Annotated in this window: 70 protein-coding genes and 2 other annotated features; of the genes, 1 reads left to right on the top strand and 69 read right to left on the bottom strand. The window is 48.0% G+C overall.

Annotated features, from left to right (window positions below):
• Positions 1–320: 320 nt before the first annotated feature.
• From KNQ03_RS16325 to KNQ03_RS16315, 3 genes are all read right to left on the bottom strand, one after another.
• Complete coding sequence (locus KNQ03_RS16325) at positions 321–923, bottom strand: KinB-signaling pathway activation protein (protein ID WP_058266102.1); 603 nt, start codon at positions 921–923, stop codon at positions 321–323.
• A gap of 2 nt (positions 924–925) precedes the next feature.
• Positions 926–1,957 carry an Mrp/NBP35 family ATP-binding protein gene (locus KNQ03_RS16320; RefSeq protein ID WP_023466657.1) on the bottom strand — a complete coding sequence of 344 codons (1,032 nt, stop codon included), beginning with the start codon at positions 1,955–1,957 and terminating at the stop codon, positions 926–928.
• A gap of 144 nt (positions 1,958–2,101) precedes the next feature.
• On the bottom strand, positions 2,102–2,752 hold the full coding sequence (locus tag KNQ03_RS16315) for a M15 family metallopeptidase (RefSeq protein ID WP_214725593.1): 651 nt from the start codon (positions 2,750–2,752) through the stop codon (positions 2,102–2,104).
• A gap of 96 nt (positions 2,753–2,848) precedes the next feature.
• On the opposite strand from KNQ03_RS16315, the gene KNQ03_RS16310 reads away from it, so the two are divergent.
• Positions 2,849–3,136, top strand: a complete 288-nt coding sequence (locus KNQ03_RS16310) for a hypothetical protein (protein ID WP_214725591.1) — start codon at positions 2,849–2,851, stop codon at positions 3,134–3,136.
• Between the two features lie 93 nt (positions 3,137–3,229).
• Here KNQ03_RS16310 and rpsI read toward each other — a convergent pair whose 3' ends face one another.
• The 66 genes from rpsI to KNQ03_RS15980 all read right to left on the bottom strand — a co-directional run bounded on the left by rpsI (position 3,230) and on the right by KNQ03_RS15980 (position 54,209).
• On the bottom strand, positions 3,230–3,622 hold the full coding sequence (gene rpsI, locus KNQ03_RS16305; protein ID WP_023466655.1) for a 30S ribosomal protein S9: 393 nt from the start codon (positions 3,620–3,622) through the stop codon (positions 3,230–3,232).
• Between the two features lie 24 nt (positions 3,623–3,646).
• Positions 3,647–4,084 (bottom strand): 50S ribosomal protein L13, encoded by a 438-nt coding sequence (gene rplM / locus KNQ03_RS16300; protein WP_023466654.1) that lies wholly within the window; start codon positions 4,082–4,084, stop codon positions 3,647–3,649.
• 168 nt (positions 4,085–4,252) lie between these two features.
• A complete protein-coding gene (truA, locus tag KNQ03_RS16295) occupies positions 4,253–4,987 on the bottom strand; it encodes a tRNA pseudouridine(38-40) synthase TruA (protein ID WP_149426608.1) in 735 nt (244 codons plus the stop codon).
• Positions 4,987–5,778 carry an energy-coupling factor transporter transmembrane component T family protein gene (locus tag KNQ03_RS16290; RefSeq protein WP_149426607.1) on the bottom strand — a complete coding sequence of 264 codons (792 nt, stop codon included), beginning with the start codon at positions 5,776–5,778 and terminating at the stop codon, positions 4,987–4,989. The genes truA and KNQ03_RS16290 overlap by 1 nt, the downstream gene beginning before the upstream one ends.
• The gene (locus KNQ03_RS16285) at positions 5,775–6,629 is read right to left on the bottom strand and encodes an energy-coupling factor transporter ATPase (protein ID WP_149426606.1); all 855 of its coding nucleotides are present in this window, start codon (positions 6,627–6,629) and stop codon (positions 5,775–5,777) included. Before KNQ03_RS16285 ends, KNQ03_RS16290 begins: the two co-directional genes overlap by 4 nt.
• A complete protein-coding gene (locus KNQ03_RS16280) occupies positions 6,617–7,447 on the bottom strand; it encodes an energy-coupling factor ABC transporter ATP-binding protein (RefSeq protein ID WP_029343095.1) in 831 nt (276 codons plus the stop codon). Before KNQ03_RS16280 ends, KNQ03_RS16285 begins: the two co-directional genes overlap by 13 nt.
• A gap of 98 nt (positions 7,448–7,545) precedes the next feature.
• Positions 7,546–7,917 (bottom strand): 50S ribosomal protein L17, encoded by a 372-nt coding sequence (gene rplQ / locus KNQ03_RS16275; RefSeq protein ID WP_023466649.1) that lies wholly within the window; start codon positions 7,915–7,917, stop codon positions 7,546–7,548.
• 33 nt (positions 7,918–7,950) lie between these two features.
• Positions 7,951–8,895, bottom strand: coding sequence for a DNA-directed RNA polymerase subunit alpha (locus KNQ03_RS16270; protein WP_023466648.1), 945 nt, complete (start codon positions 8,893–8,895; stop codon positions 7,951–7,953).
• 137 nt (positions 8,896–9,032) lie between these two features.
• Positions 9,033–9,428: a 30S ribosomal protein S11 gene (gene rpsK / locus KNQ03_RS16265; RefSeq protein ID WP_023466647.1), complete on the bottom strand. Its 396-nt coding sequence runs from the start codon at positions 9,426–9,428 to the stop codon at positions 9,033–9,035.
• 16 nt (positions 9,429–9,444) lie between these two features.
• Entirely contained in the window at positions 9,445–9,810 is a 366-nt protein-coding gene (rpsM, locus tag KNQ03_RS16260) for a 30S ribosomal protein S13 (RefSeq protein ID WP_023466646.1), read from the bottom strand.
• A gap of 20 nt (positions 9,811–9,830) precedes the next feature.
• The gene (gene rpmJ, locus KNQ03_RS16255) at positions 9,831–9,944 is read right to left on the bottom strand and encodes a 50S ribosomal protein L36 (RefSeq protein ID WP_003156543.1); all 114 of its coding nucleotides are present in this window, start codon (positions 9,942–9,944) and stop codon (positions 9,831–9,833) included.
• Between the two features lie 33 nt (positions 9,945–9,977).
• A complete protein-coding gene (gene infA / locus KNQ03_RS16250) occupies positions 9,978–10,196 on the bottom strand; it encodes a translation initiation factor IF-1 (protein ID WP_012369032.1) in 219 nt (72 codons plus the stop codon).
• A gap of 149 nt (positions 10,197–10,345) precedes the next feature.
• Entirely contained in the window at positions 10,346–11,098 is a 753-nt protein-coding gene (map, locus tag KNQ03_RS16245) for a type I methionyl aminopeptidase (protein WP_023466644.1), read from the bottom strand.
• Positions 11,098–11,745 (bottom strand): adenylate kinase, encoded by a 648-nt coding sequence (locus KNQ03_RS16240; RefSeq protein WP_023466643.1) that lies wholly within the window; start codon positions 11,743–11,745, stop codon positions 11,098–11,100. Before KNQ03_RS16240 ends, map begins: the two co-directional genes overlap by 1 nt.
• A 71-nt stretch (positions 11,746–11,816) precedes the next feature.
• On the bottom strand, positions 11,817–13,106 hold the full coding sequence (gene secY, locus KNQ03_RS16235; RefSeq protein ID WP_023466642.1) for a preprotein translocase subunit SecY: 1,290 nt from the start codon (positions 13,104–13,106) through the stop codon (positions 11,817–11,819).
• Entirely contained in the window at positions 13,106–13,546 is a 441-nt protein-coding gene (gene rplO, locus KNQ03_RS16230) for a 50S ribosomal protein L15 (protein WP_035399353.1), read from the bottom strand. Before rplO ends, secY begins: the two co-directional genes overlap by 1 nt.
• 35 nt (positions 13,547–13,581) lie before the next feature.
• The gene (gene rpmD, locus KNQ03_RS16225) at positions 13,582–13,767 is read right to left on the bottom strand and encodes a 50S ribosomal protein L30 (protein WP_023466640.1); all 186 of its coding nucleotides are present in this window, start codon (positions 13,765–13,767) and stop codon (positions 13,582–13,584) included.
• Between the two features lie 18 nt (positions 13,768–13,785).
• On the bottom strand, positions 13,786–14,286 hold the full coding sequence (gene rpsE / locus KNQ03_RS16220; protein ID WP_023466639.1) for a 30S ribosomal protein S5: 501 nt from the start codon (positions 14,284–14,286) through the stop codon (positions 13,786–13,788).
• Between the two features lie 22 nt (positions 14,287–14,308).
• Complete coding sequence (gene rplR / locus KNQ03_RS16215) at positions 14,309–14,659, bottom strand: 50S ribosomal protein L18 (RefSeq protein WP_023466638.1); 351 nt, start codon at positions 14,657–14,659, stop codon at positions 14,309–14,311.
• 37 nt (positions 14,660–14,696) lie between these two features.
• Complete coding sequence (gene rplF / locus KNQ03_RS16210; RefSeq protein ID WP_023466637.1) at positions 14,697–15,233, bottom strand: 50S ribosomal protein L6; 537 nt, start codon at positions 15,231–15,233, stop codon at positions 14,697–14,699.
• Positions 15,234–15,264: 31 nt separating this feature from the next.
• Entirely contained in the window at positions 15,265–15,663 is a 399-nt protein-coding gene (gene rpsH, locus KNQ03_RS16205) for a 30S ribosomal protein S8 (protein ID WP_012369023.1), read from the bottom strand.
• A 31-nt stretch (positions 15,664–15,694) separates the two neighbouring features.
• A complete protein-coding gene (gene rpsN, locus KNQ03_RS16200; RefSeq protein WP_023466636.1) occupies positions 15,695–15,964 on the bottom strand; it encodes a 30S ribosomal protein S14 in 270 nt (89 codons plus the stop codon).
• Between the two features lie 14 nt (positions 15,965–15,978).
• Positions 15,979–16,518, bottom strand: a complete 540-nt coding sequence (gene rplE / locus KNQ03_RS16195) for a 50S ribosomal protein L5 (RefSeq protein ID WP_023466635.1) — start codon at positions 16,516–16,518, stop codon at positions 15,979–15,981.
• 31 nt (positions 16,519–16,549) lie between these two features.
• Positions 16,550–16,861: a 50S ribosomal protein L24 gene (gene rplX / locus KNQ03_RS16190; RefSeq protein ID WP_012369020.1), complete on the bottom strand. Its 312-nt coding sequence runs from the start codon at positions 16,859–16,861 to the stop codon at positions 16,550–16,552.
• A gap of 34 nt (positions 16,862–16,895) precedes the next feature.
• Positions 16,896–17,264 (bottom strand): 50S ribosomal protein L14, encoded by a 369-nt coding sequence (gene rplN, locus KNQ03_RS16185; protein WP_012369019.1) that lies wholly within the window; start codon positions 17,262–17,264, stop codon positions 16,896–16,898.
• 48 nt (positions 17,265–17,312) lie between these two features.
• A complete protein-coding gene (gene rpsQ, locus KNQ03_RS16180; RefSeq protein WP_023466634.1) occupies positions 17,313–17,576 on the bottom strand; it encodes a 30S ribosomal protein S17 in 264 nt (87 codons plus the stop codon).
• Between the two features lie 31 nt (positions 17,577–17,607).
• Positions 17,608–17,811 carry a 50S ribosomal protein L29 gene (rpmC, locus tag KNQ03_RS16175; RefSeq protein ID WP_012369017.1) on the bottom strand — a complete coding sequence of 68 codons (204 nt, stop codon included), beginning with the start codon at positions 17,809–17,811 and terminating at the stop codon, positions 17,608–17,610.
• Positions 17,798–18,235 (bottom strand): 50S ribosomal protein L16, encoded by a 438-nt coding sequence (rplP, locus tag KNQ03_RS16170; protein WP_012369016.1) that lies wholly within the window; start codon positions 18,233–18,235, stop codon positions 17,798–17,800. The genes rpmC and rplP overlap by 14 nt, the downstream gene beginning before the upstream one ends.
• Positions 18,236–18,268: 33 nt before the next feature.
• The gene (gene rpsC, locus KNQ03_RS16165) at positions 18,269–18,925 is read right to left on the bottom strand and encodes a 30S ribosomal protein S3 (protein WP_023466633.1); all 657 of its coding nucleotides are present in this window, start codon (positions 18,923–18,925) and stop codon (positions 18,269–18,271) included.
• A gap of 12 nt (positions 18,926–18,937) precedes the next feature.
• Positions 18,938–19,270 (bottom strand): 50S ribosomal protein L22, encoded by a 333-nt coding sequence (rplV, locus tag KNQ03_RS16160; RefSeq protein ID WP_012369014.1) that lies wholly within the window; start codon positions 19,268–19,270, stop codon positions 18,938–18,940.
• 20 nt (positions 19,271–19,290) lie between these two features.
• The gene (rpsS, locus tag KNQ03_RS16155) at positions 19,291–19,569 is read right to left on the bottom strand and encodes a 30S ribosomal protein S19 (RefSeq protein ID WP_012369013.1); all 279 of its coding nucleotides are present in this window, start codon (positions 19,567–19,569) and stop codon (positions 19,291–19,293) included.
• Between the two features lie 63 nt (positions 19,570–19,632).
• Positions 19,633–20,463, bottom strand: a complete 831-nt coding sequence (gene rplB / locus KNQ03_RS16150; protein WP_023466632.1) for a 50S ribosomal protein L2 — start codon at positions 20,461–20,463, stop codon at positions 19,633–19,635.
• Positions 20,464–20,495: 32 nt separating this feature from the next.
• A complete protein-coding gene (gene rplW / locus KNQ03_RS16145) occupies positions 20,496–20,780 on the bottom strand; it encodes a 50S ribosomal protein L23 (RefSeq protein ID WP_023466631.1) in 285 nt (94 codons plus the stop codon).
• Positions 20,780–21,403, bottom strand: coding sequence for a 50S ribosomal protein L4 (gene rplD, locus KNQ03_RS16140; RefSeq protein ID WP_023466630.1), 624 nt, complete (start codon positions 21,401–21,403; stop codon positions 20,780–20,782). Before rplD ends, rplW begins: the two co-directional genes overlap by 1 nt.
• Positions 21,404–21,432: 29 nt before the next feature.
• Complete coding sequence (gene rplC / locus KNQ03_RS16135; RefSeq protein WP_023466629.1) at positions 21,433–22,059, bottom strand: 50S ribosomal protein L3; 627 nt, start codon at positions 22,057–22,059, stop codon at positions 21,433–21,435.
• A gap of 68 nt (positions 22,060–22,127) precedes the next feature.
• Complete coding sequence (rpsJ, locus tag KNQ03_RS16130) at positions 22,128–22,436, bottom strand: 30S ribosomal protein S10 (RefSeq protein WP_029343090.1); 309 nt, start codon at positions 22,434–22,436, stop codon at positions 22,128–22,130.
• A gap of 316 nt (positions 22,437–22,752) precedes the next feature.
• Complete coding sequence (gene tuf, locus KNQ03_RS16125) at positions 22,753–23,940, bottom strand: elongation factor Tu (protein ID WP_058266098.1); 1,188 nt, start codon at positions 23,938–23,940, stop codon at positions 22,753–22,755.
• A 117-nt stretch (positions 23,941–24,057) separates the two neighbouring features.
• A complete protein-coding gene (gene fusA, locus KNQ03_RS16120) occupies positions 24,058–26,136 on the bottom strand; it encodes an elongation factor G (RefSeq protein WP_050677142.1) in 2,079 nt (692 codons plus the stop codon).
• Positions 26,137–26,260: 124 nt separating this feature from the next.
• On the bottom strand, positions 26,261–26,731 hold the full coding sequence (gene rpsG, locus KNQ03_RS16115) for a 30S ribosomal protein S7 (RefSeq protein WP_023466623.1): 471 nt from the start codon (positions 26,729–26,731) through the stop codon (positions 26,261–26,263).
• A 49-nt stretch (positions 26,732–26,780) separates the two neighbouring features.
• Positions 26,781–27,200 carry a 30S ribosomal protein S12 gene (gene rpsL, locus KNQ03_RS16110; RefSeq protein WP_023466621.1) on the bottom strand — a complete coding sequence of 140 codons (420 nt, stop codon included), beginning with the start codon at positions 27,198–27,200 and terminating at the stop codon, positions 26,781–26,783.
• Between the two features lie 125 nt (positions 27,201–27,325).
• Positions 27,326–27,577 (bottom strand): ribosomal L7Ae/L30e/S12e/Gadd45 family protein, encoded by a 252-nt coding sequence (locus KNQ03_RS16105; RefSeq protein ID WP_023466620.1) that lies wholly within the window; start codon positions 27,575–27,577, stop codon positions 27,326–27,328.
• 80 nt (positions 27,578–27,657) lie between these two features.
• Positions 27,658–31,257: a DNA-directed RNA polymerase subunit beta' gene (gene rpoC / locus KNQ03_RS16100; protein WP_050677143.1), complete on the bottom strand. Its 3,600-nt coding sequence runs from the start codon at positions 31,255–31,257 to the stop codon at positions 27,658–27,660.
• A gap of 20 nt (positions 31,258–31,277) precedes the next feature.
• Complete coding sequence (rpoB, locus tag KNQ03_RS16095; RefSeq protein WP_047390625.1) at positions 31,278–34,835, bottom strand: DNA-directed RNA polymerase subunit beta; 3,558 nt, start codon at positions 34,833–34,835, stop codon at positions 31,278–31,280.
• A 231-nt stretch (positions 34,836–35,066) separates the two neighbouring features.
• Positions 35,067–35,663 carry a class I SAM-dependent methyltransferase gene (locus KNQ03_RS16090; protein WP_023466614.1) on the bottom strand — a complete coding sequence of 199 codons (597 nt, stop codon included), beginning with the start codon at positions 35,661–35,663 and terminating at the stop codon, positions 35,067–35,069.
• Between the two features lie 82 nt (positions 35,664–35,745).
• Entirely contained in the window at positions 35,746–36,114 is a 369-nt protein-coding gene (gene rplL, locus KNQ03_RS16085) for a 50S ribosomal protein L7/L12 (protein ID WP_023466613.1), read from the bottom strand.
• A 76-nt stretch (positions 36,115–36,190) separates the two neighbouring features.
• Entirely contained in the window at positions 36,191–36,697 is a 507-nt protein-coding gene (rplJ, locus tag KNQ03_RS16080; protein WP_023466611.1) for a 50S ribosomal protein L10, read from the bottom strand.
• 50 nt (positions 36,698–36,747) lie between these two features.
• Positions 36,748–36,899, bottom strand: a sequence feature (ribosomal protein L10 leader region).
• 55 nt (positions 36,900–36,954) lie between these two features.
• Positions 36,955–37,641, bottom strand: coding sequence for a 50S ribosomal protein L1 (rplA, locus tag KNQ03_RS16075; protein WP_064300983.1), 687 nt, complete (start codon positions 37,639–37,641; stop codon positions 36,955–36,957).
• Positions 37,642–37,758: 117 nt separating this feature from the next.
• Positions 37,759–38,184, bottom strand: a complete 426-nt coding sequence (gene rplK / locus KNQ03_RS16070) for a 50S ribosomal protein L11 (protein WP_023466609.1) — start codon at positions 38,182–38,184, stop codon at positions 37,759–37,761.
• A 149-nt stretch (positions 38,185–38,333) separates the two neighbouring features.
• Positions 38,334–38,885: a transcription termination/antitermination protein NusG gene (gene nusG, locus KNQ03_RS16065; RefSeq protein WP_023466607.1), complete on the bottom strand. Its 552-nt coding sequence runs from the start codon at positions 38,883–38,885 to the stop codon at positions 38,334–38,336.
• A gap of 19 nt (positions 38,886–38,904) precedes the next feature.
• Entirely contained in the window at positions 38,905–39,075 is a 171-nt protein-coding gene (gene secE / locus KNQ03_RS16060) for a preprotein translocase subunit SecE (RefSeq protein WP_023466605.1), read from the bottom strand.
• 44 nt (positions 39,076–39,119) lie between these two features.
• A complete protein-coding gene (gene rpmG / locus KNQ03_RS16055; RefSeq protein WP_023466603.1) occupies positions 39,120–39,266 on the bottom strand; it encodes a 50S ribosomal protein L33 in 147 nt (48 codons plus the stop codon).
• A 156-nt stretch (positions 39,267–39,422) separates the two neighbouring features.
• A complete protein-coding gene (gene sigH, locus KNQ03_RS16050) occupies positions 39,423–40,064 on the bottom strand; it encodes an RNA polymerase sporulation sigma factor SigH (RefSeq protein ID WP_029343084.1) in 642 nt (213 codons plus the stop codon).
• Between the two features lie 187 nt (positions 40,065–40,251).
• Positions 40,252–40,782 (bottom strand): NYN domain-containing protein, encoded by a 531-nt coding sequence (locus tag KNQ03_RS16045; RefSeq protein ID WP_050677145.1) that lies wholly within the window; start codon positions 40,780–40,782, stop codon positions 40,252–40,254.
• A complete protein-coding gene (gene rlmB, locus KNQ03_RS16040) occupies positions 40,779–41,543 on the bottom strand; it encodes a 23S rRNA (guanosine(2251)-2'-O)-methyltransferase RlmB (RefSeq protein ID WP_035399377.1) in 765 nt (254 codons plus the stop codon). Before rlmB ends, KNQ03_RS16045 begins: the two co-directional genes overlap by 4 nt.
• A gap of 85 nt (positions 41,544–41,628) precedes the next feature.
• Positions 41,629–42,033, bottom strand: coding sequence for a Mini-ribonuclease 3 (locus KNQ03_RS16035; protein WP_023466600.1), 405 nt, complete (start codon positions 42,031–42,033; stop codon positions 41,629–41,631).
• Entirely contained in the window at positions 42,030–43,427 is a 1,398-nt protein-coding gene (cysS, locus tag KNQ03_RS16030; protein WP_058705176.1) for a cysteine--tRNA ligase, read from the bottom strand. The genes KNQ03_RS16035 and cysS overlap by 4 nt, the downstream gene beginning before the upstream one ends.
• Positions 43,381–44,100 carry a serine O-acetyltransferase EpsC gene (epsC, locus tag KNQ03_RS16025; RefSeq protein WP_255343794.1) on the bottom strand — a complete coding sequence of 240 codons (720 nt, stop codon included), beginning with the start codon at positions 44,098–44,100 and terminating at the stop codon, positions 43,381–43,383. The genes cysS and epsC overlap by 47 nt, the downstream gene beginning before the upstream one ends.
• A 9-nt stretch (positions 44,101–44,109) precedes the next feature.
• Positions 44,110–44,328, bottom strand: a binding site (T-box leader).
• On the bottom strand, positions 44,328–45,776 hold the full coding sequence (gene gltX, locus KNQ03_RS16020) for a glutamate--tRNA ligase (protein ID WP_023466595.1): 1,449 nt from the start codon (positions 45,774–45,776) through the stop codon (positions 44,328–44,330). Its footprint overlaps the feature before it by 1 nt.
• 43 nt (positions 45,777–45,819) lie before the next feature.
• Complete coding sequence (gene ispF, locus KNQ03_RS16015) at positions 45,820–46,302, bottom strand: 2-C-methyl-D-erythritol 2,4-cyclodiphosphate synthase (RefSeq protein WP_029343079.1); 483 nt, start codon at positions 46,300–46,302, stop codon at positions 45,820–45,822.
• A 2-nt stretch (positions 46,303–46,304) separates the two neighbouring features.
• Entirely contained in the window at positions 46,305–46,988 is a 684-nt protein-coding gene (ispD, locus tag KNQ03_RS16010; RefSeq protein WP_214725589.1) for a 2-C-methyl-D-erythritol 4-phosphate cytidylyltransferase, read from the bottom strand.
• 132 nt (positions 46,989–47,120) lie between these two features.
• Positions 47,121–48,206, bottom strand: a complete 1,086-nt coding sequence (locus KNQ03_RS16005; protein ID WP_023466590.1) for a PIN/TRAM domain-containing protein — start codon at positions 48,204–48,206, stop codon at positions 47,121–47,123.
• 127 nt (positions 48,207–48,333) lie between these two features.
• Entirely contained in the window at positions 48,334–49,710 is a 1,377-nt protein-coding gene (radA, locus tag KNQ03_RS16000; protein WP_029343076.1) for a DNA repair protein RadA, read from the bottom strand.
• Between the two features lie 76 nt (positions 49,711–49,786).
• Positions 49,787–52,234, bottom strand: coding sequence for an ATP-dependent protease ATP-binding subunit ClpC (gene clpC / locus KNQ03_RS15995; RefSeq protein WP_035413120.1), 2,448 nt, complete (start codon positions 52,232–52,234; stop codon positions 49,787–49,789).
• Entirely contained in the window at positions 52,234–53,307 is a 1,074-nt protein-coding gene (locus KNQ03_RS15990) for an ATP--guanido phosphotransferase (RefSeq protein WP_023466586.1), read from the bottom strand. Before KNQ03_RS15990 ends, clpC begins: the two co-directional genes overlap by 1 nt.
• Positions 53,300–53,728: a hypothetical protein gene (locus KNQ03_RS15985; RefSeq protein WP_029343073.1), complete on the bottom strand. Its 429-nt coding sequence runs from the start codon at positions 53,726–53,728 to the stop codon at positions 53,300–53,302. Before KNQ03_RS15985 ends, KNQ03_RS15990 begins: the two co-directional genes overlap by 8 nt.
• Before the next feature lie 25 nt (positions 53,729–53,753).
• The gene (locus KNQ03_RS15980) at positions 53,754–54,209 is read right to left on the bottom strand and encodes a CtsR family transcriptional regulator (RefSeq protein WP_023466578.1); all 456 of its coding nucleotides are present in this window, start codon (positions 54,207–54,209) and stop codon (positions 53,754–53,756) included.
• Between the last annotated feature and the right edge of the window lie 180 nt (positions 54,210–54,389).

The following is a 54,389-nucleotide window of genomic DNA, read 5'->3' as shown; positions in this document are numbered from 1 at the left end:
ACCGAAGTCACGATTGACGAAGCTTGCGCTTCATTCGTTTTTGTATTCCGTAGAATACGATTTTTGCCTCATCGTTCAGTTTTCAAAGTCCAATATGTCATTTGACGACTTTTAAATCTTACAGTAAAGTAATATGTGATGTCAATTACTTTTTTGAAGTTTTTTTCGTCTGTGACGCTCGCGTTTGGCGTGTGCCTCAGCGACATGTATTAATATATCAACTCTTGTTTTTTTCGTCAACTGTTTTTCTAAAAAAACTTTAGAAAAAAGATAGACCCGCTTGAACCGGTAAAACACTACCCGTTCGCGGGTCTTTTTCGTTACGCCTGTTTTTGAGATTGTCCTTGAGAAGCGGGCTTTTCTTGCAAGCGATGCAGCATTAGAATCTGATACGCATTACAGATTAAAAGTGTCGCAAGTGCCGCCCATAACATCCGCTTATCTTGTGTTGCCTGCAAAGCAGGTACCCATTCGATCAACGTGATGACTGTCATGAGGAACAATGTCGGAATGAACGCTGTGAAGTTCGTTTCCCGTGCTTTCGTCCGCGCTACTAAGAACGCTATTAACAGCAAGACGACCATCTCACCAATATAAAGGCTCGTCTTATCAAAGCCGTATGCTAATCCGCGTAGATAAACACCATCAAATAGTGCAAATGCGATCAAGACGACCTGGACACGATTCCAAAGCTTTGCGCCGCGGAATAAATCGAGTCCGACGCGATGTAAGATCAAGTACGAGAAGAATCCCATCAAACTGATGGCTGTCCACGTACTACTGTAGGAGAGAGCCGTCACATATCCGCTAATCGATTGATTTCGGATATATCCAGGTTCTGCTACCAAGTTAAACACGAAGCCGGCGAGCGTTCCGATTAGGAGCGTCATCCAAAACAGCTTCAAAAATCCTTTAATCTTCATTCTTATCCCTCTACTTTTTCGATGACACGCGTGGCGAGTTCATTATAGTACGTCTCAAATGGATGTTCATCGCGATAGATCGATGGGGCGAAGTCCGCATCATTCGCATATGGTTGTCCAAGTGGAATCTTAGCTAGAATATCGGTTTTTAACGCTTCTGACAACCTCTCTCCGCCACCACTACCGAAGACATATTCTTTTTCGCCTGTCACTTTACTTTCAAAGTACGCCATGTTCTCGACGATTCCGAGGAGACGATGGTTCGTTTTAATTGCCATTGCTCCTGCTCGTGCTGCAACGAAAGCGGCTGTTGCGTGAGGTGTCGTGACGATGACTTCCTGACAGCTCGGGAGCATCGAATGAATATCGAGTGCGACATCCCCTGTTCCCGGTGGAAGATCAAGCAACAAGTAATCGAGATCGCCCCATTCGACGTCTGCGAAGAAGTTGTTGAGCATCTTCCCGAGCATTGGTCCCCGCCAGATGACTGGTGCATTATCTTCGACGAAGAAGCCCATTGAGATGACCTTGACGCCAAAGCGTTCTGGTGGAACGATTCGGTCGTTCACGACAGTCGGACGTGTTTCGATTCCCATCATGTCTGGAACACTAAAGCCGTAGATATCGGCATCAATCAAACCGACCTTCTTCCCTGCTCGTGCGAGGGCGACTGCTAAGTTAACGGAAACCGTCGATTTCCCGACGCCCCCTTTACCAGAAGCGATCGCGATGAACGTCGTACCAGATTCTGGTTTGAGAATTGATGGTGTCGTAGCTGCTTGAATCCCGTGATCACCGAGTGCCTCAAAACGGAGTCCCACCGTCTTGAATCCTTTTTCTTTCAGTTCCTTGACGATTTGCTGTTGGAGCACGAGTTGCTCCCCAGAACCGGATTGTGCTAAAGCGATTTTCAGACTGACATAATCACCTTTAATCCGGACGTCACGAATGCCGTTCGTATCTGCAAGCGGGCGGTCAATCGTCGGATCGACGAGCGTTCCGACTACCTCGCGAATTTCTTGTTCATTCAACATAGTGCCTTCCCCCTGAAAACGTTCGATTTAATCCCTATTAGTATAACAAAAATAAGAGAGCGCTTGCACATTTCGACACCGGAAAGGATGACTTTTCCATGTCCAGTGTCGGTTTTCATCATTTTACTCGATCATTCGCTCGTTTTAGAACATTCGGTTCCATGTACCAGGACCCACGACACCATCGACATCAAGTCCTTGACGTGTTTGATAGGCACGCACCTTCTGAGCCGTCTCTGCATCAAAGCGCTGAGTCACGGTTGCTTTGACTGCACGTTGGATCCGTTCGATATCCCGCGGATTCATATTGGCTGCACCTTGATATAACGGACGACCTGGATACGGAACGATCGCACGAGAGCGATTAGTCGTTTCTTCAGACACTCCTAGTAATTCAAAGTGTGGATAATCCTTAAAGCTCGTCCAGTCCCCACCCCAAGAAAAGCCACGTCGTTTCATCGCAGCAACAATCTTTTGAAAGCTTTGGTCGTTTCGAAACAGCGCTTGTGTACCGTCTTTGGAATATTGAAAGAGGTCGACGGCAATGCCGCGGTTATGATTGGATTGTCCCCCACGTGCATTCGTTACGATTGGTCCCGGTAGTGTCCGTCCCTGTGCGTACAACCGATTCTGTTCTGCAATGGATCGGTACCCTTGTGCGACGCCTACATAAATCCCTTGCGCATGCATCTCCCGAATGACCTCTTGCGTCCGTTTGGCGACTTCTCGCGAAAGTCCCGAAGCATTCAACTTCCGATTCGCTCGCTCGAGTAACCAGCTGATCGATAATGCCATCTATGCTCACTCCCTTTGTCTCCTGTTCCCGAAAACAAAATCCGCTATACTTATGGAATGCAGAATGATTTTAACTCATATCAAAAGGAGCATCCTATGAAAAAACGCATCATTTGGACACTTGGCGTCACCTGTCTCTTACATCTTAGCTTCGTCCTGTATCTGACGCTGCAACCGACTGTCGCTACCGAGACGAAGTTACCGGACAATGCAACCGTCTTAAGTGAAGAAACCTCTTTTACAGGACATGTCGGTCAAGCGACGGCACATACACCTACCCAATTCATACAATCTCTCTTTGTTTGGAGCATCCCGCTGACGATCGTCATCCTCTACGTTCTTCTGACGATATTGCACCGATTACGCTCCACTCCGTCGACTTGACTTGAATCGCTGTTCTGACACTTCGTCAGGAGAGCGGTTTTTTAGTGCATAAAAAAACCTCCCACCACAAGGGTGAGAGGGATTCGAAAAGAATTAACGTTTCGAGAATTGTGGTGCACGACGAGCTGCTTTAAGACCGTATTTTTTACGCTCTTTCATACGAGCATCACGAGTCAAGAAGCCTTTCGCTTTGAGTGCGCCGCGGAATTCTGGATCCGCTTGAAGAAGAGCACGTGAGATACCGTGACGGATAGCGCCTGCTTGACCAGTGAAGCCGCCGCCTTTGACCGTTACGATTACATCGTACTTGCCTTCTGTTTCTGTGATTACGAGTGGTTCTTTTGCAGTCATGATCAATGTCTCATAACCGAAGTATTCGCTGATATCGCGACCGTTAACTGTGACTTTACCGTCTCCAGCAACGAGGAAAACGCGCGCTGCCGCGTGTTTCCGGCGACCAGTGCCGTAGTAACGTACATCTGCCATCGTGTAGTTCCTCCTAAATTCGTATTAACCGCGAAGTTCGTAAACTTCTGGTTGTTGTGCTTCGTGCTTGTGTGCAGCTCCAGCGTAGACGTGGAGTTTGTTGAACATTTGACGACCGAGGCTACCTTTTGGAAGCATCCCTTTGATCGCGAGTTCAAGCATGCGCTCAGGTTTGTTAGCAAGCATATCGCGTGCAACAGTCTGCTTTAAGCCGCCTGGATGACCAGAGTGACGGTAGTAGACTTTTTTATCGAGTTTGTTACCAGTTAAAACGATTTTCTCAACGTTGATGAGGATAACGTTATCCCCACAGTCAACGTGTGGTGTGAACGTAGGCTTGTGCTTACCACGGAGAAGTGATGAAACTTCGCTCGCAAGGCGACCGAGTGTTTTACCTTCAGCGTCGATAAGGAGCCATTTGCGTTCTACATCAGTAGCTTTCGCCATGAAAGTTGTGCGCATGTAAAATACCTCCTAAGGAATTAAAAGTTCTGTTTTTGATTTTTCATTTATTCACTAGGTGAATCTATCATAATCTTAGGTGTACGGGGCTAAGATTGTGGTTTCATAATAAATGAAATGCCAATAAACATTGTATGTTTTTTAATAGCCAATGTCAATTGCCTTTTTTCACTCCGGATAGAAAACTTCCCATAGATAGAGTCCATGGGGAGGCGCTGTCACGCCTGCGACGTTCCGGTCCTTTGCCAGCAACATTTTTTTTATGTCCTCTGGTGCAAAACGACCGCGTCCGACGTCAAGTAACGTCCCGACCATAATCCGGATTTGATTATAGAGAAACCCACTGCCCTGGAACCGAAAGACGAGTTCGTCACCGACTGTCATCAACTCTGCCTCGTAAATCGTCCGGACTCGGTTATCCGTTTCCGTCTTCGCGACACAGAACGAACTGAAATCGTGCGTGCCGACGAGATGTGCCATCCCTTGACGGATGAGCTCGAGATCGAGCGGATACGGAATATGAACCGATAGATTCCGACGAAACGCATTTTCTTCGCGGCGGACGAAATAGCGGTATTCCTTCCCTACGACATCGTAACGCGCTTCAAAGGTCGGTTCGACCTCCTCGCAGCTCCGGACACGAATATCCGCTGGTAAGAGCGTATTCAGTGCCTTGACGACGTTCTCCGGTGGAATCGCTAGTTCCGTATCAAAATGAATGACTTGCCCGTAGGCATGCACCCTCGCATCCGTCCGTCCCGACCCGATGATCTTGACGGGATGTTTGTGCATCCGCGCAAGTGTCGTTTCAATTACTTCTTGAATCGTCAATCCGTTTGGTTGCACCTGATACCCGGCGTAGCCGGTTCCGTCATACTGAATCGTACATTTTAAACGACGCATTAACCGATCCCTCGCAATCCTACTAAACTGATCGTTAGGAGGACGAGTAGGATGATCAGACCTGTATCCCGCATCGTCCACTTGGACTCCCGTAAGCGTGTCCGTCCCTCTCCTCCACGGTATCCCCGCGCTTCCATTGCTGTCGCAAGATCCTCTGCCCGCTTAAAGGCGGAGATGAACAACGGAATCAATAACGGAATGATCGCCCGTAAACGTTCCTTGATCGGTCCTGCCGATAAATCAACACCACGTGCTTGCTGTGCCTTCATGATTTTCTCCGTCTCCTCCGCTAAGGTTGGTAAGAACCGTAGCGAGATCGATAACATGAGCGCGATCTCATGCGTTGGAACACGGACGACCTTGAACGGCTTTAACAACAACTCAATCGCATCTGTCAATTCGATCGGTGAGGTCGTCAGCGTGACGAGTGTCGTGATCGAGACAAGATAGAAGAAACGTAATGAGACGATGATCGCGAGTCGCAGTCCTTCTTCATAGATCCGAAGCCAGCCGAACTCAAAGAGGACAGCCCCTTCGCGTGTGAAGAACAGCTGGATGACGAACGTAAAGACGATCAGGAAAAGAATCGGTCGCAGTCCCTTTAGAACATAACGAAGTGGTAACCGACTACTCATGAGTGCTAAGAACGTAAAGATGAGTAAAAAGATGTTCGTTGCTGCATTGTTCGCGAGAAAGACGAGCGGAATGAAGCAGAAAGCAAAGATGATCTTCGCAAGTGCCGACGACCGGTGCAAGTACGACTGACCGGGAATATGTTGTCCGACGATCATTCGCTCACCCCTTTCGTCATCAACCACTCGATCAATTCGGTCTCCGTCCGGATCTCCGGTCGTTGCAATCCACGCCGATCAGCGACTTGCCAAGCAAGCGATAGGACGTGCGGGAGATCGAGGTGGAATTGCTCGAGCAATGTCTCTTCTTTAAACAGATCAAGCGGTAGCCCGTCAAACGCCACCTGGGCGTCTTCCATGACGATGACACGCTCGGCATACTCAAGCACCTGATCCATGTCGTGCGTGATCAGGAGCAACGTCATACCGGTCTCTGCATGGAGCCGGGCAAATAGACTCAGCATATGCTTGCGCCCTTGCGGATCGAGTCCTGCCGTCGGCTCATCGACGATCAACACGTCTGGTTGACTAGCGAGTACGCCGGCAATTGCAACACGCCTCATTTGCCCACCAGACAGGTCAAACGGCGAACGACTCCAAAAGACTTCATCGAGTCCGACAGTCCGTAATGCCTCTTTCGCTAATTGCTCAGCCTTCGCGGCGTCATGACCGAAGTTCATCGGACCGAACATGACATCCTTTAAGACCGTCTCTTCGAACAATTGATATTCCGGATATTGAAAAACAAGCCCGACGCGACGTCTTAATGGCTTGAGGTCTTGTTTTTTCTTCGGTTCGACGATGATGTCATCGACTTGTACCTTCCCCGCTGTCGGCTTGAGCAACCCATTGATGTGCTGCACGAGCGTCGATTTCCCGGATCCGGTATGCCCTACAAACGCAACAAGCGCCCCTGACGGAATCTCAAGATTCACATCACGTAGCGCGACTCGTTCGAACGGACTATTGAGTTGATACGTATAATTTAATTCCTGGATTAAGATTGGCATAAACGGTTCACCAATTCTCTTTCATCTAGTATCGTCTCCTCGAGTGAGAGACCTTGCGCCCGTAAACGTTCTTGTACCCGAACAACGAATGGAACATCGAGTCCGATGTCTTCTAAGAACGATGCATGACGAAAGACTTCCTGAGGGGATCCTTCTAATACGATTTTCCCGGCATCCATGACGATGACACGACTAGCCCGTAATACTTCGTCTAATTCGTGTGTAATCGCGATGACCGCCATTGGGTGAGTCGCATGGAGTTCCTGAACGGTCGACATGACCTCTTGTCGTGCTAATGGATCAAGCATCGATGTAGCTTCATCGAGCACGAGAACATCAGGGCGCATCGCAAGCGCCGAAGCGATTGCGACACGCTGCTTCTGTCCGCCGGATAGTTGATGGGGTTCCCGATCAACAAAATCCGTAAGGCCAACGCGCGCTAGACTGTCGTCGATACGACGAACCATTTCCTCGCGTGGCACACCCCAGTTTTCTAGAGCAAATGCCACGTCGTCGCGCACGGTCGTGCCAACGAATTGATTATCTGGATTTTGGAAGACGATGCCGATTGCTCGGCGCATCTCCCACAGTTGCTCCGGATTCGCACTTGAAAAGCGCTCAGCAACCGTAACGGTCCCTGTCTCCGGTAACAACAATCCATTAAACAATTTCGTCAGCGTTGATTTTCCAGAGCCGTTGTGACCAACGATGGCGACCCATTCACCTGAACGAATCGTCAGAGAGACCTCGTGTAGGGCTGCTTGCTCCTGTTCCGGATACCGATAGGTGACCTGTTCCAGTTCAATCAGCTTGTCCATGATCTCTCCTCCTTCATCAAATCAATACTTTCATTTTGTAGCAAAAGGGCAGAAGCGGGATACGCACTGCCCTTTTATGGCGAATCATTTAATGAGGATTAAACGAGTTCGATGATGACCATTTCTGCGCCGTCACCACGACGTGGTCCCATTTTCATGATGCGTGTGTAACCACCTTGACGCTCAGCAAAACGTGGAGCCACATCAGCGAATAATTTTTGGATCGCGTCTTGTGCTTTGCCCTCTGCGTTTTGACCAGCAGCTTCACGGCGAACGAACGATGCAACTTGACGACGAGCGTGGAGATCACCGCGTTTACCTAAAGTGATAAGTTTCTCTACGACTGGACGAAGTTCCTTCGCTTTTTGTTCTGTAGTTTGGATACGCTCATTGATGATGAGATCAGTCGCAAGGTCACGCAAAAGTGCCTTACGTTGTGAGCTTGTACGGCCTAATTTCGAGTATGCCATGGATGGATTCCCTCCTTCGTGCAATTAATAGTATTAGTCTTCTTTGCGCAAGCCTAGTCCGAGTTCGTCGAGTTTCGCTTGAACTTCCTCGAGTGATTTACGTCCGAGGTTACGGACTTTCATCATCTCGTCTTCGCTCTTGTTCGCGAGTTCTTGAACCGTGTTGATACCAGCGCGTTTCAAACAGTTGTACGAACGAACTGAGAGATCGAGTTCTTCGATCGTCATTTCGAGTACTTTTTCTTTTTGATCTTCTTCCTTTTCGACCATGATTTCAGCATGGAGCGCTTCGTCCGTAAGACCAACAAAGATGTTTAAGTGTTCTGTCATGATTTTCGCACCGAGTGACACTGCTTCTTCAGGGCGGATTGAACCGTCCGTCCAAACATCTAGCGTCAACTTATCGAAGCTCGCATCTTGACCGACACGTGTTTTTTCAACTTGATAATTTACACGTTGAATTGGCGTGTAAATCGAGTCGATTGGGATTACACCGATTGGCATATCGTCCCGTTTGTTATCTTCAGCCTGAACATACCCACGACCACGGCGTGCTGTAAGACGCATATGAAGTGATGCACCTTCTGCAAGCGTTGCGATGTGAAGTTCTGGGTTGAGGATTTCGACGTCGCTGTCATGCGTAATGTTCGCAGCAGTGACAACACCAGCGCCTTGAATATCGATCTCAAGCGTTTTCTCTTCTTCCGAGTACACTTTGAGGGCGAGTTTCTTAAGGTTCAAGATGATTTGGGTAACGTCTTCTACAACGCCATCAATCGTCGAGAACTCATGAAGAACGCCATCGATTTGGACTGCAGTGACTGCAGCACCCGGAAGTGAAGACAATAGGATACGACGCAATGAGTTACCAAGCGTTGTACCGAATCCACGCTCAAGCGGCTCAACTACGAATTTACCAAACGTAGCGTTCTCGCTTAACTCGATCGTTTCAATCTTCGGTTTTTCGATTTCGATCATCTGAACCCCTCCTTGAATATCGTCATGTTGGCCATCGCGTTCAATCGCCAACCGCCTTGTGTACGTTTCTACTGCCTTGCTTGGTCAAACGATCAACAAAAGTCTACTCGAATCCCCGCTCTGCAGTACAAGACGGGTTACACGCGACGACGTTTTGGAGGGCGGCAACCGTTGTGTGGTACTGGAGTAACGTCACGGATTGCAGTGACTTCGAGACCGATTGCTTGAAGAGCACGGATAGCTGCTTCACGACCTGCACCAGGACCTTTAACGTTAACTTCTACAGTACGCATACCGTTATCCATTGCTGTTTTAGCAGCTGTTTCAGATGCCATTTGTGCAGCGAAAGGAGTCGATTTACGTGAGCCTTTGAAGCCCATGTTACCTGCAGTTGCCCAAGAGATTGCATTCCCTTGCATATCAGTGATCGTAACGATCGTGTTGTTGAATGTTGAACGGATATGCACGATACCAGATTCAATATTCTTTTTGACTTTACGTTTACTACGAACGTTCTGTTTGCGTTTTGCCATCTTAGTTTACCCTCCCTTACTTCTTCTTGTTCGCTACTGTACGGCGTGGGCCTTTACGAGTACGCGAGTTGTTTTTAGTGTTTTGACCACGAACTGGAAGACCACGACGGTGACGAACACCACGGTAGCAACCGATTTCGATCAAACGTTTGATGTTGAGTGAGATTTCACGACGAAGGTCACCCTCAACTTTGATTTTGTCTAAACCATCACGAAGTTGGTTCAATTGTTCCTCAGTCAAGTCGCGAGTACGAGTATCTTCAGAGATACCAGTTTCTTTCAAGACTTTTTGAGCAGTCGTTTTACCAACACCATAGATGTAAGTGAGTGAGATGACGATGCGTTTCTCACGTGGAATATCTACACCAGCAATACGTGCCATGTGTGCACCTCCTTGTTTAATTACCCTTGTTTTTGTTTATGCTTAGGGTTTTCGCAAATAACCATTACTTTGCCTTTACGGCGGATAACTTTACATTTTTCACAGATCGGTTTAACCGAAGGTCTTACTTTCATTGTGAATACCTCCTCCTGAAAAAATCGGAGTTTTTATTTGAAACGGTATGTGATCCGTCCGCGAGTCAAGTCGTATGGTGACAACTCAACCGTTACTTTATCTCCTGGCAAGATCCGAATGAAGTGCATCCGAATTTTTCCTGAGACGTGCGCGAGGACCGTGTGGCCGTTTTCTAACTCCACCTTAAACATCGCGTTTGGAAGCGGCTCGATAACCGTACCTTCCACTTCGATTACATCTTGTTTCGCCATCAATTATACCCCTTTCTCTATAAAGTTGATTGGGAGCCCAGACGATTTGTAGCGCTAGGGGCTTTCTACAAGAGCCATTGAGAGATCATCGGTCACAAACACGAGTGGATACTGGCTTATAGAAAGGTGACACCAATAACGCGCACAGCTCACTCTGCATCGACCGTTAAGATCTCGTAGCCGTCGTCTGTGATGGCGATGGTGTGCTCAAAGTGGGCGCACATGCTACCGTCCACCGTCACTACCGTCCAATTGTCGGATAGTGTGCGAACATAGCGTTTCCCGACGTTGACCATTGGCTCAATTGCCAGTGTCATGCCGGTTTTCAGGCGCGGCCCTTTCCCCGGTGGTCCATAATGTGGAATTTGCGGATCTTCATGCAAATTTTGTCCCACGCCGTGGCCCACATATTCGCGGACTACAGAAAAATTCGCAGCTTCAACATGTGACTGAATCGCATGCGAAATATCTGTCAGGTGCACGCCAGCTTTGGCGCGCTCCAATCCTTTATACAGAGATTCTTCAGTTACGTCAAGTAACCGCTTCGTCTCTTCAGAGATTGTACCTACCGGATATGTCCAGGCTGAATCTCCGTGATACCCATTGTACTCTGCTCCGATGTCAATCGAGATGATGTCACCGTCCTGAAGTACACGATCTCCCGGAATACCATGGACAAGCTCTTCGTTCACGGAAGCACAGATGCTACCCGTGAAACCATTATACCCTTTAAACGATGGTGTTGCCCCTTGACTTCGAATATAGCGTTCAGCGATCGCGTCGAGTTGCCCCGTCGTGATACCTGGGCGAATGTGAGCTTGAAGCTCCTTATGCGTCCGGGCGACGATTTGTCCTGCTTTACGCATGATGTCGATTTCACGCGGCGCTTTCGTGATGATCATTACTGATCACCAAGGAGTGCCTGAACATCGGAATATACATCGTTGATTGGACGATCACCGTCCAAATTACGAAGATACCCTTTTTCTGCGTAAAAGTCAATCAAAGGTTGCGCTTGAGCGACGTTGACTTCCAAGCGACGACGTACTGTCTCCTCTTGGTCATCTTCACGTTGTACAAGTGCTGATCCGTCGATATCACAGATCCCCTCCACTTTTGGTGGGTTGTAGAGAACATGATACGTTGCTCCGCAAGTTGGGCAAATCCGGCGACCTGTCAAACGAGGGACAAGTTTCTCCGGGTCTACACCGATGTGGATGACGTGATCAATTTGTTTGCCCAGATCTTCAAGTAATGCTTCAAGAGCATCTGCTTGTTTCACTGTGCGTGGGAAACCGTCAAGGAGAAAACCATTTGCACAGTCTTCTTTGGCGAGACGCTCACGTACGATGCCGATTGTGACTTCGTCCGGAACGAGTTCCCCTTTATCCATGTATGATTTCGCTTCTTGTCCGAGTGGCGTTGAATCTTTGATCGCCGCGCGGAACATGTCTCCTGTCGAGATGTGGGGGATCGCATAGTCTTCGATGATTTTCGCAGCCTGCGTTCCTTTACCAGCACCCGGCAAACCCATCAATACTAGATTCATGTCGGTAGCCTCCACTTCTATAGCTCTATAGACACAACAGAAAGGAAAGGGATGGTCCCCTTCCTCCCGCCTTATCGGATAAAGCCTTTGTAGTGTCGTTTAACCAATTGACTTTCAATCTGTTTCATCGTCTCTAGTCCTACACCGATGACGATCAACAAGCTCGTTCCACCAATCTGCACCGAGTTCGGTAAGCCAGCAAACTTAATAAAGAATGTCGGCGTCACCGCGATGACAGCGAGGAAGAGTGAACCGAAGAATGTCAGACGGTATAGAATCTTCGTGATGTACTGCTCCGTTTGCTTACCAGGACGAATACCAGGAATGTATCCGCCTTGTTTTTGAAGGTTCTCTGCCATTTGTTCCGGGTTAACCTGAACGAATGTGTAGAAGTACGAGAACGCGATGATCAGTGCCACATAGATCGACATACCGATTGGACTCGTATAGTCGAAAATGTCACGGATCTTCGTTGCCGTCTCCGGACTTGCAAAGAAACTCGCAATCGTTGGTGGCGTCACCATGAACGACACCGCGAAGATGACTGGAATAACACCGGCAGCGTTCAATTTAATCGGCAAGTGTGCCGATTGACCGCCAACTGGTGTCCGGTTCACCGTACGCTTAGCGTACTGAATCGGAATCTTACGTGCAGCTTGCTGAACATAGATGACTCCGACGATGACCGCAATGATGATTAAAAGCAAGAGTACGATATAAAGCACGTTTACAAACAAAGCATCCCCTGCATTTTGGAGCTTCGTTTCGTAAATCTGGCGGAATGCATTCGGGAAGCCCGCGACGATCCCAGCGAAGATGATCATTGATATCCCGTTACCAATGCCCTTCTCCGTGATGAGTTCACCGATGAACATCAAGAATGCTGTTCCCGCTGTCAATACGAGTGCAATCATAACGTATGTCCAGGTGCCGAACTGTTCGTCGACAAGACCTGGGTAGATACGGTTAAATCCAAGCGCGATTCCAAACGCTTGGACTAAGCCGAGTACGATCGTTCCATAGCGCGTTACCGTTGCTAACTTCTTACGGCCCGCCTCTCCTTGTTTTGCCCATTCGGCAAACTTTGGAACAACGTCCATCTGTAAGAGTTGGACAACGATCGAGGCCGTGATATACGGCATGATTCCCATCGCAAAGAGTGAGAAATTCTGCAAAGCATTCCCGCCGAACGAGTTCAAGAAACCAAGAATACCATTCTGGTCAATCTTGAACACTTCCGTGTTTACCATCGGCACCGGGATATGTGCTCCAATCCGGAACACGATAACCAATGCCAAGGTAAAGAGAATGCGCCGACGAATGTCAGCTACGCGCCACATATTGGAGATCGCTTGAAACATTAGATCACCTCAACCGTACCGCCGGCAGCTTCGATTGCTTGCTTCGCAGCGTCGGAGAACTTATGAGCTTTGACTGTTAGTTTCTTTTCGATCTTACCGTTAGAAAGAATTTTCACGCCGTCTTTCATGCCTTTGACTGCACGAGTCTCGACAAGAAGTTCTGGAGTGACTTCAGTTCCTTCTTCAAAACGGTTGAGTGTGTCAAGGTTAATGACCGCGAACTCTTTACGAGTTGGGTTGTTGAAGCCGCGTTTTGGTAAACGACGGTAAAGTGGGTTTTGTCCACCTTCGAAACCTGGACGAACACCACCGCCTGAACGAGCTTTTTGACCTTTGTGACCACGGCCAGAAGTCTTACCGTTACCAGAAGACATACCGCGACCTACACGGTTGCGTTCTGAACGTGAACCAGCAGCTGGTTTCAATTCATGGAGTTTCATAGTGGGGCACCTCCTCATAAAATTATATCGAACTATTACTCTTGAATTTCTTTTACTGTCACTAAGTGTGACACGTGGTTAATCATCCCACGCATAGCAGCGTTGTCAGGTACGACAACAGTCTGGTGCATCTTACGGAGACCAAGCGTACGAGTAGTAACGCGTTGGTTCTCCGGACGACCGATCATGCTGCGTGTGAGGGTAACTGCGAGTTTCGCCATCTGTTTTCCCTCCCTTTCTTAACCGCGAAGTTCTTCGACGGTTTTACCGCGGAGTTTCGCAACTTCTTCAGCACGTTTGAGTGATGTGAGACCTTCGACAGTCGCACGAACCATGTTGATTGGAGTGCTTGATCCAAGTGATTTTGAAAGAATGTCGTTGATTCCCGCTAATTCGAGAACCGCACGAACTGGACCACCAGCGATGACTCCAGTACCTTCAGAAGCAGGCTTCAAGAAGACGTGACCTGCACCGAATACACCGTTGACTTCGTGTGGAATTGTTGTGTTAACGATTGGAACGTTAACCATGTTTTTCTTAGCATCTTCGATTGCTTTACGGATCGCTTCAGGCACTTCCTGAGCTTTACCCGTACCGAAACCTACGTGACCATTCTTGTCACCAACGACGACGAGGGCAGCAAAACGGAAGCGACGGCCACCTTTTACTACTTTCGCGACGCGGTTTACGGTAACAACGCGTTCTTCGAGTTGATCCATGTTAATTTCTAACTGGCGCATGTAGAGGTTCCCTCCTTTTCTATTAGAATTTGAGACCAGCTTCACGAGCTGCTTCAGCTACAGCTTTGATACGTCCATGATAGAGATATCCTCCACGGTCGAAAACGACTGTTTCGATACCTTTTTCAAGAGCGCGCTCAGCTGCGAGCTTACCAACTGCTGCCGCAGCGTCAGTCGTGTTGCCTTTTTCAAGGTCGAGTGATGATGCAGATGCGAGTGTTGCATGTGTTGCATCGTCAATGACTTGTACGTAAATGTTCTTGTTCGAACGGAATACGTTCATACGTGGACGTGTTGCAGTCCCGATGATTGTACGACGGACACGACCATGACGTTTTTTACGCGTAGCGTTTTTATCTGCCTTTGAGATCATTTATGCCACTCCTTTCCGGTCAATTCGCATTCGCGAATTACTTACCTGTTTTACCTTCTTTACGACGAACGACTTCATCACTGTAACGAATACCTTTACCTTTGTACGGCTCAGGTTGACGGTACGAACGGATCAATGCAGCGACGTGACCAACACGTTCTTTGCTGATTCCGCGAACGATGAGTTGCGTATTCGTAGGAACTTCGACTTCGATGCCTTGTTCCGGAGTGTACTCGATTGGGTGTGAGTAACCGAGGTTGAGTACGATTTTGTTACCTTGCTTTTGTGCACGGTAACCAACACCTTGGATATCGAGTGTCTTAGCGAAACCGTTGCTTACACCTTCGACCATGTTCGCGATAAGCGCACGAGTCGTTCCGTGGATCGTACGGCTTGCTTTCTCGTCGTTCGGACGAGTGACAGTCAATTCATTACCTTCTACGTTGATCGCCATAGCTGGGCTGAACTCGCGTGAGAGTTCCCCTTTAGGACCTTTTACCGTAACCGTGTTGTTTTCAACTGTTACTGTAACGCCTGCTGGGATGACGACTGGCTTTTTACCAATACGTGACATTTAAGACACCTCCGTTCTTTTTATGCGTGTATTACCAGATGTATGCGATCACTTCGCCGCCGACTTTTTGTTGGCGAGCTTCTTTATCAGTCATTACACCTTTAGATGTTGAAACGATAGCGATTCCGAGACCACCGAGTACTTTCGGGATTTCATCAGCTTTCGCGTAAACGCGAAGACCTGGTTTCGAGATACGTTTGAGTCCAGTGATGACGCGCTCGTTGCTTGCGCCGTATTTAAGGAATACGCGGAGCGTACCTTGTTTGCTGTCCTCGAGATATTCAACATCGCGGATGAAACCTTCACGTTTGAGGATTTCAGCGACTTCACGTTTGATTGTAGAAGCTGGCATTTCCAACTTCTCATGGCGAACCATGTTTGCATTACGAATGCGTGTAAGCATATCTGCAATCGGATCTGTCATAACCATGCGATGTACCTCCTTTCACAACTTTAATGAATTACCAGCTTGCTTTTTTAACACCAGGGATTTGACCTTTATGAGCAAGATCACGGAACTTAATACGGCTGATACCGAATTTACCAATGTAACCGTGTGGACGGCCAGTGATACTACAACGGTTGTGTAAACGAACCGCTGAAGAGTTACGTGGGAGTTTGCTCAAGCCGATGTAGTCGCCTTGTGCTTTCAATTCTGCGCGTTTTTCAGCGTAGCGCTCAACGAGTGCTTGACGTTTTACTTCACGTGCGATCATTGATTTCTTAGCCATGTTGTCGACCTCCCTTATTTTTGGAATGGCATGCCGAGTGCAGTGAGAAGCTCACGTGACTCTTCATCCGTGTTAGCAGTAGTTACGATAACGATGTCCATACCACGGACTTTCGATACGCGATCGTAGTCGATCTCTGGGAAGATCAATTGTTCCTTCACGCCTAGCGTGTAGTTACCACGGCCATCGAAAGATTTTTTCGATACGCCACGGAAGTCACGTACACGTGGAAGTGACACGTTGATCAACTTGTCGAGGAATTCGTACATGCGCTCGCCACGAAGTGTAACCTTCGCACCGATTGGCATACCTTCACGAAGTTTGAAACCAGCGATTGATTTCTTAGCTTTCGTGATGAGTGGTTTCTGACCAGTGAGGAGCTGAAGCTCTTCAACTGCCATGTCAAGTGCCTTAGAGTTCGTAACAGCGTCACCAACACCCATGTTGATTACGATTTTATCGACTTTCGGCGCTTGCATTACAGAACTGTAATTGAATTTCTCCATCATTACTTTGACGATTTCGTCTTGGTATTTAGCTTTTAAACGGTTCATCAGAAAGTGGACCTCCTTTCTTTAAATCTTCTTATTTATCTAAAGCTTCGCCCGATTTTTTAGCGATACGTACTTTCTTGCCGTCAACCACAGTGAAACCAACACGTGTTGGGTTACCTGTCTTAGGGTCGATGAGCATAACGTTCGATACGTGAATCGGTGCTTCTTTCTCGACAATTCCGCCTTGCGGGTTGAGTTGAGAAGGTTTTGAGTGTTTTTTGATCATGTTAACGCCTTCGACGATTACGCGATCTTTTTTAGGCATAGCTGTAAGGACAACGCCTTGTTTGCCTTTGTCTTTACCAGTCATAACCTGAACTTTATCACCTTTTTTGACATGCATCGTTAGAGCACCTCCTTGTAGGAATTCTTTGGAATTAAAGTACTTCCGGTGCCAACGAGACGATCTTCATGAAGTCTTTTTCACGAAGTTCGCGTGCGACTGGTCCGAAGATACGTGTGCCACGTGGGCTTTTGTCATCTTTGATGATGACTGCTGCGTTTTCGTCAAAACGGATGTACGAACCGTCTTTACGACGAACGCCACGTTTAGTACGAACGACTACTGCGCGTACAACTTCACCTTTTTTGACAACGCCACCTGGTGTTGCTTGTTTTACTGTACAAACAATAACGTCACCGATGTTAGCAGTTTTACGACCAGAACCACCGAGGACTTTGATCGTCAAGACTTCACGAGCTCCTGAGTTGTCTGCTACTTTTAAGCGAGATTCTTGTTGAATCATACGATTGTACCTCCCTCCGGATGTTTATTCACCCGAACTAATTAGAGTTTAGATGATTACTGCTTCTTCAATGACTTCTACGAGACGGAAACGTTTGTCCTTAGATAATGGACGTGTTTCTTGAATGCGTACAACATCACCGATTTTAGCTGTGTTGTTTTCATCATGCGCTTTGTACTTTTTAGAGTAGTTTACGCGTTTGCCGTAAAGCTTGTGCTTTACTTTTGTTTCAACTGTAACTACGATCGTTTTGTCCATTTTGTCAGAAACGACGCGTCCAGTTAACACTTTGCGGTTGTTAGTGCGTTCCATTGAGTGTTCCTCCTCTCAGAATCCGAGTGAATTATGCGTTGTTGATGCCGAGTTCGCGTTCACGAAGAACGGTTTTCGCGCGTGCAATCGACTTGCGCACTTCACGGATACGAGCAGGGTTCTCAAGCTGACCAGTCGCGAGTTGGAAACGAAGGTTGAACAACTCTTCTTTCCACGAACCGACTTTACCGTTAAGCTCTTCAGTTGTTTGCTGACGGAGATCAGTTGCTTTCATTCGTATCACCACCATTTTCTTCACGTTTTACGAACTTACATTTTACTGGAAGTTTGTGTGATGCAAGACGGAGAGCTTCGCGTGCGATCTCTTCCGATACTCCTGCGATTTCGAACATTACTTTACCCGGTTTGACGACTGCTACCCAGCCCTCCGGAGCACCTTTACCTGAACCCATTCGGACTTCAAGAGGTTTTTTAGTGTATGGCTTGTGTGGGAAGATCTTGATCCACACTTTACCACCACGTTTCATATAACGAGTCATCGCGATACGCGCTGATTCGATTTGACGGCTAGTGATCCAGCTAGCTTCTTGAGCTTGGATACCGAACTCGCCGAAGTGTACTGTAGTACCACGTTTCGCTTTACCACGCATGTTGCCGCGGTGAACACGACGATATTTTACACGTTTTGGTAACAACATGTTGTGTTGCCTCCTTCCCTAGACGGATGTGGATTATTCTTCGTTTGCTGCTGCTTTTTTCGTAGGAAGCACTTCACCGTGGTGGAGCCATACTTTTACGCCAATTTTGCCGTAAGTTGTATCAGCTTCTGCAGTACCGTAATCGATGTCTGCACGGAGTGTATGAAGTGGAACTGTTCCTTCCGAATACTTCTCAGAACGAGCGATATCAGCGCCACCAAGACGACCAGAAACTTCAGTCTTGATTCCTTTGATACCAGAACGCATTGAGCGTTGGATTGATTGCTTCATAGCACGACGGAACGATACGCGACCTTCAAGTTGGCGAGCGATGTTCTCAGCGACGAGCTTAGCAACTGCATCCGGGTTTTTCACTTCAACGACGTTAACGTGAACGCGTTTGCCTTTTGCAAGGTTAGTGATGTCTTTACGAAGTGTTTCGATTTCAGAACCGCCTTTACCGATAACCATACCAGGCTTAGCAGTGTGAAGTGAGATGTTCAAGCGGTTAGCTGCGCGCTCGATTTCTACTTTAGAGACACTAGCGTCTTTAAGACGTTTTTCGATATATTCACGAACTACGTAGTCTTCATGAAGGAGATCAGCATAGTCTTTATCTGCGAACCAACGTGATTCCCAGTCTTTGATGATACCTACGCGAAGACCAGTTGGGTTAATCTTCTGACCCACGGTAATCCCTCCTTATTTTTCAGATACCACGATGTGAACGTGGCTCGTACGTTTGTTGATGCGGCTTGCGCGACCCATTGCACGTGGGCGGAAACGTTTGAGCGTTGGACCTTCGTTTACGTAAGCCTCAGTGACTACGAGGTTTTCGATGTTCATGTCGAAGTTGTGCTCAGCGTTCGCGATTGCCGATTTCAATACTTTCTCAACGATTGGCGTTGCTGCCTTGTTCGTGTAAGCAAGAATCGAAAGTGCTTCGCCGATTTGCTTCCCGCGGATTAAGTCTACTACGAGACGTGCCTTACGAGGAGCAATGCGAACCATATTAGCCGATGCTTTTGATTGCATAATGAGTACCTCCCCTCAGATTAACGTTTCGTTTTCTTATCGTTTCCAGCATGTCCTTTGTAAGAACGTGTTGGAGCGAATTCACCAAGTTTGTGACCGACCATATCTTCTGTCACGTAAACCGGTACGTGTTTACGACCATCGTAGACAGCGATCGTGTGACCGATGAACTCTGGGAAGATTGTCGAGCGGCGTGACCAAGTTTTGATGACATGTTTGTCACCAGCTTCGTTGGCTTTATCAACCTTAGCGAGCAGATGGTGATCTGCGAATGGACCTTTTTTCAAGCTGCGACCCATAGTTGTACCTCCCTTTGGCATGATTCAGGAACGGTTCCTACGAACCGTCCAGAAATCATGTAATTATTTTTTAGAACGACGGACGATATATTTATCGCTCGCTTTGTTTTTCTTACGAGTTTTGTATCCGAGTGCCGGTTTACCCCAAGGAGTAAGTGGGCCCGAACGACCGATTGGAGCACGTCCTTCACCACCACCGTGTGGGTGATCGACTGGGTTCATGACAGAACCACGAACTGTAGGACGTTTTCCGAGCCAGCGTGAACGACCAGCTTTACCGATATTGACGAGCTCGTGCTCTTCATTACCGACAGCGCCGACTGTTGCACGGCAAGTAGCAAGGATCATACGAGTTTCGCCTGATTGAAGACGAACGATCGCGTATTTACCATCTTTACCGAGAAGCTGAGCAGAAGTACCAGCTGCGCGAACGAGCTGACCACCTTTACCTGGCTTAAGTTCGATGTTGTGGATCAACGTACCGACTGGGATGTTTGAAAGTGGAAGAGCGTTACCGACTTTAATGTCAGCTTCTGGTCCAGCCATGACTTGCATGTCTACTTTCAAGCCTTTCGGTGCGAGGATGTAGCGTTTTTCACCATCGATGTAGTGGATCAATGCGATGTTAGCAGAGCGGTTTGGATCGTACTCAATTGTAGCGACACGACCAGCGATGCCATCCTTGTTCCGTTTGAAGTCGATGATACGATATTTACGTTTGTGTCCGCCACCTTGGTGACGTACTGTCAAGCGACCTTGGTTGTTACGTCCGCCCTTTTTCGAAAGCTTTTCAGTTAACGATTTTTCAGGACGTGAAGCCGTAATCTCAGCAAAGTCAAGTGCAGTCATATTACGACGACCGTTAGTGGTCGGTTTAAACTTTTTAATTCCCATCGAGAGTTCCCTCCTTTTCTACAGAGTTCCGATTAACCGAGGTAATCGAGTTCTTTGCTATCTGCAGTAAGCGTAACGACCGCTTTTTTGCGGCGTGCTGTGTAACCAGCGTGACGACCTACGCGTTTTGCTTTTGGTTTTGAGATCAATGTGTTGACTTTGTCAACTTTCACTCCGAAGATCGCTTCAACTGCATCTTTGATTTGAGTCTTAGATGCCTTCACGTCTACTTCGAATGTGTACTTTTTCTCAGCCATTTGGTTTACTGAACGTTCAGTAATGACAGGACGTTTGATAATGTCGTGTGTGTGTGCCATTATGCAAGCACCTCCTCTACTCTCGCAACAGCGTCCTTCGTAATGATGACTTTGTCATGAGCGACAAGATCAAGGACGTTTACACCTGCAGCGTCAACGACTGTGACACCTGGGATGTTGCGTGTTGAAAGAACGACTGACTCGTTGTAATCAGCAGTAACGACGAGAACTTTACGTTCGATTGAAAGAGCAGCGAATACTGCGATCATGTCCTTAGTTTTAGGAGCATCGATTGTCAATCCTTCAAGAACGATGAACTCGTTGTTAGCGACTTTCGAAGAAAGTGCTGAACGAAGTGCGAGACGACGAACCTTTTTAGGAAGTTTGTAAGCGTACGAACGTGGTGTTGGACCGAAGACTGTTCCACCGCCAACCCATTGTGGCGAACGGATCGAACCTTGGCGTGCACGACCAGTACCTTTTTGTTTCCATGGTTTACGGCCGCCACCGCGAACTTCCGAGCGACCTTTTGTATCATGTGTACCTTGGCGACGTGAAGCTTGTTGCATGACGATTGCATCGTATACGACTGCTTCATTTGGCTCGATTCCGAAAACGGCATCTGCGAGCTCGATGTCTCCAACTTGTGTACCTGTTTGGTTAAGCAAAGCTACTTTAGGCATTCGTTATTCCTCCTTTCCTTGCAAACGGATTAGTTGCCTTTAACCGCAGTTTTGATGACAACTTGGCTCTTACGTGCGCCTGGGATAGCACCCTTGACGAGGAGTAAGCCGCGTTCTGCATCAACTTTTACGATTTCAAGGTTTTGAACAGTGATTTGCTCTCCACCCATGCGTCCAGGGAGCAATTTCCCTTTGAATACACGGTTAGGAGCAACAGGACCCATTGAACCTGGGCGACGGTGGTAACGCGAACCGTGAGCCATTGGACCACGTGATTGGTTGTGACGCTTGATTGCACCAGCGAAACCTTTACCTTTCGACGTACCTGTTACATCAACCATTTCGCCTGCAGCGAAAGTATCTGCTTTAATCTCTTGACCGATTTCGAAATCTGCTACTGATGTACGGATTTCTTTAATGAAGCGCTTAGGTGTCGCGTTTGCTTTCGCAGCGTGACCTTTTTGCGGTTTGTTTTGACGACCTTCTTTGATATCACCAAAGCCGAGTTGAACTGCTTCGTAACCGTCAACTTCCGTTGTTTTCAATTGAAGAACAACGTTACCTTCGACTGAAACGACAGTAACAGGGACGACTTCGCCTGACTCGTTGAAGATTTGTGTCATACCGAGTTTAGTTCCTAAGATTCCTTTAGCCATGAGATACACCTCCTAATATTGAATGATTTTGATCTTCTGGCTAGTATCAACTATCTATAGAAGAAAAATTAAAGTTTGATTTCGATGTCAACGCCCGATGGAAGTTCGAGACGCATAAGCGCATCAACAGTTTTCGGTGTTGGGTTAACGATGTCGATCAAACGTTTGTGTGTACGCATTTCGAACTGCTCACGAGCATCTTTGTACTTGTGAACGGCACGAAGTACTGTGTAGACCGCTTTCTCCGTTGGGAGTGGGATCGGACCAGATACAGTAGCACCTGAACGTTTTGCTGTGTCGACAATCTTCTCAGCCGATTGATCAAGCACGCGGTGATCGTATGCTTTCAAACGGATCCGAATTTTTTCATTTGCCATGTTATTTCCCTCCTTTTCGCCTATTTCGTAAATAGACATTCTCCGCGGAAATTTCCACACTAGCCATGGCAATGCCGCCTGGTGTGTCATAACCTCCCGCTTCATCGCGTTGTGTTTGTGACCAACATATTCTATCATACTGAATCACCAGCAAGAATGCAAGCACTAATAAAATAGAATATGTATTCAAGTCTCTCACCACTCGCACAAACACTTTCCTCAGTATATAAGATGTCAGACCATGTTGCAAGACTGTTTTCAAAGAAATGAAAAAAGGTCTTCCGCCACGGGAGACGGAAGACCTTTGTCTTAAAAATTACTCAACGATTTCTGTAACTGATCCAGCGCCTACTGTACGGCCACCTTCACGGATTGAGAAACGAGTTTCTTTTTCAAGAGCGATTGGTGCGATGAGTTCAACAGTCATTTCGATGTTGTCCCCAGGCATAACCATTTCAGTACCTTCTGGAAGTTGAACCATACCAGTTACGTCAGTTGTACGGAAGTAGAACTGCGGGCGGTAGTTCGCGAAGAATGGCGTGTGACGGCCACCCTCTTCTTTAGAAAGAACGTAAACTTGCGCTTTGAACTTTTTGTGTGGTGTGATTGTGTTTGGTTTCGCGAGAACTTGTCCACGCTCGATGTCGTCACGTGATACACCACGGAGAAGAGCACCGATGTTGTCGCCAGCTTCAGCATAGTCAAGAAGCTTACGGAACATCTCTACACCAGTACATACTGATTTTTTAGTTTCTTCGTGAAGACCAACGATTTCGATCTCGTCGTTGACTTTAAGAACTCCACGCTCAACGCGGCCAGTAGCAACTGTACCACGACCAGTGATTGAGAAGACATCCTCAACTGGCATCATGAAGTCTTTTTCAGTGTCACGAGTTGGTTCTGGGATGTACTCATCGACAGCTGACATGAGTTCAAGAATTTTTTCTTCCCATTTAGCTTCGCCGTTAAGCGCGCCAAGAGCAGAACCTTGGATAACTGGGAGGTCATCACCTGGGAAGTCGTACTCAGAAAGAAGCTCACGGATTTCCATTTCGACGAGCTCAAGAAGCTCTTCGTCGTCAACCATGTCAACTTTGTTCATGAATACTACGATGAAAGGAACACCTACTTGACGTGAAAGCAAGATGTGCTCACGTGTTTGTGGCATTGGACCATCTGTTGCAGAAACAACGAGGATCGCGCCGTCCATTTGTGCAGCACCAGTGATCATGTTTTTAACATAGTCAGCGTGACCTGGGCAGTCAACGTGTGCATAGTGGCGTTTTTCTGTTTCGTACTCGATGTGAGCTGTTGCGATTGTGATACCGCGCTCGCGCTCTTCTGGAGCACCATCGATTTGGTCAAACTTAGTTGCAGCTTTACCTTGTGCTTTTGCAAGTACAGCTGAGATAGCTGCTGTTAAAGTTGTTTTACCGTGGTCGACGTGGCCGATTGTACCAACGTTAACGTGCGGTTTAGAACGGTCGAATTTTTCCTTACCCATTCTGAATTCCTCCTCTATGTGTCTAATAATTTTTTATAACTAGGAAGGTGAGTCGTAAGATAACGTACACCTTCCTTAGCTTACACTAATCATAAAAGCGTGACAACCTGTGAAGGATTAGCCGTTTGCTTTTTTGATGATTTCTTCCGCAACTGATTTCGGTACTTCTTCGTAGTGATCGAAGTGCATCGAGTACGTTCCGCGACCTTGTGTGCGTGAACGAAGACCAGTAGCGTATCCGAACATTTCAGAAAGTGGAATCATTGAACGGACAACTTGAGCGTTACCGCGTGCTTCCATACCTTCTACGCGACCACGGCGTGATGTAACATCACCCATGATGTCTCCCATGTATTCGTCTGGGATGACGATTTCAACTTTCATCATTGGCTCAAGGATAACAGCGCCGCTCTTATCTTTAAGTTGTTTGACTGCCATTGAAGCCGCAACTTTAAATGCCATCTCGTTTGAGTCGACATCGTGGTACGATCCGAAGACGAGTGAAGCTTTTACGTCAACGACCGGGTAACCAGCAAGGATACCGTTTTGAAGTGCTTCTTCGATTCCGTGCTCAACCGCTGGGATGTATTCACGTGGAACAACACCACCGACGATTTTGTTGTTGAACTCGAAGCCAGCGCCTTCTTCGTTCGGCTCGAATTCTACGACGACGTGACCATACTGACCACGACCACCAGATTGACGAGCGAACTTCGAATCGATCTTCGCCGCTTGGCGGATCGTTTCACGGTAAGCTACTTGTGGAGCACCAACGTTTGCTTCGACTTTGAACTCGCGACGCATACGGTCAACGATGATGTCGAGGTGAAGCTCACCCATACCTGAGATGATCGTTTGACCAGTCTCTGGGTTTGTTTCAGTGCGGAACGTTGGATCCTCTTCAGCAAGCTTAGCGAGGGCTTGACCCATTTTATCTTGGTCAGCTTTCGTTTTTGGTTCGATAGCGACCGAGATAACTGGTTCTGGGAATGTCATTGATTCGAGAACGACGTTGTCTTTCTCTGCACAAAGCGTATCTCCAGTAGTTGTATCTTTCAAACCTACAGCTGCAGCGATGTCACCCGCGTATACCATCGGGATCTCTTCACGGCTGTTTGCGTGCATTTGAAGGATACGTCCAAGACGCTCACGTTTGCCTTTTGTTGAGTTTTTAACGTACGATCCTGCCGAAGCTGTACCAGAGTACACACGGAAGAATGTAAGTTTACCGACGTAAGGGTCAGTCATGACTTTGAACGCGAGTGCAGAGAATGGTGCTTCGTCCGAAGACTCACGCACGATTTCTTCATCCGTATCCATGTCGATACCTGAGATCGCTTTTACGTCGATTGGTGATGGGAGGTAATCGAGAACTGCGTCAAGCATAAGCTGAACACCTTTGTTCTTGAATGCCGAACCTACGAGTACAGGATAGAAGTCAACTGTCAGAGTTGCTTTACGGATAGCCGCTTTCAACTCGTCGATTGTGATTTCTTCACCCTCGAGGTATTTCATCATCAATTCTTCTTCGTAATCCGCAACTGCTTCGATCAATGATCCACGGAGTTCTTCAGCTTGATCAGCGAGATCAGCTGGGAAACCGTCAGTCACTTCGATGTCAGTTCCGAGATCGTTGCCGTACATGTATGTTTTCTGTTCGACGAGGTCGATGATTCCTTTGAATTCATCTTCCGCACCGATTGGAATTTGGATCGCGTGTGCGTTCGCTTGGAGGCGTTCGCGAAGCGTTCCAACCGAGTACAAGAAGTCTGCACCGATTTTATCCATTTTGTTAACGAAAACGATACGTGGTACGCCGTAAGTTGTAGCTTGGCGCCATACTGTCTCAGTTTGTGGCTCAACACCAGACTGAGCGTCAAGTACTGCTACCGCACCATCAAGTACGCGAAGTGAACGTTCAACCTCAACTGTGAAGTCTACGTGTCCAGGTGTATCGATGATGTTTACGCGGTTACCTTTCCATTGAGCAGTTGTTGCTGCCGATGTAATCGTGATCCCACGCTCTTGCTCTTGCTCCATCCAGTCCATTTGTGAAGCACCTTCGTGCGTTTCACCAATCTTGTGGATACGACCCGTGTAATACAGGATACGCTCAGTCGTTGTTGTTTTACCAGCATCGATGTGAGCCATGATCCCGATGTTACGAGTGTTCTTAAGGGAGAATTCTCTTGCCATCTTTAAACATTCTCCTTTCGCATTTTAGTTTAGTGGTCGTGTGTTGCCACACGTCATGACTATACCCGAAAGCCACCTCATAATTCCATTAAAAATGGCATGCATGAGGTGGTGATTTTCGGAATTACCAGCGGTAGTGAGCAAACGCTTTGTTCGCTTCCGCCATTTTGTGCATATCTTCGCGCTTCTTAACAGAAGCACCAGTGTTGTTTGCAGCGTCCATGATTTCGTTAGCAAGGCGCGCATCCATAGTTTTTTCGTTACGGAGACGTGAGTAGTTCACGAGGTAACGAAGTGCGAGTGTCGTACGACGCTCTGGGCGAACTTCGACAGGAACTTGATAGTTAGCTCCACCTACACGGCGTGCTTTAACTTCAAGAACTGGCATGATGTTGTTCATCGCTTCTTCAAAGACTTCCATTGCATCGCGACCTGAACGTTCAGCGATAGTTTCGAAAGCTTTGTATAAGATTTGTTGAGCAGTACCTTTTTTACCATCTAACATAAGACGGTTGATAAGGCGGGTAACGAGTTTAGAGTTGTAGATCGGATCAGCCATTACATCACGACGTTCTGCTTGACCTTTACGTGGCATTCCGAGTCCCTCCTTTCATATAGTGAGGTGATATCTTAAGATATCTAGATTATTTTTTAACTTTAGGACGTTTAGTACCGTATTTCGAACGACCTTGCATACGGCCGTCAACACCAGCTGTATCAAGCGCACCACGAACGATGTGGTAACGTACCCCTGGTAAGTCTTTTACGCGGCCGCCGCGGATAAGAACAACACTGTGCTCTTGAAGGTTGTGGCCGATACCTGGGATGTAAGCTGTTACTTCCATTGTGTTCGTCAAACGTACACGTGCGTATTTACGAAGAGCCGAGTTCGGTTTCTTCGGAGTCATTGTACCTACACGAGTACAAACACCACGTTTTTGTGGTGAGCTGATGTCAGTACGAGCTTTAATGAAGCTGTTGTACCCTTTGTTCAGCGCTGGCGAATCTGATTTCACAACTTTTGATTGACGTCCTTTACGGACTAATTGGTTGATAGTAGGCATCTTTGAGATCCTCCCTTCCTGAATTCATGACAAATTTCAAAACCACCGAGCCGGGTGGTTCATCGAAAGTCATAATGAAACGTTTTGCGTGGCTCAGGCATTCCATCGCCACACAAAACGCATTATCAAACTTTCTTAATGGCAACAGCGGTTGCTGCGACATCGATTCCACAAGCTTTTCCAAGCTCTTGCTTAGAAGGAACATTCACGACTGGAACGTTAGCTTGTTTCGCCGCATCGAGCAATGCTTGTTTTACGTGTTCATCTGCGTCATCCGCAATGATCACTTCCGACGCCTTGCCAGATCGCAATGCTTTGAGCGTTTGCTTTTGACCGACAAACTTCAAATCTGCGCCGACTACTTTTTTGTAAGACATGAAGATATCCTCCAAAATAACACAGCCGGTTGGCAACACTATATCATAGTAGCACCGCCATACCGGCGTGTCAAGGCGTTTTATTCTACCGGAGAATCGGCTTCTACAGGTGCTTCGCCAGCTACTTCGAGATCGATCTGACGGTAACGTGCCATCCCAGTACCAGCTGGAACCAACTTACCGATGATGACGTTCTCTTTCAAGCCGCGAAGGTAGTCGCTCTTCCCTTTAATCGCTGCATCCGTAAGGACACGAGTCGTTTCTTGGAACGACGCAGCCGATAGGAATGAATCTGTTTCAAGTGACGCTTTCGTGATACCGAGAAGAACTGGTTTCGCCGAAGCGAGAGCTTTCCCGTTACGGAGCGCTTCTTTACAAGCTTCCTTGAACGTGCTGATATCGACGAGCGAACCTGGTAAGAGTGAAGTCTCACCAGACTCGATGACACGTACGCGACGGATCATTTGGCGAACCATGACCTCGACGTGTTTGTCACCGATCTCAACCCCTTGCATCCGGTATACTTTTTGAACTTCTTGGAGCAAGTAGTTCTGAACGCCGGATACACCTTTAACGTTCAAGAGTTCTTTCGGATCAATCGAACCTTCCGTGAAGACTTGACCGGCTTTGACCTCGTCCCCGAGCTGAACACGTAGACGCGAACCGAATGGGATCGTGTATGTGCGTGTTTCGCTGAGTCCTTGGACCGTCAATTCACGTTTGTCACGCGATTCCGTGAAGTCGATGACTTGACCATCGATTTCCGAGATGACCGCTTGACCTTTCGGGTTACGCGCTTCGAACAACTCTTGGATACGCGGAAGACCTTGTGTGATATCATCCCCGGCAACCCCACCTGTGTGGAAGGTACGCATCGTAAGCTGCGTTCCTGGCTCACCGATTGATTGTGCCGCGATGATACCGACAGCTTCGCCGACTTCGACGTCGTTGCCTGTTGCCAAGTTGCGTCCGTAACATTTCTTACAGACACCATGGCTTGTGTTACATGTGAAGGCAGTGCGGATCTCAACGTTATCGACACCTGCGTCCGTGATTGCACGAGCGATGTCTTCATCGATGAGTTCGTTCGTTGAAACGAGGACTTCTCCTGTTTCTGGGTGAACGACGTTTTCGAATGCAGTACGGCCGACGAGGCGGTCGTAGAGGCTTTCGATCTCTTCCGTTCCTTCACGGAGTGCTGTGACGCGGATACCACGATCCGTTCCACAATCATCTTCACGGATGATGACGTCTTGAGCGACGTCAACGAGACGACGAGTCAGGTAACCTGAGTCAGCCGTTTTCAAGGCTGTATCGGCAAGACCTTTACGCGCACCGTGTGTTGAGATGAAGTATTCCTGTACCGTTAGACCCTCACGGAACGATGATTTGATCGGGAGCTCGATGATCCGTCCACTTGGAGCGGCCATGAGTCCACGCATACCAGCGAGCTGCGTGAAGTTCGACGCGTTACCACGGGCACCGGAGTCACTCATCATGAAGATCGGGTTGAGACGGTTGAGGGATTTCATCAGACGAGACTGAATTTCATCCTTCGCATCATTCCACGATTTAACGACGCGCTCATAGCGCTCGTCTTCTGTGATGAGACCACGACGGTACGATTTCATGACGCGGTCGACATTGTCCTGCGCTTCAACAAGAATTTCTTGTTTATCAGGAAGAACGATGATGTCCGCGATCCCTACCGTGATACCGGCACGAGTCGAGTGTTTGAATCCGAGGTTTTTCATGCGGTCGAGCATGCGGCTTGTTTCTGTTGTCTCAAACCGTTTGAAGACTTCCGCGATGACATTTCCAAGGAATCCTTTTTTGAACGGGTCGATGATCGGACGGTTCTTCAGTTCTGCCGCGACATCTGTTCCTTTTTCAAGGAAGTACTTGTCTGGCGTCGCTTCTTGAAGGTTCGTCATCGTTGGTTCGTTCAAGTAAGGGAACGTCGTTGGGAGGATCTCGTTGAAGATCAACTTACCGACTGTTGTAATCAATAATTTCTCGTTTTGCTCTTCCGTGAATGTCGGGTTTTTCAGAACGCCGGCTGGAATCGCAACACGTGTATGGAAGTGCGCATAACCATTTTGGTAAGCGATGAGCGCTTCGTTCACTGTCGAGAAGATTTTACCTTCGCCGATCGCGTTTTCGCGTTCGAGCGTGAGGTAGTAGTTACCGAGGACCATATCCTGCGATGGTGTAACGACAGGTTTACCGTCTTTCGGGTTCAAGATGTTTTGTGCAGCGAGCATGAGAAGACGTGCTTCTGCTTGTGCTTCTGCCGAAAGTGGTACGTGAACCGCCATTTGGTCACCATCGAAATCGGCGTTGTACGCCGTACATACGAGTGGGTGAAGGCGAATCGCGCGTCCTTCGACGAGCGTTGGTTCGAATGCCTGGATACCGAGACGGTGAAGTGTCGGTGCACGGTTCAAGAGAACCGGATGCTCACGGATGACTTCTTCGAGGACATCCCAGATTTCAGGTTGAACGCGCTCGATTTTCCGTTTCGCACTCTTAATGTTCGGTGCGATGCCACGAGAGACGAGTTCTTTCATGACGAACGGTTTGAAGAGCTCAAGGGCCATTTCTTTTGGAAGACCACATTGATACATCTTCAGGTTTGGACCAACGACGATAACCGAACGACCAGAGTAGTCGACACGTTTACCGAGCAAGTTTTGACGGAAACGTCCTTGTTTCCCTTTCAACATGTGTGAAAGTGATTTAAGTGGACGGTTACCTGGTCCAGTGACTGGACGACCACGACGACCGTTATCGATCAAAGCATCGACTGCTTCTTGAAGCATCCGTTTTTCATTCTGAACGATGATGTTCGGAGCGCCAAGGTCAAGAAGACGCTTGAGACGGTTGTTACGGTTGATGACGCGGCGGTACAAGTCGTTCAAGTCAGACGTTGCGAAACGTCCGCCATCGAGTTGAACCATCGGACGAAGTTCCGGTGGGATGACTGGAAGTACTTCAAGCACCATCCATTCTGGATTGTTGCCTGAGTTACGGAACGCATCGAGGACTTCAAGGCGTTTGATCGCACGCGTACGACGTTGTCCTTGAATCATACGAAGCTCTTCACGTAATGCAGCGACTTCTTTATCGAGTTCCACGTCACGGAGCAATTTACGAACTGCTTCCGCACCCATTTCAGCAGTGAACGAACGACCGAACTTCTCACGATATGCACGGTATTCTTTCTCTGAAAGGAGTTGTTTCTTCTCAAGTGTCGATTCGCCTGGATCTGTGACGACGTACGACGCGAAGTAGATGATCTCTTCTAACGCACGCGGTGACATGTCGAGGACGAGTCCCATACGACTAGGAATTCCTTTGAAGTACCAGATGTGCGAAACCGGTGCTGCGAGCTCGATGTGACCCATGCGCTCACGACGGACTTTCGACTTCGTGACTTCAACGCCACAGCGGTCACAAATGATTCCTTTATAGCGGATCCGTTTGTATTTACCACAGTAACATTCCCAGTCTTTTGTTGGACCAAAGATACGTTCACAGAACAAACCGTCTTTCTCCGGTTTGAGTGTACGATAGTTGATCGTCTCCGGCTTTTTCACTTCCCCGAAAGACCATGAACGGATCTTTTCGGGGGAAGCGAGGCCGATTTGCATATATTCAAATCTATTAACATCTACCAAGGGGTGGACCTCCCTTTCGCTTATTCCTCTTCAGTAACAACTGGTGCGACAGGCGCTTGAACTTCTTCGAGTGCTGGAGTCGCGTTCGGGATATTGTCCTCGTCTTCGTCGCGCATTTCGATTTCTTCATCATCAGCAGACATCATCTTGACGTCCATACCGAGGGATTGAAGCTCTTTAATGAGGACTCGGAACGATTCCGGTACGCCCGGTTGTGGTACATTCTCACCTTTGACGATTGCTTCGTACGCTTTAACACGACCGATCGTGTCATCCGACTTGATTGTAAGGATCTCTTGGAGCGTGTAGGCTGCGCCGTATGCTTCAAGTGCCCATACTTCCATCTCACCGAAACGCTGACCACCGAACTGGGCTTTACCACCGAGCGGTTGTTGTGTGACGAGTGAGTATGGTCCTGTCGAACGTGCGTGAAGTTTATCATCGACCATGTGAGCAAGTTTAATCATATACATGACACCGACAGAGATGCGGTTATCGAACGCTTCACCCGAACGACCATCATAAAGGACAGTCTTCGCGTCGCGATCCATACCTGCTTCTTCAATCGTTGCCCAAACATCTTCCTCGCGCGCACCATCGAATACCGGTGATGCGACTTTGATGCCGAGTTGACGTGCTGCCATCCCGAGGTGAAGCTCGAGCAACTGCCCGATGTTCATCCGTGATGGAACCCCAAGTGGGTTCAACATGATGTCAATTGGCGTACCGTCTGGCATGTACGGCATGTCTTCTTCTGGAAGGATACGCGAGATAACACCTTTGTTACCGTGACGACCCGCCATTTTGTCACCCTCGTGAATCTTACGCTTCTGAACGATGTAAGCACGGATCAACTGGTTGACACCAGGTGAGAGCTCGTCCCCATTATCGCGGTCGAAGATTTTGACGTCGAGGATGATTCCATCACCACCGTGTGGTACACGGAGAGATGTATCACGGACTTCACGTGCTTTTTCACCGAAGATTGCATGAAGAAGACGTTCTTCCGCTGTCAATTCCGTTACACCCTTCGGCGTAACTTTACCGACGAGGATATCGCCGTCCTTGACTTCCGCACCGACGCGGATGATTCCGCGATCGTCGAGGTTTTTCAAGGCATCATCACCGACGTTCGGAATATCACGTGTGATTTCTTCCGGTCCGAGTTTCGTATCACGCGACTCACATTCGTATTCTTCGATGTGGATCGATGTGTAGACGTCGTCTTTGACAAGACGCTCACTCATGATGACAGCATCCTCATAGTTGTAACCATCCCATGTCATGAAACCGACGAGTACGTTGCGACCAAGCGCAAGTTCCCCACCGTCCATCGATGGACCATCTGCAAGGATCTCGCCTTTATCGACTGGGTCGCCCGCTTTGATGATTGGTTTTTGGTTATAACACGTTCCTTGGTTAGAACGGATGAATTTTTGAATCTTGTAACGGTCGAGTTCCCCTTCAACGATGTTGCCATCGACTTCCGTCGTACGACGGACAAGGATTTCACGCGCCGTAACACGCTCAGCGATCCCTGCGTGCTTCGCAACGACAGCGGCTCCTGAGTCTTTCGCAGACACGTACTCCATACCTGTACCGACAATCGGAGATTCCGGGTTCAGAAGTGGGACGGCCTGACGTTGCATGTTTGCTCCCATGAGGGCACGGTTCGAGTCATCGTTCTCAAGGAACGGGATACAAGCCGTTGCGGCAGATACAACCTGCTTCGGTGAAACGTCCATGTAATCGACACGTGCTGGTTCGACAGACAAGTTTTGTCCACGGAAACGTGAAAGAACGTGTGAATCTTGGAACGTCTTCTCTTCCGTCAACAACATGTTTGCCTGAGCGACGACGTAGAGATCCTCTTCGTCAGCAGTCATGTAGTGGATTTCATCCGTGACGACGCCCGTTTCCGGATCGACACGACGATATGGCGCTTCGATGAAGCCGTACTCATTGACCTTCGCGTACGAAGACAACGAGTTGATCAAACCAATGTTTGGTCCCTCTGGCGTTTCGATCGGACACATACGGGAATAGTGCGAGTAGTGTACGTCACGAACTTCGAAACCAGCGCGCTCACGTGTCAAACCACCAGGTCCGAGTGCTGAAAGACGACGTTTGTGCGTCAATTCCGCAAGCGGGTTCGTTTGGTCCATGAACTGAGACAACTGCGAGCTACCGAAGAACTCTTTAATCGATGCGATAACCGGACGAATGTTGATCAATGCCTGTGGCGTGATCGCATTCTGGTCCTGAATCGACATCCGTTCCTTAACGACACGTTCCATCCGTGAGAGACCGATCCGGAATTGGTTCTGGAGCAGCTCACCAACTGAACGGAGACGACGGTTACCGAGGTGGTCGATATCGTCTGTCGTACCGACTTCATGCAACAAGTTGAAGAAGTAGTTGATAGAAGCAATCATGTCAGCAGGCGTGATGTGCTTGATGTCACGATCGATGTTACCGTTACCGATGATATTGATGATGCGTTCACCTTCAGCATCGTCCGGTGCGAACACCTTGATTGACTGTAAGTTGAAAGCCTCACCCTGCGTTACGCCGCCTGTTGGCGTCGCTTCGATGTAACCAACGGATCCTTCGAGGAATGGAAGGACTTTATCGAGCATACGACGATCAAGGACCGTTCCTGCTTCCGCGATGACTTCACCTGTCTCAGGATCAACAAGCGTTTCCGCAAGTTTTTGACCGAAGAGACGGTTCTTAAGATGAAGCTTTTTATTGATTTTATAACGACCAACGTTTGCCAAATCATAACGTTTCGGGTCAAAGAAGCGCGATACGAGCAACGCTTTTGCGTTTTCGACTGTCGGCGGCTCTCCCGGACGTAGACGCTCATAAATCTCAATGAGGGCTTTTTCCGTTGATTCCGTATTATCTTTTTCAAGTGAATTCCGGAGGTACTCATCATCACCGAGAAGATCGATGATTTCCTGATCCGTACCGAAACCAAGAGCACGTAAAAGAACCGTTACTGGAATCTTACGCGTGCGATCAATGCGAACATAAACGATGTCTTTCGCGTCTGTCTCGAGCTCGAGCCATGCACCACGGTTTGGGATGACTGTCGCGGAGAATCCACGCTTACCGTTCTTATCTAACTTATTGTTGTAATAAACACTTGGCGAACGAACAAGCTGCGAAACGATTACGCGCTCCGCTCCATTGATGATGAATGTTCCCGACTCCGTCATAAGCGGGAAGTCACCCATGAAGACTTCTTGTTCTTTCAATTCACCCGTCTCTTTATTTTGAAGACGGACTTTAACGCGTAGTGGTGCCGAATAGGTCACGTCGCGCTCTTTCGATTCATCGATCGAATACTTCGGCTCTCCGAGCGAGTAGTCGATGAATTCTAATACGAGATTCCCTGTGAAATCGGAAATCGGCGAAATGTCATGAAACATCTCACGAAGACCTTCCCGCAGGAACCACTCATACGAATTCGTTTGAATCTCGATTAAGTTTGGAAGTTCCAATACTTCGCTGATACGTGCATAGCTTCTTCTCTGACGGTGACGACCGTACTGAACAAGTTGACCAGTCAACTGATTCACCTCTCAGACCCACTTCTTCTTATAGAGAAGGACGGGTGTAATATCGAACATTGAAGCCATTTTTTGATTGATAAGCGCAAAAAAGCGACGTCTTGTCTACTCAATCATCTGTAGTCGAGAACGCCAGCTGCTTTCAAACATCTTATCCAAAAATCACTCCAATGGCATTTTATAATACTATCATAGACACAACATGCGGTCAACGACAAATCCTTCGATTTGTCAAGACCGAATTGATTTAAATATCGAGTACCCTTTATCGCGGGTAACTGTCTCACACATACCGAATACGTCTTCCATCAATTTCTTCGCTGATGGTCCACCTTGTTTCTTTTGAATGACGACCCAAAGCTCGCCGCCGACGACAAGGTGATCATACGCTTCCCGGAGAATACGATGAACGACCGTTTTTCCCGCCCGAATCGGTGGATTCGTCACGATCGCTGCGAATGTCGATTCGCCTACCCCATCATACCCGTCACTCACACCGGTCGTCACGGAAACACCGTTCGCGCGCGCATTGTCTGCCGCTAGTTCGAGCGCCCGTTCATTGACATCTATCAAGTGCGCCGGACGACCCGTCGACTTCGAAAGCGCGATGCCCATCGGTCCGTATCCGCAACCGACATCCAAAATGTCTCCCGCTACAGCCGGTTCCGTGAATGCCTCGATCAACAGACGGGAACCAAAATCGATTCCGTTCTTCGAAAAGACACCATGGTCCGATGTAAAGCGGAGCGTCTGACCACGCAGGACATATTCCCACGTCTTCGGATCTCGTTTCGATGAAGGGTCATTCGTATAATAATGATCCGCCATGTTTCCTTCCCCTCTCATGTAAAAGATGAAAACAAAAGAAGCTCGCAATGCGAGCTTCTCTTGTTTCTACGGAAGAAGAAAATTACTTAACTTCTACAGTAGCGCCAGCTTCTTCAAGCTTAGCTTTCATTGCTTCAGCGTCTTCTTTCGAAACGCCTTCTTTAACTGGTGCTGGAGTTCCGTCTACGAGAGCTTTCGCTTCTTTAAGACCGAGACCAGTCAATTCGCGAACTGCTTTGATGACGTTGATTTTACCAGATCCAGCGTTAGTAAGGATAACGTCGAATTCAGTTTGCTCTTCAGCTGCTGCGCCTGCGCCAGCACCTGCAACTGCTACTGGAGCTGCTGCTGATACGCCGAATTCTTCTTCGATTGTTTTTACGAGTTCGTTAAGTTCAAGAACAGTCATGCCCTTGAGGTCTTCGATAAATTGCTCTTTGTTGAAAGCCATTATGGTTTTCCTCCTTTGATTTAGCCCACGTTGGGGTGTGAAAATTGTGTTGGTTGCCTATCCCGCTAAGCAGAAATTAAGCAGATTGTTCTTCTTTTTGCTCTGCGATTGCGTTCGTTGCCACCGCGAGTCCACGGATTGGCGCTTGAAGCACGCTGAGGAGCATCGAAAGGAGACCTTCGCGTGATGGAAGTTCCGCAAGGGCTTTGACATCTTCTACTGAAGTGACTTTGCCTTCGATGATACCACCTTTAAGTTCGAGAGCCTTGTGCGTTTTAGCGAAGTCGTTCAAGATCTTAGCTGGCGCGATAACATCTTCATTGCTGAAGGCGATCGCACTAGGACCTGTGAAGACTTCATCAAGACCTTCGAGGTTGCTTTGAACTGCCGCGCGGCGGAGGAGACCGTTTTTGTAAACTTTGAATTCAACGCCCGCTTCGCGGAGTTGTTTACGAAGTTCAGTGACTTCTTCTACTGTGAGACCACGGTAGTCGACGACAACTGTTCCTGCGCTCGCTTGGAGTTTCTCAGCGATCTCAGATACGAGATCCGCTTTGACAGCGATAACTTTTTCGTTTGCCATTTCTGTTGCACCTCCTGGTAGATGAAATGTACCGGTGCGAGGGGCTGCTCGATTTCAAATAAAAAGCCTCCGTCTGCAGAGCAGAGGAGGCGTAATCGTCAAAAAGGATACCTGAACAAACAGGCTCTCTGAGCAAGAACACCTCGGAAGGATTTATGCCCATGTGAGCACCTTCTGTCTACGGTATGTCGAAATATATCAACGTTTTATACTGTAACAGCGTTCTTAGAACGTTGTCAAGTTCGTTTTAGACGAAATTATTTCGCGAAGTCAGCTGAAGATACTTTTACACCAGGACCCATTGTAGAAGCGATCGCGATGTTCTTAAGGTATACACCTTTAGCAGTAGCAGGCTTAACTTTTACGAGAGTTTCGATAACTGTGTTGATGTTATCAACGAGTTTCTCGTTATCGAATGATTTTTTACCGACAGGAACGTGGATGTTACCTGATTTGTCGACACGGTACTCAACTTTACCAGCTTTGATATCGTTGATTGCTTTTGTGACGTCAAATGTAACTGTACCTGTTTTCGGGTTTGGCATGAGGCCTTTTGGTCCGAGAACGCGACCAAGTTTACCAACTTCACCCATCATGTCTGGTGTCGCGACGATAACGTCGAAGTCGAACCATCCTTGTTGGATTTTGTTGATGTACTCAGCATCACCAGCGTAATCTGCTCCAGCAGCTTCCGCTTCTTTTAATTTCTCACCTTTCGCGAAGACGAGAACTTTTTGTGTTTTACCAGTACCGTGTGGCAATACGACTGCTCCACGGATTTGTTGGTCTGCTTTCTTCGGATCTACTCCGAGACGAACAGCCAATTCGATAGTCTCATCGAATTTCGCAGTTGCAGATTTTTTAGTCAAATCTACAGCTTCTGCGAGTTCGTATGAAACCGTACGATCGATAAGCTTAGCAGCTTCTTTGTACTTCTTACCCATTTTAGGTTCCTCCTTTGTGGTTGTGCGGAAAATCCTCCCACATAATGAAAGGGTAGCAGGCTTCAAGAAACTATCCGCCTGCGACCCTCATCGTTGTTCATGGTAATCAAAAAGACATTAGTCTTCGATTACGATACCCATAGAACGTGCAGTACCTTCAACCATCAACATTGCTGTTTCAACAGATGATGCGTTAAGGTCTGGCATTTTTGTTTCAGCGATTTCACGAACTTTGTCACGTTTGACAGTCGCTACTTTCTTACGGTTCGGTTCACCTGAACCACTCTCAATTCCAGCTGCTTTCTTCAAGAGAACTGCTGCTGGAGGAGTTTTAGTGATGAATGTGAATGAACGATCTTCAAAAACCGTGATGACTACAGGGATAATCAAGCCGGCTTGGTCTTGTGTACGAGCGTTGAACTCTTTACAGAAGCCCATGATGTTCACACCTGCTTGACCGAGTGCCGGTCCAACTGGTGGAGCTGGGTTTGCTTTGCCCGCAGGAATTTGAAGTTTTACGAGTTTCATAACCTTCTTCGCCACGAGACACACCTCCTTAATTCTTTAATGTGGTTTAATTGGACGTTGCGCGTCCTCCCACTCATTCTATTCGACGAGTTATTTATCGAAATAAGCACAACATCAAACACGAAAAATTGTATCATTAAAACAAAACATTCGCAATAGGAAACTTAATCGATTTTATCGACCTGTGCGAAATCAAGCTCGACCTTCGTTTCGCGACCGAACATATCAACAGAGACTTTCATTTTCTCAGCATCTGTATCAAGCTCCTCGATCGTACCTTCGAGATTTTCGAAAGCTCCTTCTTTGATTCGGACGATTTGTCCGAGTGAGAAGTCGTAACGGCTCTTCAGATCGACGAGACCCATTGATCCAAGGATGTTTTCTGCTTCTTCCGGAAGGAGCGGTGTCGGTTTTGAACCGCCGCCGACTGATCCGAGGAAGCCCGTGACGTTCGGAGTATTCCGGACGACATACCAAGAATCATCCGTCATGACCATCTCGACGAGGACATACCCCGGGAAGATCTTGACTTCACGTTCCTTGATTTTCGTTTCTCCCTTTTTGTTCGTTACTTCTTCTTGTACCGTTTCAATCGGAACGAGTACACGGAAGATTTTTTCGTCCATGTTCATGGATTCAATCCGACGTTCAAGGTTCGCCTTGACGTTGTTTTCGAATCCGGAATACGTTTGGACGACAAACCATTGTTTCTCCATGGTAGGCCACCTCTTCTTTTTACTTAATCAACCAGCTCATCAATGCGCTAAGCCCTGAATCGACGCCGAAGATGAAGACACCCATGAAGATCACCATACCGATGACCGTCAATGTGTATTTCGTCAGCTCTTTCCGTTTTGGCCAGCTCGTCTTTTTCAATTCATTCCATACGTCACGCAAAAATTTCATCGTACTTTCCCTCCAGGATGTAATAAATCGGGACAGATGAAGCCTTATTTCGCTTCTTTATGAATCGTATGCGCGTTACAACGACGGCAGAATTTCTTCAATTCCAAGCGGACAGTGACGTCCTCTTTTTTCATCGTCGTATAGTCGCGGGCACCGCAATTATCACAAGCAAGGCCTACTTTCTTCGCCATCTCAAAGTCCTCCTTCTTTGCCACTCTTCTCTTCTGTTAAGGTACTTTCCTTCCGAAAAAGAGCGTAAAAAAAAAACGCCTATGAGCGGCGTCTCGCTAGTAAGGCGCTAGTTATACAGTAGCATAGGAAGGGATTACGGTCAATCTACCTCTCTGTTAGACCGTCATCTTTCGTGCTTCAAGATAACGCTCAAGCTTGCGCTTGACGCGTTGCAAGGCATTATCGATCGATTTGACGTGACGATCGAGGTCGTCAGAGATTTCCTGATACGTCCGTCCGTCGAGATAGAGCGCGAGGACCTTCCGTTCGAGGTCGCTCAGAATCTCATCCATCTTCGATTCGATGTCTGCGTATTCTTCCCGGTTGATGATCAAGATTTGTGGATCAGAAGGTGCTGTCGACGTGATGATATCAAGTAACGTCCGCTCCGATTCATCGTCATAGATCGGTTTATCGAGCGAGATGTACGAGTTCAACGGGATATGTTTCTGACGTGTCGCCGTCTTGATCGCAGTGATCATCTGTCGCGTGATGCATAATTCGGCAAATCCTTTAAACGAGGCGAGCTTATCCGTTCGGTAATCCCGTACCGCCTTATAGAGACCGATCATTCCTTCTTGAATGATGTCTTCGCGGTCTGCCCCGATCAAAAAGTAAGAACGGGCTTTGGCACGTACGAAATTTCGATACCGCTCGATCAAAAATTCGAGCGCATCGCTGTTATCGAACTCTTTCGCTTGTTCTACAAGCGCTTCATCGGTCATGCACTCAAACTGGTCGAACGAAACCAAACTCATCCTGTATCCCTCCAAGCATCATTGACGAATAGTTCAATTGTTTTTAATTATACAATAATTACCTGTCGCACGACAATGAAAATTGGCATGACCTCTTTTGTTGTATCCAAAATGTATCTTTTCTACAAAAAAATCCACCGCTCTCGAATGAAGGAGAACGGCGGATTACTCATACGAATGGTTCATATCATGTATCTGAATTCTTTCGTCGACGAATCGCTTCGAGGCGCGCGACGACATCTTCCGGTAAATCAATCTTCGAGCGCGGTTGAGCCGTCGTCTTCGCAGACGTCGTTTGTTGCTTGATGACGGCAACTGCTGCTTTCCACTCACGCCGGAGTTCCTGCGCTGATATACGGAGTGCTCCAAGCGTGAAGATGACCCATTGCTCCGTGTAGTCGTTCGTCGCTACCGTCAGCTTGACCCGGATATCCTGCAGCCAGTCAGCGGCGGTTTTCTCAATCCACTCGTCCGCCGTCTCGTTTTCTCGTGTATAGACGATATCGATTCCGCTTTTTAGCATCCGAGACTCACGCCCTGGTTGCAGATAGGCATCAAAGACGATCGTAACGCTGATCCCTGTGACGGCTTGGTACTCCGCCATCGCATGAATCAACCGTTCCCGTGCTAATTCAAAGTCTTGCTCCCGCAACGTCCGAAATTCTGGCCATGCGCCAATGATATTGTAGCCATCTACGATGAGGCGATCATATTTCATCGCGCATACGGCTTTCTAGTCCGGTAGACTTCATATAATAATAGCGAAGCCGCGACCGATGCGTTGAGCGACGTGACATGTCCTGCCATCGGGAGGTGGACGAGGAAGTCACATTTCTCACGGACGAGCCGGCTCATTCCTTTTCCTTCACTTCCAATGACGATTCCGAGCGGCATCGTACCATCGAGTGTCCGGTAGTCGTCACTTTCACGTGCATCCGTTCCGACGAACCAGATGCCTTGTTTCTTTAGATCCTCCATCGTCCGAGCGAGGTTCGTCACACGAACGACCGGGATATGTTCGATCGCGCCTGTTGATGCCTTGGCGACGACTTGCGTCAACCCGACTGAGCGACGCTTCGGAATGATGATTCCGTGTGCTCCGACAGCATCTGCTGTCCGCAAGATTGATCCGAGGTTATGTGGATCCTCGAGCTCATCAAGCATGATCAAGAGCGGTGTTTCATCCTTTTGACGTGCAAGCTCGAAGATGTCTTCCATCTCGGCGTATTCATACGCAGCAACCGCTGCGACGACACCTTGGTGATTTTCCGTTCCAGCTAAACCAGTTAACCGTGAACGTGGTACGAGCTGGATTTGGATGCCCGCTTCCTGCGCCATCGCATGGATGACGGCAAGCGGTCCTTTTTGTTGTCCTTCCTGCAAGAACAGCTTGTTCATCTCTCGTCCACTCCGCAATGCCTCTAGGACCGGATTACGACCTGACAAGAAATCTTGTCCTTCTTCAAGCGGTTCGATCACGACGGGCTGTTCCTTGACTGGAGTGGCTTTTCGTTTCTCTTGTGCTGGGCGCTGTGCCTTCGTTTTCGGCTTCGCACCGGTAGCCTTAGGATTCGTCTGTTTTTTCGGCTTCGAGTAGTTCGAACGCTTGTCCGATGAGTTCTTCAAGGCGATCCCCTCCTTCTGAAAGATAAATATAACCGAGTAATGCTTCAAATGCTGTCGCGTAGCGATACGTGTGGACGTCCGTGCTCTTCGGGACAGAACCGGATTTCGCGTTCTTTCCGCGCCGGACAACCGCTGCCTCTTCTTCCGTCAACGCATCCGTGTTCAACCAGTGCGTCACGACCGTCGCTTGTGCTTGTGCCCGAACGTACCGGACAGCTGCTTTATGCAACTCGCCCGGCTTCACATAACCTTGTTCGAGCAATCGCTCCCGCACACGAATCTCATAGACGACATCGCCCATGTACGCTAACGCGAGTGCATTCAGTTGTTTGTAATTCTTCATCCGCGCTTCCACCGCATCCCTTGCGCTGTGTCTTCCAGCAAGATCCCTTGATCACGTAGCTGATCGCGGATTGCGTCCGCTCGTGCGAAGTCACGATTTTGACGGGCTGTGTTCCGCTCTTCGATCAACTGTTCGACTTCTTCATCGAGTAAGCCTTTGTCGACTGTCAACGTGACACCGAGGACATCTGATAATTCCGAGAAGAGTGCGAGGAACTGTTCGAGCACCTGTTTCGACACATGTGCTTCTCCAAGGTACAAGTTGGCTTCTTTCGAGAGATCGAATAAATCCGTCACAGCGTTCGCTGTATTGAAATCATCATCCATCGATGTGATGAAATGTTCCTTGATCGCCGCTAGACGATTCAACCACTTCTCGTCACCTGTTCCGAGATCGGCCGTCATTTCAAGGCGGTGTTCGATGTTTGCGACCGATTCCCGAATCCGTGCGAGACCATTCGCTGCTTGATCGATCAGTTCACGACTGTAGTTGATCGGGTGACGATACTGAACCGATAACATGAAGAATCGTAATACCATCGGATCGACCGCTTGGATTGCTTCATGAACCGTCAAGAAGTTACCGAGCGACTTCGACATCTTCTCGTTTTCGATGTTTAAGAACCCGTTATGCATCCAGTAGTTTGCGAACTTCTGTGAGTTGCATGCTTCTGACTGGGCGATCTCATTCTCATGGTGCGGGAACTTTAAGTCTTGTCCACCAGCATGAATGTCAATCGTCTCTCCAAGGTATTTCTTTGCCATCGCCGAGCACTCGATGTGCCAGCCTGGTCGTCCTTCGCCCCATGGACTCGTCCATGCCGGCTCACCTGGTTTTGCTGCTTTCCAGAGCACGAAATCAAGCGGATCTTCTTTTTTCTCTCCGACTTCAATTCGTGCACCTGCACGCAATTCATCGATCGACTGTTGGCTCAATTGACCATAATCCTTGAAACTACGCGTCCGGAAGTAGACATCCCCGCTCGATGCGTAGGCATTGCCTTTTTCGACGAGGACTTCGATGAAGGCGATGATATCGTCCATCGTTTCCGTGACGAGTGGATGGATATCCGCTTTTTGGACATTCAAGGCGCCCGTATCCGCGTGATACGCCTCAATGAAACGTTTCGTCAACGCATGATAGTCTTCTCCGAGTTCGTTTGCTGTCCGGATGATCTTATCATCGACGTCCGTGAAGTTCGAGACATATTTGACTTCGTATCCGCGGTATGTGAAGTAGCGACGGACCGTATCGAAAACGATTGCTGGACGTGCGTTCCCGATATGAATGTAGTTGTAAACCGTCGGGCCACAGACATACATCTTGACCTTTCCTTCTTCTAATGGTTTAAATGGTTCCTTTTTTCCGGTCATGCTGTTGTACAGTTGAATCATGACGTCGCCCTCCTTTAATCCGTTCAATTTCTTGTTTTAATACTTCTAGTTCCATTTCAATCCGCTCTTGGCATTCGCTGACCGGATCCGGGAAACGATGATCAAGTGGTGCTTCGACCTTCATGCCGTCTTGAATGACGACACGTCCCGGAATGCCGACGACGGTCGCATTGGGAGGAACGTGTTTTAAGACGACAGAACTAGCACCGATTTTTGAGTATGCCCCAATCGTGATATCACCAAGGACACGGGCACCGGCAGAGACAAGTACGCCGTCTTCAATCGTCGGATGACGCTTTCCTGTTTCTTTCCCCGTTCCGCCGAGTGTCACGCCTTGAAACAACGTGACGTCATCACCAATGATCGTCGTCTCACCAATGACGACACCCATCCCGTGGTCAATAAAGAACCGGCGTCCGATCGTCGCTCCTGGATGAATCTCGATGCCTGTCAAAAAGCGACTGAACTGCGAAATTAATCGACCGAGTAAGCGGAACTTTGCGTTCCAGAGTCGATGGGCCAGACGATGCATCCAAATCGCATGTAAGCCCGGGTATGTCAAAATGACTTCTAACGTGCTGCGGGCAGCTGGATCTTGCTCAAACACATTGCGGATATCTTCTCGTATCCGTGTCATATACGTTCTCCTCTCCATAAGAAAAAGCGCCTCTATGCATTGCTGCACAGAGACGCTAACGAAGCGCGGTCCCACTCTGTTTGGACGATTGACTCGTCCCTCTCGACGTCCGTTAACGCCGGAGATACGTCTGCGCCTACTCTCACGGATTTCGGGCAGCACTCAGAGGGGCATTTCATGATTCGCTTCTTCAAGCCCTCGCACCATTCGAGCTTGTCTCTGGAGAAGAAGACGCATCGTTACTTTCCTCGTCTACGCTTTCGTTATTCTGCTTCAAGCCGTGCAAGCACACGGTCTTTTCCTAGTAATTGAATCGTGTTCGGGAGTTCTGGACCATGCGTCTGTCCTGTCGTCGCGACACGAATTGGCATGAATAAATTCTTTCCTTTTTGACCAGTCGCTTTTTGCGTCGCTTTGATCGATGCTTTAATTGCTTCTGGTGTCCACTCTTCGAGAGCACGTAACTGGTTCGCGAATTCTGCAAGTACAGTCGGAACCGTCTCGCCACTCAAGACAGTGTTTGCCTCTTCATCATACACCACTTCGTCCTCAAAGAACATCTCTGAAAGCTTGACGATTTCCGCGCCATGCGTCATCTGTTCGCGGTATAACGCGACAAGATCACGTGCCCAAGCGAGCTCTTCTTCTGAAGGTGACGCTTCGACGCGACCTGCTTCTTGTAGGAACGGAAGACTTGCTTCGAATACTTCTTCGAACGATTGATGTTTCATGTACTGGCTATTGATCCAAGCCAATTTGTTTTGGTCAAAGACAGCTGGACTCTTCGAGAGACGATCCGCGTCAAAGATTTCGATGAACTCTTCTTTCGTGAAGATCTCTTGTTCGCCGACTGGTGACCAACCGAGAAGCGTGATGAAGTTGAGCAATGCTTCCGGGAGATAACCGAGCTCTTTATACTGCTCGATATACTGAATGATCGAGTGATCACGTTTCGAGAGTTTCTTGTGTGATTCGTTGACGATCAATGTCATGTGACCGAACGTCGGGTATTCCCAACCGAACGCATCATAGATCATCATCTGTTTCGGTGTGTTCGAAATATGATCATCCCCACGAAGAACATGGCTGATCGCCATCAAGTGATCGTCGATGACGACGGCAAAGTTATACGTCGGAATGCCGTCTTTTTTGACGATGACCCAGTCACCGAAGTCTTTTGATTCGAATGAGACATCGTCTTTAACGATATCATTCCATGTATACGTGACATCTTCCGGTACACGAATCCGAATCGACGGCGTGCGACCTTCTGCGCGGAACGCTTCTTCTTGTTCTGCTGTCAGGTTACGGTGTGCTCCTGAATAACGCGGTGCTTCTCCACGTGCGATTTGTGCTTCGCGTTCTGCTTCGAGCTCTTCCGATGTCATGTAGCAACGGTAAGCAAGTCCTTTTTCAAGTAACTCATCCGTGTACTTTTGATAGATATCGAGACGCTCCATTTGTGAATAAGGACCGTACTCGCCACCGCGACCTGGACCTTCGTCCCAATCGACACCGAGCCACTCGAGGTTCTTCATTTGACTCTCGACACCACCTGCGATGTTCCGCTTTTGGTCCGTATCCTCGATTCGTAATACCATCTTACCGCCTAAGTGGCGCGCAAAGAGATAGTTAAATAATGCAGTCCGGGCATTCCCGATATGCAAGTGTCCTGTTGGACTTGGGGCATAACGTACTCGTACTTCTGCCATTGCCAATCACTCCTTCGACTAAAATTCGCTTATCTAGTATACCTTATTCTTCGATTCGTTTCAGTAGAATCACTGCTTGACAAGCGATTCCCTCTTCTCGTCCCGTAAAACCTAACCATTCCGTCGTCGTTGCCTTGACATTGATCTGTTCAATGTCCGCTTCGAGTAATTCCGCGATTCGCGCACGCATCGTGTCGATGTACGGACGAAGCTTTGGTGCCTGTGCGATGACTGTCGCATCTAGGTTGCCAAGCTCATACCCTTGTTGTTTAACGAGCGCGTAGACATGTTGCAGCAATTTTGCTGAATCGGCATCCTTGAATTCCGGATCCGTATCCGGAAAATGTTTTCCGATATCCCCTGCTGCGATTGCACCAAGTGCCGCGTCGGCAATCGTATGTAACAAGACGTCTGCATCCGAGTGACCGAGCAATCCTTTCGTGTGCGGAATCTCGATGCCGCCTAAAATCAATTTCCGATCCTCTGCAAAGGCATGTACATCAAAACCTTGTCCAATTCGAATCATCGTCATTTCCCTCGTTTCATTAGAATCGCTTCACCGAACCACAAATCGTCCGGTGTCGTCATCTTGATATTTTCGTAGTGACCGTGGACGATCGTTACTTTTCCTCCGTCCCATTCTATCAAACTTGCATCATCGGTTCCTAGGTATTTCGTTGCCGCTTTTTCGTGAACCGTGCGAATCGTCGCAAGATCAAACGCTTGTGGTGTCTGCGCTGCCCTCAGATGTTCCCGTGGGACGGTCTCGCTGATGTGGTTCGCTTCAACCCGTTTGACTGTGTCTTTGATCGGCACGGCAAGAATCGCCGCCTGATCTAGGACTGCTGCCTGGACGACTGCATGAATCGCTGCTTGTGAAATAAACGGTCTGGCCCCATCATGGATCAGAACGATTCCTTCGCCTTTTAACGCTTCAAGACCACGGAGCACACTTTCCTGACGTTCGGTACCACCCGCGACAAGTCTAATCGATGTCTTATAAGACGCGATAATACTTGTAAACCATTCCTGTTCTAGTGGATTGATCGCAAGGACGATTTCCGTACATGCCGGATCTGCCTCGAAGACATCCAGTGTCCAAGCGATGATTGGACGTTCTCTTAGTTCAAGCATCAATTTATTACGATCTGCGCCCATCCGCTTACCGGCACCGGCAGCGGGGATGACGACGCGATATGTGGCTGTAGACATCCCATTCCCTCTTTTCTCTCTCACTGATCATCGTGATCCATTCCATCACACCGAAAACGGACTCGATCATGAAATCGAATCCGTTGCGGGGTCTATCCGAATGCCTCTCGATGTCTCTCTAGGCATAGTGTCTCATTTTTCTTGTGGTTTCGCAAAAATCATTCGTCCAGCTGACGTCTGCAAGACACTCGTGACGACAACGCCAATCGTTTTCGAAATGAGGTGTTTGCCTCCTTCAACAACGACCATCGTCCCATCTTCGAGATAGGCAATGCCCTGTTTTTGTTCTTTTCCTTCCTTGATGACAAGGACGGTCATCTCTTCTCCTGGAATGACGACTTGTTTGACGGCATTCGCCAGATCATTGATGTTAAGAACAGGAACATGTCGGACTTCACAGACTTTGTTCAAGTTATAGTCGTTCGTGACGACGATCCCTTTGACGAGTTCCGCGAGTTTGATCAGCTTAATATCGACTTCCGGTACATCCTCGAAATCGCCATCATAAATTTCGACCTCGACTCCAGGGATCTCTTGTAACTCTTTTAAGACATCGAGTCCACGACGTCCACGATTTCGTTTCAACGTATCGGAAGAATCGGCGATGTACTGCAACTCACCGATGACGAATTGCGGGACGATCAGTTTTCCTTCGACGAAACCGGTCTTCGTGATATCCGTGATCCGCCCGTCGATGATGACGCTCGTATCGAGTACCTTACTGTTTGATTTAACTGGAACGACGACTTCTGGCGTCGCCTTTTTCTCACTTTGGTTGCTGCGTAAGAAGATTTTCGTCAATTCATGACGTTTACGATATCCGACCGTAAAGCCAAGATATCCGAATAACGCGGTCACGAAGATTGTTAAGACGTTACTGAGGACAGGAATACCTACTAAATCAATCAATGTACTGACGAGAAAGGCCAGTACCAACCCAATCAACAAACCAAATGTTCCAAAAAAGAGATCTGCTACTGGGGCTTTGACGAGCCGTTCTTCTAAAAATCGGAGAAGTCGAATTACCGAATCCGTAATGAATAATCCAATTAATAAGAATATGAGTGCACCAATCGTTCCAGTTACGTATTCGCTCATCAACCATGCAGGGAATGTCGTATTCGTTGCCGTTTCAATTAATTGGAAGAACTGAGGAAGCAACAAGATTCCGAGGGCAAGTCCGAGTAATGCAAAAAATACCCGAATGACGATTTTCAATCTTCTCACCTCCTTTGCTTATTTTAAGTTCATTGTAACATGTACTGATTTGAACTACCTACGCCGTAAGGAGGGGAAACTGTTTACATATCCATTACAGTTCCCCCATTTTTTGCGTCATTCCAGCTTAAAACGGAATCGTTTCACGTAATGCTTCGTCCACACTCTCGACACCGACGACCGTAATTCCGTCCGGATACGTCCAACCACCCAAGTTGTTTTTCGGAATGATCGCCCGCGTGAAACCGAGTTTAGCTGCTTCTGCTACACGTTGTTCAATCCGCGATACACGGCGAACCTCACCTGTCAATCCGACCTCACCAATCACGACATCTGTCGGACGCGTCGGCTTGTCACGGAAACTAGAAGCAATTGCCACACAAACCGCCAAGTCAATCGCCGGTTCATCAAGCTTCACACCACCGGCTGCCTTGAGGTACGCATCTTGTGTCTGAAGGAGAAGACCCGACCGTTTCTCAAGCACAGCCATCAATAAGGCTACCTTGTTTTGATCGATTCCGGTCGCCATCCGTCTTGGATTTCCGAATGACGTCGGTGAAATCAGTGCTTGCAGTTCGACAAGGACCGTCCGTGTCCCCTCCATGGAAGCGACAATCGTCGAACCGGATACGCCGGATGTCCGCTCCTCGAGGAAAATTTCTGATGGATTCAAGACCTCTTCAAGACCAGACTCCCGCATCTCAAAAATTCCGATCTCATTCGTTGAACCAAATCGGTTTTTGACGGCACGCAGAATCCGGAACGTATGATGACGTTCGCCTTCGAAATACAAGACAGCATCCACCATGTGCTCCAGTAAACGTGGTCCAGCAATCGAACCCTGTTTCGTGACGTGACCGACGATGAAGATCGCAATACCGCGACTCTTCGCAATTTTCATCAGCATCGCCGTACATTCACGTACCTGTGTCACACTCCCGGGTGCAGACTGGATTTCATCAATGTAGACGGTTTGAATCGAGTCGATGATTAAAAAACGTGGCTGTTCTTCATCGACGACACGTTCAATCATGTTCATATCCGTCTCACTAAGGACGAACAAATCCTGAGTCGGTAAGCCAAGCCGTTCCGCGCGCAATTTAGTTTGTTTGAGCGATTCTTCTCCTGAGATGTAGAGCACTTTTTCGCCGCGTTGGGCAAGACGTGCGCTCGTCTGCAGTAAGATCGTCGACTTCCCGATCCCCGGATCTCCTCCAACAAGCACCATCGAACCTGGAACGATACCGCCTCCGAGAACACGGTCGAATTCACCACTTCCGGTAAAGACGCGACTCTCTTCTTGCGAGACGATGTTCGCGAGGCGCTCTGGCTTCAATTGTTTTGTTGTCGTATGAACGAAAGCTGCACCGCGCCGCCCTTTTTTCTCTTCGACGACTTCTTCGACCATCGTGTTCCATTCTCCGCACCCGGAACAACGTCCCATCCATTTCGGTGATTCGGTCCCACAGCTTTGACAAACGAATTTTGTTTTTAACTTAGCCAATCGATTCATCCTTTCTGTTTCAAAAAAAGAACCAGCTTCGCTCAGAAAGTGCGAAAGCTGGCCCTGTGCTCAGTGCTTATTCCGTTGCGGCAGAACTCACGTGATTCCGGCGAACGATGAATTCGTTCTCTTCGACATCAAGCGCAACATGTTCTCCTTTTTGGATATCGCCTGCGAGCAATGCTTCTGACAACCGGTCTTCCGCTTCCCGTTGAAGGGCACGACGGATTGGACGTGCGCCGTACTCTGGATCGTATCCGATATCGGCAATCTTCGAGAGGGCAGCTGGTGTCAATTCGAAATGAATTTCCTGTTCAGCCAAACGTTTTTCAAGGGTTTTCGCCATCAACTTCACGATCTCTTCGATGTGTTGTTTCTCGAGTGAGTGGAAGACGATCGTTTCATCAATCCGGTTCAAGAACTCTGGACGGAACGCCCGTTTGAGTTCTTCCATGACTTTATCTTTCATGTCTTTGTATTCGCGATCCGTATCTTCAGAAACAGCGAATCCGACATATTTATTACGTTTAAGGGCACTTGCACCGACGTTCGATGTCATGACGATGATCGTGTTACGGAAATCAACCGTCCGACCTTTCGAGTCTGTTAAGCGTCCATCATCAAGTACTTGCAAGAGAATGTTGAAGACTTCCGGGTGCGCCTTCTCGATTTCATCAAGTAAGATGACCGAGTATGGTTTCCGACGAACTTTTTCCGTCAATTGACCGCCTTCTTCGTAACCGACATATCCTGGAGGTGAACCGACGAGACGGCTCGTTGCATGTTTCTCCATGTACTCTGACATGTCGATTCGGATGATCGCATCCTCATCTCCGAACATCGCTTCGGCAACCGCACGGGCGAGTTCTGTTTTACCAACCCCAGTAGGACCGAGGAAGATGAATGAACCGATCGGACGTTTTGGATCTTTCAGTCCAGCACGTGCCCGACGAATGGCTTTTGAAATCGATTTAACGGCTTCGTTTTGACCGATGACACGATCGTGAAGGATTTCTTCGAGGCGAAGGAGACGATCCGTCTCTTCTTCCGCGATCTTCGTGACCGGTACACCTGTCCAGTTGGCAACGACTTGTGCGATGTCATCTTTTGTGACTTCAAGTTTTTCGTTGCCTTGTTTATTCTGCCATTCCTCTTTCAAGCGCTCAAGCTCATCGCGTAATTTTTGTTCCGTGTCGCGGAGGCTTGCTGCTTTTTCGAACTCTTGGCTTTGGACAGCTTCGTCCTTGTCCTTACGGATACCTTCGAGTTTTGCTTCGACTTCTTTTAAGTTCGGTGGTGCTGTGTATGAACGCAACCGAACTTTCGATGCCGCTTCATCGATCAAATCGATCGCTTTATCCGGAAGGAAACGATCCGAAATGTATCGATCCGACAAGGTGACGGCTTCTTGAATCGCTTCGTCTGTGATCGTCACACGGTGGTGTGCTTCATAACGATCGCGAAGACCAAATAGGATTTGTGTTGCTTCATCCGTTGTTGGCTCTGCGACTTGAATCGGTTGGAAACGACGTTCGAGTGCCGCATCTTTTTCGATGTATTTCCGGTACTCATCAAGAGTCGTTGCTCCGATACACTGGAGTTCGCCTCGTGCGAGCGATGGTTTAAGGATGTTCGATGCATCGATCGCACCTTCTGCTCCACCCGCTCCAATCAATGTATGCAACTCATCGATGAAGAGAATGATGTTCCCCGCTTGACGAATCTCATCCATGACCTTTTTCAAACGATCTTCGAATTCACCACGGTATTTCGTACCGGCAACGAGTGTTCCCATGTCGAGTACCATGACGCGTTTATTGCGTAACGTCTCCGGTACTTCATTGTTGATGATTTGTTGAGCGAGACCTTCGACGACAGCCGTTTTACCGACCCCTGGTTCCCCGATCAAGACTGGGTTATTTTTCGTCCGGCGGCTCAAGACTTCGATGACGCGTTGAATTTCTTTCGCACGACCGATAACTGGATCAAGACGTGTTTCACGCGCTTGTTGTGTCAAATCACGAGCAAGACCATCAAGTGTTGGTGTTGCGACACCTGAACCTGCTTGCGACGCGTTTGCTGTTGTTTCGCTGTTCCCGAGCAACTGGAGTACTTGCTGACGGGCTTTTGAAAGACTGATGCCTAAGTTATTTAAGACACGAGCAGCAACGCCCTCTCCTTCTCGGATCAATCCGAGCAAGAGGTGTTCTGTCCCAACGTAAGAGTGACCAAGTTTACGTGCCTCATCCATTGATAACTCAATGACCTTTTTCGCACGTGGTGTATAGTGAATCGTCGTTGCACCATCTTGTCCGCGACCGATCAATGCTTCGACTTCCATTTGAATTTTATCTGAACTGAGACCGAGTGCTGTTAATGCTTTCGCAGCAATTCCGTCTCCTTCACGTACAAGTCCGAGTAAAATGTGTTCTGTTCCGATATTGTGGTGCCCCAACCGTACTGCCTCTTCTTGAGCAAGTGCCAATACACGTTGTGCACGTTCTGTGAATCGTCCAAACATCATTATGCAAAACCTCCTTGTGTGTGATCCCTGTTTGTCTGTTCGGTTAACATCGTCCGGATTCGTTTCGCCCGTTCGATGTCCCGTTCTCTAGATGTTAATTGTTTCCCGAAATGCTTTTGTAGAAAACCTGTTTGTAGCGAGACGAGCAGTTGGTGAAAAAGATTTGGAGGTAGATTGACCTCTAGTCCCAGACTGTCCGCTAAGCGAACATCCGATAACCGTTCCGTTGCTTCCCGCGCTGTAATCAGTCGAGCTGATGTCAGGATGCCATAGGAACGATATAGTCTGTCCTCTAGTTCTTCTTGATACATCTCCAATAATCCTTTTCGTGCTGCCTGTTCTGCTTCAATTAATGCTTCGACCGCAAATTGATAGTCCGTAATCAGCATATCCTCACTTGCTCCAAGCGTCCGTTGGTTCGAAAGTTGGAACATACGACCAGAAGCATCGCTTCCCTCGCCGTAACGCCCACGAATCGCGAATCCGAGCTGTCGTAAGTGTTTGATATAGCCTTGAATCTGATTCGTCAGGACCAGTCCCGGTAAGTGCAACATCACGGAAGCACGAAGACCTGTTCCGACGTTACTCGGACACGTCGTTAAATAACCAAGCGTATCATCAAAAGCAATTTTAAATCGTTCACTGATCAAGCGATCGACTTGTTTTGCGATCCGAAACGCTTCTTCAAGTTGAAGTCCGGGTAGTAACGTCTGGATTCGGAAATGATCCTCTTCGTTTACCATGACACTGATCTGCTCATCCTCACTAATGAAAAGTCCTGTCCGCGGATGACTGGCTAACGCTGGACTGATCAGATGCTTTTCTACTAAAGCGGTTCGAGTCAGGACATCTGCTTGATCGACGCGACCAAACCGGAACCCTTTCATCCCGTTTAGTTGACGTTCGGTCTCTTCAATGAGCGCATTAGCTTGTGCTTCTGATAACATCGTTGAGAACGGATAACGTGTCGTATTACGTGCCAATCGGATCCGTGTCGAAACGACGATGTCGTCAAAGGGAGAAGATTGATTCATCGATTCGCTTAAAGGGTGTTGGAGCAACTCTTCAAACATGACGCAAATCCTCCTCGACACTCTCAATCTGTTGTTTTATGATTTCTGCTTCTTCATAATCTTCTGCTAAGATTTTGCGGTTAAGTTGTTCTTTCAATCGACTGAGCTGCTGGTTCAATCGTTTTTCAACGGATTCCTCATCAGGCCGTGAGCCATAATGTTGCGTATGACCGTGTTGGAACTGACGAACCATGCCGTCGACTTCGTCTTTAAAAAATGAATAACAAGTCGGGCAACCGACTTTACGAAGATGAAGCAATTGTTGACGGGTCATACCACAAGACGGACACGCCGTCCCTTGATATTCACGTGCTAACTCCCGCACACAAACCGAGCATAAGAACTTCTCATCGGTTTCCGATTCTTGTGGAAGTTTGACACGGACGATTGCTTCTCGTTCGCCACATCGTTGACAACGCATCATGCATTCCTCCAATGTCCGACGACTAGAGTCGCTTCATGGTTTGAAGAAGCGTCCGCATCAAGTGGGCACGCATCCGGTGTTGATCTTCGACCGCCATTGGCAAACTCTCTTTTTGCAACAGCGATTGAATCAAAATAGCTTCCCGCCGCGTCAATAATTGTTCGTTCATCAAACGAATCAAATAATCTTCTGCAGCTTGTTCCGTCAAATGATCACCGATCCATGAACTGACTTCGTCTAATAGATCGTGACTATCGAGCACAACGATTTTTTGAATCCGAATGTATCCACCGCCACCCCGTTTACTTTCAACAAAATAACCCTTTTCGACCGTAAAACGAGTATTAATGACGTAGTTGATTTGTGATGGAACACAGTCAAAACGTTGTGCAATTTCTTGACGTTTGATTTCAATCGTCTTTTCGTCGTGTAAAATTTGCTTTAAATAGGCTTCGATGATATCTGTGATGTTTTGCATTGGCACCACCTCTCTGACCATCTTTGACTATTGTTTGATTTAATAGTAATCATCTAAAAAAAGAAATGCAACTGATAAGGCTTTTTAGAAAACACAAAAAGACCGACCTGCAATCTGCAGATCGGTCAAGTGCCTGGCAACGTCCTATCCTCACAGGGGGAAGCCCCCAACTACTTTCGG

Origin of the sequence: Exiguobacterium sp. s143, assembly GCF_018618895.1 — a bacterium.
GTDB lineage: Bacteria > Bacillota > Bacilli > Exiguobacteriales > Exiguobacteriaceae > Exiguobacterium_A > Exiguobacterium_A abrahamii.
This window is presented reverse-complemented; position numbering and strand designations above follow the sequence as displayed.

What these genes read in the sequence shown, in the direction of transcription:
- nusG (WP_023466607.1), bottom strand. Translation starts at nt 38,885, where the DNA reads ATGGAGAAACAATGGTTTGTCGTCCAAACGTATTCCGGATTCGAAAAC.
- KNQ03_RS16090 (WP_023466614.1), bottom strand. Translation starts at nt 35,663, where the DNA reads ATGGCGGATCATTATTATACGAATGACCCTTCATCGAAACGAGATCCG.
- rpsL (WP_023466621.1), bottom strand. Translation starts at nt 27,200, where the DNA reads ATGCCTACTATCAACCAATTAGTCCGTAAAGGACGTCAATCAAAAGTT.
- clpC (WP_035413120.1), bottom strand. Translation starts at nt 52,234, where the DNA reads ATGATGTTTGGACGATTCACAGAACGTGCACAACGTGTATTGGCACTT.
- rpsM (WP_023466646.1), bottom strand. Translation starts at nt 9,810, where the DNA reads ATGGCACGTATTGCTGGTGTAGATATTCCACGTGAGAAACGCATCGTC.
- KNQ03_RS16310 (WP_214725591.1), top strand. Translation starts at nt 2,849, where the DNA reads ATGAAAAAACGCATCATTTGGACACTTGGCGTCACCTGTCTCTTACAT.
- infA (WP_012369032.1), bottom strand. Translation starts at nt 10,196, where the DNA reads ATGGCGAAACAAGATGTAATCGAAGTGGAAGGTACGGTTATCGAGCCG.
- KNQ03_RS15985 (WP_029343073.1), bottom strand. Translation starts at nt 53,728, where the DNA reads ATGCGTTGTCAACGATGTGGCGAACGAGAAGCAATCGTCCGTGTCAAA.
- rpmD (WP_023466640.1), bottom strand. Translation starts at nt 13,767, where the DNA reads ATGGCGAAACTCGCAGTTACCCTCACACGCAGCATGATCGGTCGTCCG.
- KNQ03_RS16270 (WP_023466648.1), bottom strand. Translation starts at nt 8,895, where the DNA reads ATGATCGAAATCGAAAAACCGAAGATTGAAACGATCGAGTTAAGCGAG.
- KNQ03_RS16280 (WP_029343095.1), bottom strand. Translation starts at nt 7,447, where the DNA reads ATGGACAAGCTGATTGAACTGGAACAGGTCACCTATCGGTATCCGGAA.
- rpsQ (WP_023466634.1), bottom strand. Translation starts at nt 17,576, where the DNA reads ATGGAACGCACTAACAACCGCAAAGTGTTAACTGGACGCGTCGTTTCT.
- rplM (WP_023466654.1), bottom strand. Translation starts at nt 4,084, where the DNA reads ATGCGCACAACTTTCATGGCGAAAGCTACTGATGTAGAACGCAAATGG.
- gltX (WP_023466595.1), bottom strand. Translation starts at nt 45,776, where the DNA reads ATGGCAGAAGTACGAGTACGTTATGCCCCAAGTCCAACAGGACACTTG.
- rplA (WP_064300983.1), bottom strand. Translation starts at nt 37,641, where the DNA reads ATGGGTAAGAAGTACAAAGAAGCTGCTAAGCTTATCGATCGTACGGTT.
- rpsJ (WP_029343090.1), bottom strand. Translation starts at nt 22,436, where the DNA reads ATGGCAAATGAAAAAATTCGGATCCGTTTGAAAGCATACGATCACCGC.
- rpsG (WP_023466623.1), bottom strand. Translation starts at nt 26,731, where the DNA reads ATGCCACGTAAAGGTCAAGCAGAACGTCGTGATGTAATGGCTGATCCG.
- rplQ (WP_023466649.1), bottom strand. Translation starts at nt 7,917, where the DNA reads ATGGCATACTCGAAATTAGGCCGTACAAGCTCACAACGTAAGGCACTT.
- tuf (WP_058266098.1), bottom strand. Translation starts at nt 23,940, where the DNA reads ATGGGTAAGGAAAAATTCGACCGTTCTAAACCGCACGTTAACGTTGGT.
- rpsS (WP_012369013.1), bottom strand. Translation starts at nt 19,569, where the DNA reads ATGGGTCGCAGCTTGAAAAAAGGTCCATTCGCAGATCACCATCTGCTC.
- KNQ03_RS15980 (WP_023466578.1), bottom strand. Translation starts at nt 54,209, where the DNA reads ATGCAAAACATCACAGATATCATCGAAGCCTATTTAAAGCAAATTTTA.
- rplE (WP_023466635.1), bottom strand. Translation starts at nt 16,518, where the DNA reads ATGAACCGTTTAAAAGCTAAATACCAAGACGAAATCGTCAAAGTAATG.
- KNQ03_RS15990 (WP_023466586.1), bottom strand. Translation starts at nt 53,307, where the DNA reads ATGTTTGAAGAGTTGCTCCAACACCCTTTAAGCGAATCGATGAATCAA.
- rpmJ (WP_003156543.1), bottom strand. Translation starts at nt 9,944, where the DNA reads ATGAAAGTAAGACCTTCGGTTAAACCGATCTGTGAAAAATGTAAAGTT.
- cysS (WP_058705176.1), bottom strand. Translation starts at nt 43,427, where the DNA reads ATGATTCAACTGTACAACAGCATGACCGGAAAAAAGGAACCATTTAAA.
- rpsK (WP_023466647.1), bottom strand. Translation starts at nt 9,428, where the DNA reads ATGGCAAAACGCAAACAGAACGTTCGTAGTAAACGTAAAGTCAAAAAG.
- KNQ03_RS16290 (WP_149426607.1), bottom strand. Translation starts at nt 5,778, where the DNA reads ATGATCGTCGGACAACATATTCCCGGTCAGTCGTACTTGCACCGGTCG.
- ispF (WP_029343079.1), bottom strand. Translation starts at nt 46,302, where the DNA reads ATGATTCGAATTGGACAAGGTTTTGATGTACATGCCTTTGCAGAGGAT.
- fusA (WP_050677142.1), bottom strand. Translation starts at nt 26,136, where the DNA reads ATGGCAAGAGAATTCTCCCTTAAGAACACTCGTAACATCGGGATCATG.
- rplR (WP_023466638.1), bottom strand. Translation starts at nt 14,659, where the DNA reads ATGATCTCAAAGGCAGATAAAAACGCTACGCGTAAAAAACGTCATGGT.
- rplP (WP_012369016.1), bottom strand. Translation starts at nt 18,235, where the DNA reads ATGTTGTTACCAAAACGTGTAAAATATCGTCGTGTTCACCGCGGCAAC.
- rplL (WP_023466613.1), bottom strand. Translation starts at nt 36,114, where the DNA reads ATGGCTTTCAACAAAGAGCAATTTATCGAAGACCTCAAGGGCATGACT.
- KNQ03_RS16285 (WP_149426606.1), bottom strand. Translation starts at nt 6,629, where the DNA reads ATGCCAATCTTAATCCAGGAATTAAATTATACGTATCAACTCAATAGT.
- rpsH (WP_012369023.1), bottom strand. Translation starts at nt 15,663, where the DNA reads ATGGTTATGACAGATCCGATTGCAGATATGCTTACACGCATTCGTAAT.
- rplC (WP_023466629.1), bottom strand. Translation starts at nt 22,059, where the DNA reads ATGGCTAAAGGAATCTTAGGAACTAAACTCGGTATGACACAAATCTTC.
- rplN (WP_012369019.1), bottom strand. Translation starts at nt 17,264, where the DNA reads ATGATTCAACAAGAATCTCGCTTAAAAGTAGCAGACAACTCAGGAGCT.
- rplF (WP_023466637.1), bottom strand. Translation starts at nt 15,233, where the DNA reads ATGTCACGTATTGGTAAAAAGCCAGTCGTCATCCCAGCAGGCGTTACA.
- KNQ03_RS16315 (WP_214725593.1), bottom strand. Translation starts at nt 2,752, where the DNA reads ATGGCATTATCGATCAGCTGGTTACTCGAGCGAGCGAATCGGAAGTTG.
- secE (WP_023466605.1), bottom strand. Translation starts at nt 39,075, where the DNA reads ATGAAATTTTTGCGTGACGTATGGAATGAATTGAAAAAGACGAGCTGG.
- rpsE (WP_023466639.1), bottom strand. Translation starts at nt 14,286, where the DNA reads ATGCGCCAGTTAGAAATTAACATGGATCAACTCGAAGAACGCGTTGTT.
- sigH (WP_029343084.1), bottom strand. Translation starts at nt 40,064, where the DNA reads ATGAGTTTGGTTTCGTTCGACCAGTTTGAGTGCATGACCGATGAAGCG.
- KNQ03_RS16325 (WP_058266102.1), bottom strand. Translation starts at nt 923, where the DNA reads ATGAAGATTAAAGGATTTTTGAAGCTGTTTTGGATGACGCTCCTAATC.
- rpmC (WP_012369017.1), bottom strand. Translation starts at nt 17,811, where the DNA reads ATGAAAGCAACTGATCTCCGTCAGCAAACAACTGAAGAGCTTAACGGT.
- rplO (WP_035399353.1), bottom strand. Translation starts at nt 13,546, where the DNA reads ATGAAACTCCATGAATTGAAACCAGCTGCTGGTTCACGTTCAGAACGC.
- map (WP_023466644.1), bottom strand. Translation starts at nt 11,098, where the DNA reads ATGATCATCACGAAAGCGCCGCGTGAAATCGACATCATGCGTAAAGCA.
- rpsI (WP_023466655.1), bottom strand. Translation starts at nt 3,622, where the DNA reads ATGGCAGATGTACGTTACTACGGCACTGGTCGCCGGAAACACGCGGCA.
- rpsN (WP_023466636.1), bottom strand. Translation starts at nt 15,964, where the DNA reads ATGGCTAAGAAATCAATGATCGCACGTGAAGTAAAACGTCAAGCACTC.
- KNQ03_RS16045 (WP_050677145.1), bottom strand. Translation starts at nt 40,782, where the DNA reads ATGAAATATGATCGCCTCATCGTAGATGGCTACAATATCATTGGCGCA.
- ispD (WP_214725589.1), bottom strand. Translation starts at nt 46,988, where the DNA reads ATGTCTACAGCCACATATCGCGTCGTCATCCCCGCTGCCGGTGCCGGT.
- rplV (WP_012369014.1), bottom strand. Translation starts at nt 19,270, where the DNA reads ATGCAATCAAAAGCATCGGCTAATATGGTTCGCATTGCTCCTCGTAAG.
- rplD (WP_023466630.1), bottom strand. Translation starts at nt 21,403, where the DNA reads ATGCCTAAAGTAGCTTTGCTTAACCAAACAGGTACACAAGTTGGAGAC.
- KNQ03_RS16035 (WP_023466600.1), bottom strand. Translation starts at nt 42,033, where the DNA reads ATGAAGAATTACAAACAACTGAATGCACTCGCGTTAGCGTACATGGGC.
- truA (WP_149426608.1), bottom strand. Translation starts at nt 4,987, where the DNA reads ATGCGTCGTTTAAAATGTACGATTCAGTATGACGGAACCGGCTACGCC.
- secY (WP_023466642.1), bottom strand. Translation starts at nt 13,106, where the DNA reads ATGTTTCAAGCGATCTCCAATATGTGGCGCGTAGCTGACATTCGTCGG.
- rplW (WP_023466631.1), bottom strand. Translation starts at nt 20,780, where the DNA reads ATGGCACACACACACGACATTATCAAACGTCCTGTCATTACTGAACGT.
- KNQ03_RS16240 (WP_023466643.1), bottom strand. Translation starts at nt 11,745, where the DNA reads ATGAATCTAGTATTGATGGGTTTGCCGGGTGCTGGTAAAGGAACGCAG.
- KNQ03_RS16320 (WP_023466657.1), bottom strand. Translation starts at nt 1,957, where the DNA reads ATGTTGAATGAACAAGAAATTCGCGAGGTAGTCGGAACGCTCGTCGAT.
- rplJ (WP_023466611.1), bottom strand. Translation starts at nt 36,697, where the DNA reads ATGGCAAACGAAAAAGTTATCGCTGTCAAAGCGGATCTCGTATCTGAG.
- rplX (WP_012369020.1), bottom strand. Translation starts at nt 16,861, where the DNA reads ATGCATGTCAAAAAAGGTGATAAAGTTCAGGTTATGACTGGTAAAGAC.
- KNQ03_RS16105 (WP_023466620.1), bottom strand. Translation starts at nt 27,577, where the DNA reads ATGTCTTACAAAAAAGTAGTCGGCGCAGATTTGAAGTTTGTCGGTCAA.
- rpmG (WP_023466603.1), bottom strand. Translation starts at nt 39,266, where the DNA reads ATGGCGAAGAAAGTAGGCCTTGCTTGTGATAATTGCGGTGCCCGCGAC.
- rplB (WP_023466632.1), bottom strand. Translation starts at nt 20,463, where the DNA reads ATGGGAATTAAAAAGTTTAAACCGACCACTAACGGTCGTCGTAATATG.